General features: G+C 42.8%; 43 protein-coding genes (1 of these 43 running past the window's edge). 18 read left to right on the forward strand and 25 right to left on the reverse strand.

Annotated elements, in window-relative coordinates; all coding sequences use genetic code 11:
- Positions 1 to 104 precede the first annotated feature (104 nt).
- The 7 genes from J5X92_RS10285 to J5X92_RS10315 form a co-directional block, all read right to left on the reverse strand.
- Positions 105 to 983 carry a thioredoxin fold domain-containing protein gene (locus tag J5X92_RS10285; RefSeq protein WP_013783272.1) on the reverse strand — a complete coding sequence of 293 codons (879 nt, stop codon included), beginning with the start codon at positions 981 to 983 and terminating at the stop codon, positions 105 to 107.
- A gap of 4 nt (positions 984 to 987) precedes the next feature.
- Positions 988 to 1,419: a hypothetical protein gene (locus J5X92_RS10290; RefSeq protein WP_126874112.1), complete on the reverse strand. Its 432-nt coding sequence runs from the start codon at positions 1,417 to 1,419 to the stop codon at positions 988 to 990.
- A gap of 18 nt (positions 1,420 to 1,437) precedes the next feature.
- Complete coding sequence (locus J5X92_RS10295) at positions 1,438 to 8,907, reverse strand: Ig-like domain-containing protein (protein ID WP_208805675.1); 7,470 nt, start codon at positions 8,905 to 8,907, stop codon at positions 1,438 to 1,440.
- A 106-nt stretch (positions 8,908 to 9,013) separates the two neighbouring features.
- Positions 9,014 to 9,580, reverse strand: a complete 567-nt coding sequence (locus tag J5X92_RS10300; RefSeq protein ID WP_013783269.1) for a hypothetical protein — start codon at positions 9,578 to 9,580, stop codon at positions 9,014 to 9,016.
- A gap of 2 nt (positions 9,581 to 9,582) precedes the next feature.
- Positions 9,583 to 10,746, reverse strand: a complete 1,164-nt coding sequence (locus J5X92_RS10305; protein WP_013783268.1) for a hypothetical protein — start codon at positions 10,744 to 10,746, stop codon at positions 9,583 to 9,585.
- Entirely contained in the window at positions 10,739 to 14,206 is a 3,468-nt protein-coding gene (locus J5X92_RS10310) for a carboxypeptidase-like regulatory domain-containing protein (protein ID WP_013783267.1), read from the reverse strand. Before J5X92_RS10310 ends, J5X92_RS10305 begins: the two co-directional genes overlap by 8 nt.
- A gap of 93 nt (positions 14,207 to 14,299) precedes the next feature.
- The gene (locus J5X92_RS10315; RefSeq protein WP_013783266.1) at positions 14,300 to 14,956 is read right to left on the reverse strand and encodes a PEP-CTERM sorting domain-containing protein; all 657 of its coding nucleotides are present in this window, start codon (positions 14,954 to 14,956) and stop codon (positions 14,300 to 14,302) included.
- A gap of 283 nt (positions 14,957 to 15,239) precedes the next feature.
- On the opposite strand from J5X92_RS10315, the gene J5X92_RS10320 reads away from it, so the two are divergent.
- Positions 15,240 to 18,587 (forward strand): CRTAC1 family protein, encoded by a 3,348-nt coding sequence (locus J5X92_RS10320; protein ID WP_208805676.1) that lies wholly within the window; start codon positions 15,240 to 15,242, stop codon positions 18,585 to 18,587.
- Here J5X92_RS10320 and J5X92_RS21030 read toward each other — a convergent pair.
- From J5X92_RS21030 to trmJ, 3 genes are all read right to left on the reverse strand, one after another.
- Positions 18,565 to 20,583 (reverse strand): multiheme c-type cytochrome, encoded by a 2,019-nt coding sequence (locus J5X92_RS21030; protein WP_208805677.1) that lies wholly within the window; start codon positions 20,581 to 20,583, stop codon positions 18,565 to 18,567. The genes J5X92_RS10320 and J5X92_RS21030 overlap by 23 nt on opposite strands.
- Before the next feature lie 453 nt (positions 20,584 to 21,036).
- A complete protein-coding gene (cysE, locus tag J5X92_RS10330) occupies positions 21,037 to 21,861 on the reverse strand; it encodes a serine O-acetyltransferase (protein WP_208805678.1) in 825 nt (274 codons plus the stop codon).
- A 30-nt stretch (positions 21,862 to 21,891) separates the two neighbouring features.
- Complete coding sequence (gene trmJ / locus J5X92_RS10335) at positions 21,892 to 22,659, reverse strand: tRNA (cytosine(32)/uridine(32)-2'-O)-methyltransferase TrmJ (RefSeq protein ID WP_208805679.1); 768 nt, start codon at positions 22,657 to 22,659, stop codon at positions 21,892 to 21,894.
- Positions 22,660 to 22,934: 275 nt separating this feature from the next.
- On the opposite strand from trmJ, the gene suhB reads away from it, so the two are divergent.
- A complete protein-coding gene (suhB, locus tag J5X92_RS10340) occupies positions 22,935 to 23,711 on the forward strand; it encodes an inositol-1-monophosphatase (RefSeq protein WP_013783261.1) in 777 nt (258 codons plus the stop codon).
- Between the two features lie 90 nt (positions 23,712 to 23,801).
- Here the strand turns inward: suhB and J5X92_RS10345 are convergent, their stop codons facing one another.
- Positions 23,802 to 25,088, reverse strand: coding sequence for an acyltransferase family protein (locus tag J5X92_RS10345; RefSeq protein WP_208805680.1), 1,287 nt, complete (start codon positions 25,086 to 25,088; stop codon positions 23,802 to 23,804).
- Between the two features lie 107 nt (positions 25,089 to 25,195).
- Between J5X92_RS10345 and J5X92_RS21430 the strand changes: the two genes are divergently transcribed.
- Positions 25,196 to 26,107: a LytTR family DNA-binding domain-containing protein gene (locus tag J5X92_RS21430; protein ID WP_208805681.1), complete on the forward strand. Its 912-nt coding sequence runs from the start codon at positions 25,196 to 25,198 to the stop codon at positions 26,105 to 26,107.
- A 69-nt stretch (positions 26,108 to 26,176) separates the two neighbouring features.
- Here the strand turns inward: J5X92_RS21430 and secF are convergent, their stop codons facing one another.
- From secF to J5X92_RS10380, 6 genes are all read right to left on the reverse strand, one after another.
- Positions 26,177 to 27,118 (reverse strand): protein translocase subunit SecF, encoded by a 942-nt coding sequence (secF, locus tag J5X92_RS10355; protein ID WP_208805682.1) that lies wholly within the window; start codon positions 27,116 to 27,118, stop codon positions 26,177 to 26,179.
- Between the two features lie 9 nt (positions 27,119 to 27,127).
- Positions 27,128 to 28,975, reverse strand: a complete 1,848-nt coding sequence (gene secD, locus J5X92_RS10360; protein WP_013783254.1) for a protein translocase subunit SecD — start codon at positions 28,973 to 28,975, stop codon at positions 27,128 to 27,130.
- Positions 28,976 to 29,030: 55 nt separating this feature from the next.
- Positions 29,031 to 29,369, reverse strand: coding sequence for a preprotein translocase subunit YajC (gene yajC, locus J5X92_RS10365; protein WP_013783253.1), 339 nt, complete (start codon positions 29,367 to 29,369; stop codon positions 29,031 to 29,033).
- A 24-nt stretch (positions 29,370 to 29,393) separates the two neighbouring features.
- Positions 29,394 to 30,506 (reverse strand): tRNA guanosine(34) transglycosylase Tgt, encoded by a 1,113-nt coding sequence (tgt, locus tag J5X92_RS10370; protein ID WP_208805683.1) that lies wholly within the window; start codon positions 30,504 to 30,506, stop codon positions 29,394 to 29,396.
- Positions 30,507 to 30,683: 177 nt separating this feature from the next.
- Entirely contained in the window at positions 30,684 to 31,748 is a 1,065-nt protein-coding gene (gene queA, locus J5X92_RS10375) for a tRNA preQ1(34) S-adenosylmethionine ribosyltransferase-isomerase QueA (protein WP_208805684.1), read from the reverse strand.
- A 379-nt stretch (positions 31,749 to 32,127) separates the two neighbouring features.
- Positions 32,128 to 32,340: a DUF6471 domain-containing protein gene (locus J5X92_RS10380; protein WP_232043593.1), complete on the reverse strand. Its 213-nt coding sequence runs from the start codon at positions 32,338 to 32,340 to the stop codon at positions 32,128 to 32,130.
- 237 nt (positions 32,341 to 32,577) lie between these two features.
- On the opposite strand from J5X92_RS10380, the gene J5X92_RS10385 reads away from it, so the two are divergent.
- From J5X92_RS10385 to J5X92_RS10425, 9 genes are all read left to right on the forward strand, one after another.
- Positions 32,578 to 32,967, forward strand: coding sequence for a DUF2170 family protein (locus tag J5X92_RS10385; protein WP_013783249.1), 390 nt, complete (start codon positions 32,578 to 32,580; stop codon positions 32,965 to 32,967).
- Between the two features lie 23 nt (positions 32,968 to 32,990).
- Positions 32,991 to 33,671 carry a PspA/IM30 family protein gene (locus J5X92_RS10390; RefSeq protein ID WP_013783248.1) on the forward strand — a complete coding sequence of 227 codons (681 nt, stop codon included), beginning with the start codon at positions 32,991 to 32,993 and terminating at the stop codon, positions 33,669 to 33,671.
- A gap of 103 nt (positions 33,672 to 33,774) precedes the next feature.
- The gene (locus tag J5X92_RS10395) at positions 33,775 to 34,830 is read left to right on the forward strand and encodes a potassium channel family protein (protein ID WP_208805685.1); all 1,056 of its coding nucleotides are present in this window, start codon (positions 33,775 to 33,777) and stop codon (positions 34,828 to 34,830) included.
- A gap of 14 nt (positions 34,831 to 34,844) precedes the next feature.
- Positions 34,845 to 35,489: a YjfK family protein gene (locus J5X92_RS10400; protein ID WP_129739568.1), complete on the forward strand. Its 645-nt coding sequence runs from the start codon at positions 34,845 to 34,847 to the stop codon at positions 35,487 to 35,489.
- Positions 35,490 to 35,515: 26 nt separating this feature from the next.
- The gene (locus J5X92_RS10405; protein ID WP_057790539.1) at positions 35,516 to 35,932 is read left to right on the forward strand and encodes a DUF350 domain-containing protein; all 417 of its coding nucleotides are present in this window, start codon (positions 35,516 to 35,518) and stop codon (positions 35,930 to 35,932) included.
- A gap of 48 nt (positions 35,933 to 35,980) precedes the next feature.
- Positions 35,981 to 36,622 carry a DUF1190 family protein gene (locus tag J5X92_RS10410; protein WP_041452750.1) on the forward strand — a complete coding sequence of 214 codons (642 nt, stop codon included), beginning with the start codon at positions 35,981 to 35,983 and terminating at the stop codon, positions 36,620 to 36,622.
- A gap of 3 nt (positions 36,623 to 36,625) precedes the next feature.
- The gene (locus J5X92_RS10415; protein ID WP_208805686.1) at positions 36,626 to 37,807 is read left to right on the forward strand and encodes a glutathionylspermidine synthase family protein; all 1,182 of its coding nucleotides are present in this window, start codon (positions 36,626 to 36,628) and stop codon (positions 37,805 to 37,807) included.
- A 104-nt stretch (positions 37,808 to 37,911) separates the two neighbouring features.
- A complete protein-coding gene (locus tag J5X92_RS10420; RefSeq protein ID WP_208805687.1) occupies positions 37,912 to 38,451 on the forward strand; it encodes a rhomboid family intramembrane serine protease in 540 nt (179 codons plus the stop codon).
- A 63-nt stretch (positions 38,452 to 38,514) separates the two neighbouring features.
- Positions 38,515 to 39,213: a VC0807 family protein gene (locus J5X92_RS10425; RefSeq protein WP_013783241.1), complete on the forward strand. Its 699-nt coding sequence runs from the start codon at positions 38,515 to 38,517 to the stop codon at positions 39,211 to 39,213.
- Here J5X92_RS10425 and glsB read toward each other — a convergent pair.
- From glsB to J5X92_RS10440, 3 genes are all read right to left on the reverse strand, one after another.
- Positions 39,207 to 40,115, reverse strand: coding sequence for a glutaminase B (gene glsB, locus J5X92_RS10430; RefSeq protein WP_013783240.1), 909 nt, complete (start codon positions 40,113 to 40,115; stop codon positions 39,207 to 39,209). The genes J5X92_RS10425 and glsB overlap by 7 nt on opposite strands.
- Positions 40,116 to 40,136: 21 nt before the next feature.
- Positions 40,137 to 41,597 (reverse strand): alkaline phosphatase, encoded by a 1,461-nt coding sequence (locus J5X92_RS10435; protein WP_208805688.1) that lies wholly within the window; start codon positions 41,595 to 41,597, stop codon positions 40,137 to 40,139.
- A 245-nt stretch (positions 41,598 to 41,842) separates the two neighbouring features.
- On the reverse strand, positions 41,843 to 42,796 hold the full coding sequence (locus tag J5X92_RS10440; RefSeq protein ID WP_208805689.1) for a chemotaxis protein CheV: 954 nt from the start codon (positions 42,794 to 42,796) through the stop codon (positions 41,843 to 41,845).
- Positions 42,797 to 43,166: 370 nt separating this feature from the next.
- Between J5X92_RS10440 and J5X92_RS10445 the strand changes: the two genes are divergently transcribed.
- From J5X92_RS10445 to J5X92_RS10460, 4 genes are all read left to right on the forward strand, one after another.
- A complete protein-coding gene (locus tag J5X92_RS10445) occupies positions 43,167 to 44,762 on the forward strand; it encodes an isocitrate lyase (RefSeq protein ID WP_208805690.1) in 1,596 nt (531 codons plus the stop codon).
- A gap of 257 nt (positions 44,763 to 45,019) precedes the next feature.
- Entirely contained in the window at positions 45,020 to 45,964 is a 945-nt protein-coding gene (locus tag J5X92_RS10450; protein WP_208805691.1) for a LysR family transcriptional regulator, read from the forward strand.
- 154 nt (positions 45,965 to 46,118) lie between these two features.
- Positions 46,119 to 48,305, forward strand: coding sequence for a malate synthase G (locus tag J5X92_RS10455; protein ID WP_208805692.1), 2,187 nt, complete (start codon positions 46,119 to 46,121; stop codon positions 48,303 to 48,305).
- A gap of 253 nt (positions 48,306 to 48,558) precedes the next feature.
- Positions 48,559 to 49,440, forward strand: a complete 882-nt coding sequence (locus J5X92_RS10460) for a patatin-like phospholipase family protein (protein WP_208805693.1) — start codon at positions 48,559 to 48,561, stop codon at positions 49,438 to 49,440.
- A 21-nt stretch (positions 49,441 to 49,461) separates the two neighbouring features.
- On the opposite strand, the gene J5X92_RS10465 is transcribed toward J5X92_RS10460, so the two are convergent.
- The 5 genes from J5X92_RS10465 to J5X92_RS10485 all read right to left on the reverse strand — a co-directional run bounded on the left by J5X92_RS10465 (position 49,462) and on the right by J5X92_RS10485 (position 54,269).
- Positions 49,462 to 50,478 (reverse strand): NAD-dependent epimerase, encoded by a 1,017-nt coding sequence (locus J5X92_RS10465; RefSeq protein ID WP_208805694.1) that lies wholly within the window; start codon positions 50,476 to 50,478, stop codon positions 49,462 to 49,464.
- Positions 50,479 to 50,487: 9 nt separating this feature from the next.
- Positions 50,488 to 51,606, reverse strand: coding sequence for a nucleotidyltransferase family protein (locus J5X92_RS10470; protein WP_208805695.1), 1,119 nt, complete (start codon positions 51,604 to 51,606; stop codon positions 50,488 to 50,490).
- On the reverse strand, positions 51,603 to 52,514 hold the full coding sequence (locus J5X92_RS10475) for an HprK-related kinase A (RefSeq protein WP_208805696.1): 912 nt from the start codon (positions 52,512 to 52,514) through the stop codon (positions 51,603 to 51,605). The genes J5X92_RS10470 and J5X92_RS10475 overlap by 4 nt, the downstream gene beginning before the upstream one ends.
- A gap of 304 nt (positions 52,515 to 52,818) precedes the next feature.
- Positions 52,819 to 53,367 carry a hypothetical protein gene (locus J5X92_RS10480; protein WP_208805697.1) on the reverse strand — a complete coding sequence of 183 codons (549 nt, stop codon included), beginning with the start codon at positions 53,365 to 53,367 and terminating at the stop codon, positions 52,819 to 52,821.
- Between the two features lie 143 nt (positions 53,368 to 53,510).
- Positions 53,511 to 54,269: a serine protease gene (locus tag J5X92_RS10485; RefSeq protein WP_244360609.1), complete on the reverse strand. Its 759-nt coding sequence runs from the start codon at positions 54,267 to 54,269 to the stop codon at positions 53,511 to 53,513.
- 63 nt (positions 54,270 to 54,332) lie between these two features.
- On the opposite strand from J5X92_RS10485, the gene J5X92_RS10490 reads away from it, so the two are divergent.
- Both J5X92_RS10490 and J5X92_RS10495 read left to right on the forward strand, forming a co-directional pair.
- Positions 54,333 to 55,091, forward strand: coding sequence for an ElyC/SanA/YdcF family protein (locus J5X92_RS10490; RefSeq protein WP_208805699.1), 759 nt, complete (start codon positions 54,333 to 54,335; stop codon positions 55,089 to 55,091).
- 65 nt (positions 55,092 to 55,156) lie between these two features.
- Positions 55,157 to 57,671, forward strand: partial view of a CDC27 family protein gene (locus J5X92_RS10495; RefSeq protein ID WP_208805700.1) — the 5' portion only. 17 nt of this gene lie beyond the right edge of the window; 2,515 of the gene's 2,532 nt are visible here — the first part of the coding sequence; it begins with the start codon at positions 55,157 to 55,159; its stop codon lies off the right edge, out of view.

Here is a 57,671-nt window from a genome sequence, read left to right on the forward strand (position 1 = left end):
TTTAGCAACTGGCTGATATGCTATTTACGACAAAATCGCTCGGTAATTAGACCGACACAATCCCTTGGTAATCACACTAGGACAGATTAACTAGGACAGATTAACTAAAGAACATTGATCGCATTAATAGAGTCATTGCTTAGATATTGGTTGATGCGTTCTGATTGAATAACCATACCATCGATCGCTAAAGCAATTTGAGCACCTTCTGGTACATCCATTAATAGTCTCAGCTCTGCCGAGCGATTTGATTCTTCGTCTTTTGTACAATTTTTGTTTTCACAAGTACTCTGCGCAAGATGCCAGTTGTAACGAAAGTCATTTTCCAGTGAAGAAATGAGACTCTTATTGGTAGACAACTCATTAGATACAAATAGGATTGCGTTAGCTAACCCTTGATTTCCACTCTGTTTTAAACGCAATGTTTCATATCGTGCCCAATCCAGTTGTACTGGTGTAATACCATTGGTGAGTTGTTGCTTGAACTTTTTCAACGAGCTCAGATATACTTTTTGCCCGCCGAAATAATAAGAAGGCACTGACTGAGGGTTGTAATTTTGAACAATTTCTTTATTCAGTTGTTGCAACCTAAAATGTTCGTGGTTGAGGGCATCCGAACTTTTGCATTCAATTGGCTTGCGAGTAATAACGTCATCAAAAACGCCCTGACTAATCGGATCATCACACTCCATAATAGCTGCAACACGTTTGTCACTGTAATCACCCAAGATCGGAGACCAAAACATAAACACATTGTAGTCTTTGTATTTATCTAGCGCCTTCAGTGCACGAATGCAATAACCACAATTGGGATCTTTAAACACAATTACGCTGGGTGCACTCGGTTTCCAAGGCTCTATTAAAAAGTCACTATAAACCTCTGGGGTAGGGATTATTTTTGCGTTTAGTTCGTTTGTGTCATTTGCTTTAGCGAAACCACTATACCCCAACAAAATACTTAAAAAGAGTATTAGGTACTTCATACTGCTACAAGTCTCCATTCTTTAGCTTCTGCAGGATAGCCTTTTTCTTTGCTTCACGTGCTTCCTGGTTTTGTTCTATTATTTCTCTTTGCGCTGTTGGATCATCTAGTACATCGTTGAAAGAAGTAATAGCTGCAACAAGCTTCTCTTCAGATTCCTGTAGCATAGCATCGACATTAGCGTTGTTCTTCTCGGTGCTAGCACTCGCATTTTGTTCTGCAACTTTCGGACGATAATCAGGATACTCCACAGGAACATTTACGATATTACTATCCCTGTTCTTATCTATGGACTGTTCATCAAATTTTTCATTACCAGCAAGTGATTGCAGATTTTCGCTATGTTCACTATTTTCGCTGAAAAACAGGTAACCCAGTGCCGCTATAGCTAAGACACCGACACTTACTACTATGACTCCGTTTTTTTTTGTTTCCATTGTCTTTCCTTAAACGACTTACAAGGTTTGCGTTGTGAACGAATAACTTCTGCAACAATATGAATTTCCAACGCGGTCTTTAATATATCGTAAATAAATCGTAATTTGCGTATTTTGCGGCAACGGATTGGTCGGCCAAAAGGTAACGACATCACCATTGAATGAGAAAAAACCGTCGTAATAATTTGACCCCGAATAAATTCGAATCTCACCACCTGAATGATTAGACGTAATATTTCTAATATCAAGTGGCTCACTGAAAGTCATCTCGATAGGCGCATTAACCGCATTGCCTGTTGAGCTATGTGCTGGCGTCATAGCTGTAAGGGTTGGGTAAGAATTATCCACTACACCCGTGTTTTCAGTGGTAAACGCCAAGCGATACTCAGCAACTTCATTACCCGCTACATCACACACGCCCGCAACAAGTAGCTCATAATCTTCACCCGCCACCAGATATTCATCCGGCGTAAACGTAATCGTTCTGCGATCACTGCTCAGTGCCACACTGCCCGATACTGTACCTGTACTATTTTGGAGCGATACCGTCTCCTCATTCACACAGTGTGCCGCTAACGTCTCATCCAGAAACAGTCTCACCGGGGCATTCACTGGCACATCCGTTAACCCTTGCGACAGGTTGTTTGCTATCACACTCGGCGCCTGCGCGTCTTCACTGACACCTGCCGTAAACGTATACTGATGATAACTGCCCACGTTATTACCTGCGATATCCTTCAGGTAGCTACCCCAACTGATATACACGTAATAATGATGCCCTTCTTCTAACAATACATCCGGGGTTAACGTCACACGCTTACCGTCTGCACTTAGGCTCAATGTCGCAGCCTCATTGCGTTTTTCCGTATTGTTATACAACCTGAATGACTCACTGGTCAGTGATGTCGGGTCAATACGCTCACTGAAGTCTGCCGTAATCGTCGCATTCAATGCCACGTCCGTTGCACCACTTTTCGGGCTGTAACTCATCAATGACCCTGTTTGTGTATCGATACCCAGCTCTGTTGTGAAGTTGATATTGATGTCTTCTACCTGCACGTTATCTGCCAGGTCTTTCACACCGCTTACATTCAAGCTTAGCGTCTCACCCGCCGGAAGCAGGGTCACCGGGGTGAGCGTGACCAGCGCATGTGAGCTATCCAGTGCACGATTTACCGCAATCTGCTCACCGTTATGAGTCAGGGTAATGCCACCCAGTGATAAATGACTTATCGTTTCACTAAACTTCACTCTCACTCGGGCATTTACCGCCACGTCGGTTAAGCCTTCGTGCACTGATGTGCCTGTTACAACTGGTGCTGCTGTATCTTCTTCCAAACTGGTATAGAAGTAGAAGCTATCTGATGAGTTTGTATTACCACTGATGTCCGCCACACCGCCGAGCCGTGCATTAAACCGTCGACCTGCTGTCAGTACATTGTCTGGTACCCAAGTTATTGTCTTGCCATCCTGACCAATACTGGCACTACCCGCGACATGAACCGAACCATTGTTTACATCTCGTACATATACGGTGCTGCTGTTCACCGTGAGTGGATCAACAACCTCGTTCATTACCCAGATCACACTACTATTTACTGCAACTGTACTGTTCGAGTAGGGTAAATAAGTACTGTAATTCGGACTGGTCAGGTCTGGTCCTGTTCCGGTTGTAAAGGTTTCACTGTGTGAAACAACTTTATTGCCCGACAAGTCTTCTACCTGTGTAATTGTTTCTGTGTGTTCCGTACTCTCTGATAATGGTGAGTAACGGTGGTACAACACTTCGGTATTACTTGCACTGTACGAGATACTCATATCTGCTATGCGTTCGAAGCTGTATGGGTTAATCGCTTCATCAAAGCGCACGTGATAACGCGGATTCAATGCCACGTTTTCCATTCCCGTTGCCGGACTCATCGCAGTTACTCGTGGGGCCTGCAAGTCTTCTACCGCTACTTCACCTGTGGTGAAGCCATAACTGCGACTCCAGTACTGACGGTCACCATCTGTATCCAGAATGTTACTTGACAGACTCACATAATAGTAACTGTCAGCCGATAAGAGTGATTGCGGCGTGATTTCCACTGTACGTAAATCATCTGCCAGACTTATCGTAGCCGGAAAGGCACTGCCATCATTGTTGCGCATCACAATGAATTCATCAGTAATGGTAGTCTCATCCATATCTTGGTTATAAACGATACGCATGCTCGGATTTAGCGACACATTGGTTAAACCGTTACTTGGCAGATAAGCATTAGGCGTTGGTCGCACCCCTGCTGTTGCCGTAGTTGTCGCCATGCGGAACTGACCTTGATAATGGTTCATCGCATTACCTGAATCATCACGCGCTGTGCTATCCAGATAAACATGAACGAGTGCACCTTCTACAAAGGCTTCATCCGGTGTGAATTCGATTGCCTGACCTGATGCTGACAGCGTAATCTGTCCCTCTACCAGTACACCGTTTTCCGCTACATGGAAAGCATCATGTAAGGAACTTTCATCCATTGGCTCTGAGGTGTACATCACTATACTGCCAACACTCGGTACATTATTGGCACCACTGTTCGGGTATAGGCGTGAGACACTTGGCCTACCGTTGTCATTATCTACCACTGCTGTGCTAAATAGGCTGACATAATCCGCCATTGCATTACCGCTTAAGTCCTGCACATCGTCCGTGACGATTACTGACAGTGACTTTCCGGCTGGCCAGGTGCCACGCAAGGTGATTGTTTTACTGTCTGCAGAGCGGTAAACGCTCGGCGTAATAATGCTGCCCTCTGAATATAACTTGAAGTGATTACTGTTGACCGTAGCTGCATTTAACGATTCATTGAAGCTTAGTACGATTGGCGTACCTACTCCTATATCCATGGCTCCGTCTGCCGGACTGATACTGCTTACGGTTGGTGCCGTAGTATCAAGCTCGTCTTCTGTTGTGAAGTAATAATTCCAACAACATGCACTATTTCCAACTCTATCTTTGACGTAGTAAATACTTGTTCTGATTTGTGTACTACCCGGTAATGGCTCACTTGGCGTAAACGTCACCACGCTGCCTTCTACCTGATAGTCACCCGCTACATAACCACTTTGGCCATTCACCTGAACTCGCACTGCATCATTAATGTTTAGTGCATCGACTGCTTCGTTAAAGGTCACCACAATCGCTGTGTTAACTGATACATCTGATGTATTGTTTGTCGGTGTAACACTGCTTATTCTTGGGTAGGCAGTATCAACACTGCCGCTACTATCGGCTGTGAAGTCCATGCGATACTCAGCAACTTCATTACCCGCTACATCACACACACCCGCAACAAGTAGCTCATAATCTTCACCCGCCACCAGATATTCATCCGGCGTAAACGTAATCGTTCTGCGATCACTGCTCAGTGCCACACTGCCCGATACTGTACCTGTACTATTTTGGAGCGATACCGTCTCTTCATTCACACAGTGTGCCGCTAACGTCTCATCCAGAAACAGTCTCACCGGGGCATTCACTGGCACATCCGTTAACCCTTGCGACAGGTTGTTTGCTATCACACTCGGCGCCTGCGCGTCTTCACTGACACCTGCCGTAAACGTATACTGATGATAACTGCCCACGTTATTACCTGCGATATCCTTCAGGTAGCTACCCCAACTGATATACACGTAATAATGATGCCCTTCTTCTAACAATACATCCGGGGTTAACGTCACACGCTTACCGTCTGCACTTAGGCTCAATGTCGCAGCCTCATTGCGTTTTTCCGTATTGTTATACAACCTGAATGACTCACTGGTCAGTGATGTCGGGTCAATACGCTCACTGAAGTCTGCCGTAATCGTCGCATTCAATGCCACGTCCGTTGCACCACTTTTCGGGCTGTAACTCATCAATGACCCTGTTTGTGTATCAGTTTGAGTACCTGTGGTGAAAGAAGTTGATTGTGCAGATTCAAGCAGATTACCACTAAGATCAGAAATACCATCAACAACTAGGGTATAGCCTGTCTCAGGCTCCAAGTTTAACTTAGGCTTTAAGGTTGCTGTGCGCAGATCACTGCTATTGGTAAGGTCTACTGCAACAATTTCATCACCCTTAAAGAGTTGTATGTTCTTAGTTGAATAGCTGTTTATCGCTTCATCAAACCTCACATTCAACCTGGCATTAACAGGTACAGATGTTTCTCCTTCATTAACACTAATACTACTGATCAGTGGAGCAACACCATCAGCATCAAACGCTGTAGTAAAATAGTAATTACGGTTAGACATGGAATTACCAAAGAGGTCTTTAATTCCACTTCTCAAATATATTCTGTGTTGCCTTCCTACAAGAAACGCCGCATTAGGGGTAAAAGTGATAGTCGTGCTATCGTCCTTAACATCTATTAACCCTTCAATACGTTCCCTTGTCGAGTTATCTTCGATATAGAAGCTATCACTGGTTACACTTTCCGGGTCGATCCGTTCACTCATCACCACAGTTAATGCAATATTAACGGGAACGTCTTTTGCGTTGTGAACTGGGTTAATATTGCTAACAGTTGGTCTAACTGTATCAACAGTATTTCCGGTTTCGAAAGTAAACCGTTGTTCTTGTGCCAACGGATTACCTGCAGTGTCTTTTACAATACCGATAACAACTTCATGCACTGTGTAATCTGCCATTAGTGCATTAGGCGTAAACAATACCTGCGTATCACCGCCAATTAACTTAACATTACCCGGAACTGGTACTCCACCGTCTCCATACACACGGATAGAATTAGCGTTGACAGACTTACGCGATAGAGCCTCTGAAAAAGTAACAATAATAGCACTGTTTTCCGCCACCTCAGTTTCATCAGTAGTCGGCTCAGTTGCAACTGTGGTAGGCGCAATAATATCGGGGTTCGCTGGGTCGGTACCTGCTGCAACCTCATCGCCGTCTTTTCTGCCATCGCCATCGGAATCCTGATTGTTAGGGTTAATCCCACGCGCTACTTCTTCCCCGTCTATCAGACCATCCCCATCGGTGTCAGGGTTATTGGCGTCCGTCATCCAGGTGTTAGCTTCTTCTTCATCACCGAGACCGTCACCGTCTTCATCATTTTGCACTTCAAGCGTAACGGTAACCGTTGTTGTACTGTTAGAGCCCAGATCTGTTGCTACTGCTTTAACCGCAATATTTCCAACATTCTGAGGAACAGTGAAAGGAACGGAATACGGATAGGTAGTGTCCTGTGCAACGAGCAAATTATTGACATAAAAATCGACTTTGCCAACGGCAATGTCATCCTGTGCATCTGCAGTTAACGTTAGTCTTGCCCCTTCAACTGTAACGCCGTCTGTTGCAGGCTCAACTAGCGAGACAGTTGGAGGTATTCCATTCGCATCGTTTAGCTCTCTATATTGCGCGATAAACAGTTTCGTATCGCCCGTCGCTTTGTAGTCTGAGCCCACAACATATCTTTCTTCTGTAATAAAAGCATGGGTTGCGTTAAGCGCAATACCGGTACCTGCGTAATCACCTAAAGGAGAAAGATTGATCGTATCCTGGAAGAATGGTTCGTCAGGATTTTTAGTATTCACATAAGCAACAACATTTGGGAATAATTGCTCAGCAAAAAAGGTAAAGCCATTTGTCACCGCAACATCGCGTGGAACGAAGGTCCTGTCTCCGCCTTTGAGTTCCAACATTCCAGCATCCGTGATCTTATAAATACGATAGCCAGTGCTGTAAGCTGCAACATAAACATATTCATTACTGATTTCGACGTCTTTAACTGTGCCGATATTAACCGAAGAAAGGTGTAATGGCGCTGATGGGTCTTCAATATCAAATAAGGATAACGTTGTTCCACCCACGGCGACCATAAAGTTGTTTTCTACAGCAATACCTTTTACATCGGTAAGGTGTTCGGTAGAACCAATTGCAAAAGGTTTGTTAGGATTCGCAACATTGAATATTTCGATACCGGCAGAGCCATCCGCAACAAAAACGAAGTCTCCTTTTACCGATAAGTCTTGCGCAGTGCCAGCAGTGTCAAGTTTTGATACAATTTTCGCGTTTTCAGGTTCAGATATATCTACTATTTGCACACCCTCAGAACCGTCAGCCAAATAAGCGTAGGATCCAACTGCTTTAACATCGATGCTAATACCCTGTGTATCTACACTTCCAATGATTTCAGGATTCAAGGTATCTACGACGCTAATCACTTGCAGCCCAGAATCGCCAGCGGCTATATAAGCTAAGTTACCTTGAATATCGACATTATTTGCGTAGCCCGGAATAGACACCGTAGATTGCACAACTGGATCGAACTGAGTCACCGTCACATTAACAACGAAACTCTCGTCACGGTTGGTCACCGTTATTGTCGTTTCGCCTGATTGACCCGCAAAAATTTCGCCGTCTGATAAGCCGAAGTTAGCAATGGTTATATCGTCGGTAGTATAGCGAGTACCACTAGATTGCTGAGTTAAATCTACAGAAGTGCCGTCAAGCATGTAGCCTGTGACAGAAAGCTTGCCGCTAGCTTCACCATCAATGGCATTATAAGTTAGGAGTAAGTTCTCTGGGGATACCGTTATGAAATCAAGATAGTCTGTCAAATTGCCGCTTTCTGAATCATTCGGATCTGAACCACCGGCTATTTCCAGTCCATCAGAAATACCATCTCCATCGGAGTCAGCTAAAAGCGGATTAGTAACAAAACCATTCGTTCCACCAGTAAGTTCTTCTAAATCAGTAAGACCATCACCATCTGTGTCGGCTTCAAAAATGTTGGTACCCGCCTGATACTCTTCGAGCGCCGATAACCCATCGTTGTCGTGATCTTCTAACGCATCAATTGGGTCATTTGGATTAAGTCCAAGCGCACGTTCTGCATCATCCGGAATTCCGTCTGAATCCATATCGCCACCGATTCTGACTTCTACTCGACGGCTTGCTAGCACGCCATCCTTCCTAGCACTTATGAGTGCAACACCATTAGCTCTAGCTGTAACCACACCGTCTGTACTAACAGAAGCAATCGTCTCGTTTGTACTTGAGTAGTTTGTTCCTTTGTCCCCTGCAGTTAAGTCATCTACACTGCCATCGGCAAAAAAACCAGTGACGGTTAAAGGGAAGGTTTGTTTTGGATTGTCTAGAAGGAGCGTATCCGTTGTCGAAAAACGCAATGATACGGGGATAGGATCCAATTTTTCAAACTTGATATCACCAACTTTTGTAATGCCGTTACGTACCACATTAAAATAATCACTTTGACCAGAGACGGTGCGGCCATCTTCCAGTTTACAGGTCGCTCTGGCTCTGATTTGCCCCATATTGGAAGGAACGTTTGGTAAAGCCCAGCCACCATCTTCACTTACTTGAATGGTACGATTTAAAATATTTATGACACAGTTTTTATCAAGCTCTGTTGCATTAGTCTTGAGAAAAAATGCTGAAAAACATAAACCAGTGAGTAAAAGTAAGTTTAATTGTCCCTTTCTCATCTCTATCCCTGCGACACTCATTGTGGTGTATATTGGTTAACTTAAACAAGCAACTTTACTGCAATTGCAATCATTTTAATGTGAGCAAAACTAATTATTGGTGGTGTCAAGCCTCTAGACTTTCCACTTCTAATCCCAGTATTTCAGCGAGTACATCTGAATCATTTTGGATTTGGTGATAATCACTGTGATACATTAAAACAACTCTTTTTTGGTTATTGGTTAGAACGCTTAGTTCAAAACAAGTGAGTGGCGACTCAGTACTATATATTCGAGTTGTAACAAGCAGAAGCTTTTCAAACGAATCAAAAGCAACTTTAGTTTTCGGGCTATTCGAACTGCCGACATTCAGCACTCTTTCGTTTAGGTCAAAATAGAATTTTCTTCTGCTTCTTCTGCATATAAAGGCCGTACCTAAACTAAAGAGTCCCCCCAGTGTAAACACGACAATAACGAATTCGGTTTTCGAATCAAGGTTTGGCTCCAACTGCCAAACTTTAACCGACATAAATATGCACACTGTCCAACAAAATATGTGTAATCCCCATTCAAACAAATAACTTCTGAGGTTAGGAGTGATAGCGACTACATCTTTATTTATGTTCAATTTGGCGTTGCAATAACTAGAAGCAACTAGGTTGCCTGTAGCATCAATTTCGTCGCCCGCTTTCAAATTTAAGCTCTCTTATTAACGATAGAAGCCATTTTTCTATAAAACTCTGGAGAATTAACAATCTCTTGAAGTTTAAAGTTGTTTGGTGTTTGTTTTAGTTTTTTAGTTTTTCGATCCAAAGTAATAATAACTAACTGCTGTTGATTTAGTAGTGAAGCAGTAATGATGACGTACATTTCATTTCTAGCATGAAGTACACCCTCAACTTTCACTTCATCAATTTTGGACAACCTGTCCAAATAAGCAACAGGCGTGTAGTTGCTTAGGCTATAACCCAAGCGAGGATCTATCACAGGAATAAGATTTCTCGTAGAAAAATCGAGCCAATGGGCATCTAAAGACGTTTTATATGTCTTTTCTTTAACTATTCTTTTTACTGTATCTCCGCGCACAGCCCAAAGTTCTCTCAGGAATGACTCTAAATGTGTGAACTGAACATTCTTATCTTGTAGTTTACTTTTTTTATCTGCATTAAAGTTCAATGGCTCGTTCAACCACTCAACTTCAAAATTAAAAACGAGCGCATTTTGATTAGAATCACTAATTGGCTTGGGTCTATAGCTAACAGAGTATGGCAGGTTTGGCACTTTTTTTAGTGGCTTAGCGTAAACATCTGTAAGCACACTGGAGAAGATAGAACTCGAAGTTTTCCCATTAAGCAATAAATTGCTGATGTGGCATTGGCTATTTTCTGCACATATAACCGCCTCGTACCAGCTCATAACTTTCTGAGGAGCTTCGGTGAACCAATCAACAATAAAAAGTTCGTAATCTCCCCAAAACAATTTGTGAGTGGCATCAGCTTTTCGCAACTTAGCAAACCCCTCGAATTTATCAGGGATATTATTCAGTTCTCTACTCATCCAAGAATAAGAACCATCTTTAACATACGACAACTTTCGCAACTTTGCCTTGTCGTTTTCCTTCGCAAGTGTGTAATACCTAGATAAGGTTTGAATACTGTTTTTAGTATCGCTCTCATTCAACGACAGTTGAGTTTTATGAAACAAATTATCTACAACAATGCTACCAGCAACTGAAACCTCACCTCTGGGCGATTCGGCCAAAATAAATGAGGTTCTCTTTTGCTCTGCTAATGCACCAATTGAATATGAGCTTAAGAAAATACAAAAAAATAAAGCTTTAAAAATTCTCGTGCTATCCACACGTACCTCCTGAACCAGCCTCACCAAAAGTTACTGAAACTTCGTTTTGATATTGATATTTATATAACCCACCTACTTCAACTTTATACTGAGCATTTGCTTTAAACTCCGCTTTGCCATAGCTATAGCTATAACAATCAGAGCTGGTGCATTTTTCACCTTTATAGTCTTTGTAATCTGCAGAAGCACCAACATTAATAGTTGATGAAGCTTCAGCTTCACCTGCAATTAATTTGTCACAGTCTTGTTCATTAAAAATATTACAGTATTCGACCGCGCCTGCGACCTTTGCAAAAACACCTAAAGCTAGCGACCCTGAGGTTCCGAGCTTCAATAAACCGCACGTTTCTGGGTCACACTCTGATTCTTCTGTTGAACCAGATGCAGAAACACCTAAATTACCTTTCGCACCAGGCCCAAACTCAACCTCACCACCTAGTTTAACTGGGCCATAGGTTTTGATTGGCAACTTATACAATAGGCCTAGTCCAGGAACAATAAAGGTCGCTTCCAGTGAACCTGAGCCCTTTAATTCGGTTTTAGTGTATGGTTTCGGGTTTTTGCCAATAGAGCAATCTTTGCAGCACTTTTCACCACTTTCTTCGTTTAATGCAAATGAACCTTTCATTTCAAGCTTTGCGTACGGCATACCATTGTTTAAAACATCAAGTCCTTTTAACAAAGGGTGATCGCCTTTTACCTCAATGGACTTTGTTATTTTTTCATTACTTGCTTCACAATGGTTTCCACAACTTCCATCTTTACAGGTGTAACACGCTTTAGCATCGGAACCGTCACCACATTCCTGTTTATTCTTACTTTCATCTGGCACTTTTTCACCGCCAGAGCACATTCCGCACTTTTTGTCGTCTTCAGATATATCTCCATCATCTGGAACATCAAAAATTGGATTTTCCCCATCGCACCCTGGCTTTTTGCAATCGTATTTCACATCTGCACTTACCGGAATGTCGCCCGGATTTGGTTTAGAGCCCTTGCACAACTGTGTTTTACAATCTTCTGGCGTCTGCTGAGAACGAGGTTTATTATCCTGTGCAGGATCTCTTACACATGAACTGCCTTGACACTTCTGACACTCTGGACAGTTGTGGGCTGTACCTGAACCGCCCGGCTGTGAACCACAGTGCCAGCCTGCTTTCACAACACCCACACCAGGGTTGGATGAAACAACTGAGCCATCTTCCGAAACTGTACCCAAACCTATAGCTACGAATTCTTCTAAGTCGTGATCAAAAGAATACATTTCAACCTGTGCACCTGGCGCATGGCCATCTACATTAGGTAGCGTTAATTTCGCAGCAGGAGAGAAGGTCGCGCCAACTGGCTGGATTGTTACGATGAATTGAGGTTGCATGCCATTGGGCGGCGCCATTGGTACTTTTGAAGCATTTACAGGTGTGACTGAAATAATCCCTTCACGCGAACCGTCTGGGAATGTCACTGAATCTTTTGCGATTTCCAGTTTAAATCCTGGGAAGTTATCAAGAGTAAGTACTACGTCTTCTTTACCCGCATACACACCATTATCTGTGTCTAGTTTGACCATGTAGATCGGGCCAGAAAGTGGGTTGTCCACACCTGACACGGTTACAATATGATAGCTTAACGTCGGATACTCACCAAAAGCAGTCGTGGTTGAGCCATCCACGATTAAATGAACCGGTCCAACTGGCGCTTGATTAACAGTGAACTGACCTTGTTGATCTGTAAATGCGGTCCTGTCTGTGCCTTCTATACGCACCGTCACACCGGGCAAAGGTTTGTCTTGATTGTCCAGTACAACACCACTTACGCTAGTGATTCCGGCGTCTGCTGGTACAAATGCTGTCGCAGAGAAACCTGCCAATAAATCCATACCCTCAAGCGAGTCAATCAATACAGCTTCAACGCGCTGGGCATCTATGCCCGTAAGTGAACCTAAAGTAAGTTGCGCCGACGCACGACCATCGCTGTCGGTCGAGGTTTCATAGCTGCTTTCTTCATTTTGGAAAGCACCCTCGCCTTTAATCACATCAAATCGTACACGTGCTCCTTGCACTACATTGGCACCACTGTCTGTTACTGCAACAACAAACGGAGCTGGTAAGGTTTGTCCTACAACACCACGCTGATTATTACCTGAGTTAACGCTGATTTTGTCGCCCGTTACGCTGGTTGCTGAAGCAGGGAAAACAACCTCGTTTTCAACCCCAACAACTTTAGCGCGAACCTTATGGTTAGCGACACCTGTGCGATAGCCCACCTGAAATTCAGTGCGCGCCATACCTTCAGCGTCAGTCGTCGCAATGATAGCTCGGCCGGATGTTTCTGGCGTGCTGCCAACAATTCCCGCACCTTGCGTTACCCTGAAAACAACAGTTGCATCTGCGATTGGCGCATCAGAGCCATCAACCAATTTTACAATTAGTCGTTCAGGTAGTTTATTGCCGATTTGTGCAGTCTGGTTTTGGCCACTTACCAATACTAAGCGTTTATCTGTTGCAATTTTGTAGATAACTTTTTGCGATATAGATGCGCTGTTGCCTGATTCATCGATAGCGGTAACCGTAAGAACATTTTCGCCCTCGTTTAAGGGCACATCCGTTGCGGCATAGCTACGGTTAGACACGGTCGCTTTAATGCCATTAACTTCAACCGTTGCCTGTTCTTCAGAGACGGTTCCGCGCACAATATCATTAACTAGGCCTGTTACAGTTATTTTGTCACTGTAAACTTCTTGTGCTTCTGTATGAGATTCGATTGTTATGTAAGGAGGGGTTAAGTCCAGTGATACAGAAATAGAATCGGTTGTTTGCTCACCACTTGCATTGGTCGCTCGTGCTACGACGGTATTAAATCCTTCGATTAGTTCAACATTGGCACTAAATTGTTTGCCATCATGCGCAATGACTGCACCATTTAATGTTAATTCCGCATTTTCCTGATTAATAGTACCCGTAACATTTACTGGCGAACTTCCAAAGGTGGACAACGTGGTGGGTGAAAGGATATCCACTTCCAGTGCTACAGGCTCTAATGATACCTGAACATAGGCAGAGCCACTGATATCGAAACTGCTGCGCCCACCAACAATAGTGATGGGACCAACCGTCAAGCTTTGACCGGGTTCCAGTATCTGGTTTTGCGGAAGTGCTACAACATAGTCCAGTTCGCCTAACTCGCCGTCAGCATTGCCAACCGATATAGTAGCTGGCGTAAGCGATTCGATAACAAAGCGGACCGGGCCGTGTATCGGTTCATCACTATTGTTTGTGATTTGTGCCGTAACGGTAGCATCGGGTGAGCGCCTACTACGTGTTGGGTTATTCCAGCTTACTTCTATATTTGTATCTTTTACCCAACCATCTGAATTCGCTTGCGCATTCGCCTTACCTACGTTCACGAGTAAAGCAGCAACCGAACAAACGAATATGAAAAGTAGTGACTTAACCGTGTTCAAACTTTTATCTCCCTGATAACTCGATCTTTTAAAAGAACGAGCGTCTTCCTTAAAAAGGACCTAATTAGCCCCTATAATAAATTTGTTTTTTGTTTACGCAGACTTGCGACAACGAGCTAACAGCGTGAGGCCAACGAGTAACATAATGAAGGACTCTGGTTCCGGCACAGGCACCGGCGTGTTATTGTAAGTAAAGAGGACATTGTCTACTGAGTAGGAAAGATTAAAACCATCATCTTCATCGGCAAGTTCAAATGAGATGGCAATTCCTCGGCCTAACCAATCACTCATATCAAATAAGAAGGTTTCAGCTACATTTCCAAGTGCAGGAATTTCAAACACAGCATCAAAGGTGTAGTCAACCGCATCATAAATTGCCAAAAAAAGCGTGTCACTGAAAGCAGAGCCGCCTTGCTCTGTTGGATCAAAAAGCATACTTAGTAGCGCCGCATCGACACTTAACATTGATACATTAGGGTCAACCATGATTGGAGAATCAAAAAGGAAGCTTCCATCATCACCTTGTATTAGGACGGCTGCAAACGGGTCAGTATTATCACCTGATGATAAAATAGCCTGACCGTCATTCTCTGTCACTGAGCCAGTGAAACTCGCGTCGCTCCAGTCATTCAGTCCTGATGAAAAATCACCATTATTAATTAGGGTCGCAAGTGCTGCCGTACTAAAAAAGAGAGATTGCACAAGACATAAAAGCACAATACAGGCTTTAGTTATTTTACTGCTTTCCATAAACCGCATCCATTCTGTTATTATTTTTTCCGTACAAATTACGCCCAGCCTGCACCCACGGGGTCGTATTTCATGAACCTTAAGACCTAGTGCAAATCATCGACGTATGAGTAAAGCACTAGAAATTGTATATTTTTCACACCAACAGGTAAATATTACACTTGTCACTTTTTCAAGTAAAGAATATTCTTTTTTCTTGTTGCTATTCTGTGAACGGAATAGACTTTCGTTAAAGGCATCTTCCCCGTAAAGTGTTACAGTTTATTGAAAAACAAGGATTGTTGTGAAAAAAGCTCTTCTTAATATCAAAGTACTACCTACCTTTGGATTGATAAGTGTTATCTGTTTATCACTAAATCTCATTTTTGATTTTACTTTTTCGACAACCTCCAAGTCAGTAAATCCTATCAGTTTTCAAACTGAGCAAACGCCTGTTCAATTTGTAGAATCAGCCGTTGTAAAGGGCATCATGTTCAAACATATTCAGCGCACTGAAAAGCTATCCGGTATCAAAGATGCAATGGGTTCAGGTGTATGTGTCATAGATTTCAATCAAGATGGGTATGAAGATGTATTTGTTGTGGGTGGCGAAGGCGTTACTCGTCGATATGGAAAACAACATTGGTGGAACAACCCGACAGGTTCCAAGCTTTATCAGAATATCGCCGGACAGTATTTTACAGATGTCACCACCTTAGCAGGAGAAGCGCAGTTACCTGGTGGATATGGCTGTGCTGTTGGCGATTTGAATGACGATGGATATCCAGAGCTAGTTTATGGTAAAACTAACGAATTAATCTTGCTCACTAACATAAATGGCAAAACTTTTAGTCGGTCCACAATAGGTGAGATCCCAAAACCTTACTGGCCGCTATCGATCACTATTTGGGATCACAATTTAGATGGCAAGCAGGATATTCTCGTCGCCAACTTTCTAGATTATGAGAATGACATAAAGATAGGGAACCAGGAATACGGTTATGAAACCGATTCGCAATTTAATGCTGAAAACTACAATGGATTAAGAAACGCAATTCTGCTGAATAGCGGTACCCAAGCCAACACACCTACTCCTCTATTCGAAACTCTGCAACTATCAAGTTATGACCGAACTTTAAGTATTATACCCAAACAAATTATTGCCGGAAATAAGTCCGCTTCAAGCGGCTACTATATTGCAAACGGCTCAGGTTCAAATTCAGACTTTATTGGTTTTGGCGATAACCAGTCAAGTGACCTCTTTACCAAACTATTGAGTTTTAAGAAGTCCCCCAACGTTCAACTCAGTTCTATAAAGGTTGCAGATAAAACTGCATTGTTGTTCATCCCCTTTGGAGGGGGAAGCACTCAATTGCATTTGGCAGGTGAACAAGTAAACAAGGACAGAGCTTGGCAATTATTCGCAACGTCCGATAAGGACGCTTCAGTGCAATCTTGGGGAGCAATTGTTGAGGATTTAAATAATGATGGCCGTGAAGACTTCATCATAGCAAAGGGCAACGCAGAACCCCATATTGACACCCCTTATGTGCCAGTAGGAAATGTCAATTCCGGAAGACTTCAGATAGCCAATGGGCGATTTGAGTCAACTTTATTTTCCCAGTTTCCCACACTAAAACGTTCCTCCCGAGGGATCGCGTCTGCTGATTTTGACAACGATGGGAAACTTGATTACGCCGTAAACAACAATAATGGTGCGCTGTCACTGTATATGAATCGCACTGACACCAATAATAATTGGATATCTTTCACCTGTCAGCCAATAAACCTCTGTAATCTAGTAGAATTTACTTTAAACACTGAGTCAAACACGCAGTTAGCAACCAAGACATTAGTGAAGCCTCAGCCCTTTCTGTCTTCAAGCCAACGCAGGGTGCATTTCGGCCTAGGTCAATTTGAATCTAACGTATCTCTTAAAGTGACAGGACCTGATAACAAAAATATTTTTGAAAACTTAGCACTAAACAACATTTATCAGTTGAGTTTGGCACAAGGCAAGATCGACATTATCTCGAAAAAAACAAGAAGCCATACTGACTCAATTGAGGCCGGCCATTACAATTTTTTTGCGTATATAGATTTACCGGTAAATGAACTTATTCCCGCGCTATCGCAAACAATTGATCCCTCGCTTAGCTCACTGCTGACATTTGCCAGACAATTAAACCATGATAAATTTGTAACAGTGAAAACTTCGCAGGCGAGAAGTCAGGAAGTCATCACATTAATCAGTTGGTTATTTAACCAGATGCAGCGATTTCCGCCATCGCAGCAGCGTGGTGAACTTTATGCCATGCTTATTGAGTTAATCAGTAAAACCGAAAGTGATCTGTTTGTAGAACACTTGGATTATTTGATTCGTTCACTGCCAGAACCACAATTTTGCCAACTAACAGATAACCTTAATTACTGGTTCTGGGAAGAAGAGGTGGCTCCATTAAATAAGCCAGTACTGAAGTCTCAGTTATTGCACCGCGCGCTGAGAACGCCCTTCGAGTCTGAGACAATTTGTGCGCTTCATGCTTTGAGCGCGAGCGAAGACCCAACAATAGGCGCTTCGCTCATGGCATTTCTTCGCCAGGACCAACAGAATCAACACGCATCAAACGCCCTAATTGCATCCGTCATTAGAACAATTGGCTTTTTGAAGTACCGAAAAGCACTAGCCCCATTAACGCAGATCTGTTCCAACGTTAACGAACCGGTTCTTAAAGCCGAATGCGTAGTGACGTTAACTAAACTTGACGTAAAACCTGGCAGGATAAAATCTATTGTTGAGCGGACTGAAAATGATGAATTGGTATTCAGGCTTCATACTGACAGACTTGTTTTACAAAACGTTTTTGGGCCCACAATAACGACGGAATCGGACCCAACTAAAACTTCGTGGGTCAGCACCTACCTTAATTCGACTCTGTTTAGTCATTTTTCCATCGCCCATACTATCGATATTGTCTCAGCAGCAACAGAGCAGGATAAATTGCGAGCGATAAGTCAACTCAATCGGTTGCGCTCAGAAAAGGATATTGAACGCATTATCTTAAAAATGAACCAACTCGGTCTGCCCCTATCTGAAGATTACTCACAGTTTCTACTAGAGCATTATCCTGAGCAATCTTGGTTTATTCCTTACTTAACTTTGCAAAGCTTACAGTCCTTTTTCGAAAACCAAGATTTAAACCAGTACTCCCCAGCATTTCGGTCAGCTATATCAAAAGAGTGTCGTATTCGCGCTTCTTTAACAGAGTATTGTAAGCAACGCTTTGAGCCAGACATGAAGTACCTTAGAAGTGGTTTTAGTGCTATCTTGGAAGACAACCCCATGGCACTTAGTTACTTGATGCAATCCGACTCAAAGGTGAAAAAACGGGTAGTGATAAATCAACTGGCCCGTGCTGCGCGAAATGTACACAAAGAAGGGTTAACAGAACAAAGCCCACAGCTGACCAGAATTTTTGAGTTTTTGTATCTTCAGCACAGTTACACCGGTGTCTCTACTAATCAGGTAAATAATGTTTGGATTGCTAGCTTTATCCGTTACGCGCAAGCTAAAGGTTATGTACTTGATTCGCAGTGGCGCCAGCATTATGTGCTCGCATCAAAAAAAACTACTGACTCGCTGGTGCTTTGAGCACTTTTACGCTGACACTGTCTCGTGCAATATCTATAATTGGATTCGTATCAACTGATTGTTTTAGATTAACCCAATCTAAATACTTCTGGTTGAGTTTGCGAAACTTAAGTGTGGCTGAAATAGTAAGTGGTGATGTGGCCCAGTCTGGCACTATGAGATCAAATTCTACGACGTCAGTAGACCCCGCAGGGATCACATTAACATAACTTCGCCCAACCATATTGAACAAGTCGTGACGCCATACTTCTTTACCGTGTCTGTCGATTGCGATTTCTTTGTAAACAACCGTGTCTGCCCCCAAGGACCCGTCTGTTTGCAACTGACCACTGGAGGTGACAAGACGTTGCTGTCCGTCATATACCTTAAAGTCAATCCAAGCTTCATTTAAGTCTATGGTGCCACCGGGAAAACTATGCCCAACGCCTTGATTCGTCAATAACACTTTGATTTTTTTGTGCTCTCCCCGATACATCGCAACCGGATATTTGTGCTGGTTTCTCAGCTCAGCTTTAAGGTACAGTGCGCTTTGTTTGGCCTGCTCATCTTCGGGAGGCTCAATCGACAACTGAATTTTGTCTTGCTGCAGAAATTCTTTGGTCATTTCAAATAATGTTTCGTTACCGAAATGTTTCGCCAACATTACGTTGGCACCGACAAAGTAGTGAGAACGTACTTGCCCTGCGCCATCGGCTGCGATGTCGTCAGCCTTTATCATCGGCATGTGGCAGTCTTGGCATTGTTTGTTTTGTGGATGAGAAAACCTCAGCTCTTTAGGCGAATTAAACTTACTGTTTGACCAGGCTAGAAATTCATCCTGCATTTTTACCCAGCCCCAGTTATTCATGGATTTATCCATAAACTGGATATGACATGAACTGCAAAATTGCGACTCTTGCAGCAGCGGTGATAAGAGATCCTTCGCATGACGCTGTGGAACCAACTTTAGCGCCTGTTGATGTAAAAAATTAAGAGGCCATACATCCACATTGGCAAACAGATATGATTCTCTGGGGGAAAAATGATAACTTGCCACCCCTTCTGAGCTAGTTAAGTGACTCACGCCATGACATGACATGCAGCTGATCCCTTCTTTGTTTGCAACAGTACCTAGTTTACCTCCATGGCTCCCCCCCGGTGTTAACTGTCCAGTTAACAAAGCCACTGGTGCGTGACACCCCTCACAATATCGGGTTGATGCAATGCCCTTAGATTCCGTCAGCAAATTTACGTTTCGTACGTATGTAGGGTCATCCGCCGCATGTCTATGCGTAGAAGCCATCCATTGCTCACCTATCCCTTTATGGCATTCAATACATTGTGCAGATTCTGCAATATGCCTTCGTTGTACAAAAGTACCACTCTCGGTCATAGTTAAGCTGGGCAAAAAAGGACCGTCGCCATAAGCATAAAGATAATCGTCCACCGTATTATTTGGGTAGTTATTTTGGATTAAGTAGTTTCCAGTCAACAGGGTAATGGTGACAGCACATGCAACCCCTATTACAACTAAAATAGGTTTGATTATTTTATTAGAAAGCGTAACAAACCCGGACGGAACACTTGAACGTCTGTTGCTTGGGAATGTTATGTAATGCCAAATTAAATGAACGACTAACAGGAAAAGCGTTAGGATTGCACACACTATGTGGCTGTCGAGCAACCAAGCTTGTTTTTTTAATACTCCGGTAAAACTGATCAGAACACCTGTTAGCGCGAGATAGCAGATTGCAAGAAATAAAATCACGCCAATAATGATCGAGCCAGTCCGTCGAAAACCCACCGTTCGTTTAAAATGCTTATAGGAGTAAAAAAAGAAAATGGCACCAATTACATAACCTGCAAACAGGTGCACAAGGGCTAGCGCCTGACGAAGCCATCCCCAACTTAGGTTCAGCGCATAAGAAGTAAAACCACTAACAACGAGAATTAAGAAAAGGGCAATAAAGCCGTGTAATAGAGAAATTTCCTGTTTATGTTTGTCTGATATTCCCACTACGGCACGTCCATGTTACTTCTGGCCTTGTTTATTGAGCATGGAAATATATCAAGGGGAGGTTGGAACAGCCAGTTTTAATTTTATCGGTATGGCAACATGAAGTCATGTGATCGAACAATAATAGCGTTGGCCTTTCGGTCAATACAGACTGTTGGCTTTTTTCAGAATGTAGTTCATAGGCCGTTAGCGTACTCGTCATGTTTGTGAAGCACTTCAAGTGAATCGGTTGTAGCCGCCAGCCAGAGCGGCAATTTTTCTTACTCTGTTCGGTAGAAAGCCAATGGAATAGGCAATTTCTGTCAGACACGCGCGACAATGATTTTGTCATACATGTCGCGCTCTACTTCCATTTTTCGAGCAGCGGCTAGCGTAAGAAGGGTTTTACCGCTGAACTATTTAAGCTTTAAAATTAGTAACTTAAATACCGTTAGTTTAACAAACCTCTAATGATTAGATTGTTGGGTCGAACGCCTCTTGGCCAGCTTTAGCTTTACTCTCATCTGCAAAATCAATACCCGTATCGGCGAAATCTTGCGCTGATATGTTATGCAAGTTATCAGTACACACATCACCGCCGAGTGATTGAATTACCTTACACATTTCTTCCACCTTGGTATCCATTTGATGCATATGCTCAAGCATAATTCCCATGGCATTAGCGACAGGATCTGGATTGTCAGGCGCAACTGCATAAGCATCGAACCCATATTTTTCGGCAATTTTATTGCGGTTGGGGTTAACCTGCGCTGCATCATTTTGTCGCTTAGAGATAATAATTCGCCCAGGAATACCCACTGCAGTAGCCCCCGCAGGTATATCTTTTACCACCACGGAGTTTGAGCCTACTTTGGCATTTTCACCTATGGTGATAGGGCCGAGTACTTTAGCACCCGCGCCAACTACCGCCCCTTTTTCTAACGTAGGATGACGTTTTCCCGGCGTCCAACTTGTACCGCCTAATGTCACCCCGTGATACAAGGTAACGTCGTCGCCCACCTCTGCTGTTTCACCAATCACTACGCCCATGCCATGGTCGATAAATACACGGCGGCCCAAGGTAGCACCGGGGTGAATTTCAATCCCCGTTAGCCAACGGTTAAATGTAGAGAGACTACGTGCCAACCATTTCCAGTTGGCTTTCCACAATTTGTGGCTAATACGATGCAGCCATACCGCATGTAAACCTGGATAGTTGGTTAAAACCTCAAAGGTATTTCGTGCCGCTGGGTCGCGATGAAATACCCCTTGAATGTCATCTTTAATTCTAGAGAACACGAGTGCCTCGCCTAGTTACGTTATTAGCTATTAGTTATTTTCTTTATCTACTTTTGACTCAGGGTCAGACGCTGGAGCGTTATCTCCTTTCACCGATTTATCGATAGACGCCAAGATGCCACGTAATATGTTCAGTTCTTGAGACTCAGGACGCGCGCGATTGAACAAACGACGAAGTTTAGTCATCACTACACCAGGATGGCTTTTACGAATGAAAGAGGTGCTTTCCAAAGTCGTTTCCAGATGGGTATAGAAACGCTCTAAATCTTCGTTTAGTGGGTACTCTTCTTCAACGCTGGGGTAGGTTTCGCGATTAAGATAGGCCATACGAATTTCATAACATAAGGTTTGTACCGCGGCAGCTAAGTTAAGCGAGCTATATTCAGGATTTGCTGGAATACACATATGGAAGTGACACTGCTGCAACTCTTCGTTGCTCAAGCCGCTATTTTCACGACCAAATACCAGTGCTACGGGGAAATTACTGACTTCCTGTACTAGTTTTTCGCCGCATTCACGTGGCCCAAGCATAGGCCATGAATGGGTTCTAGAACGAGCCGAGGTACCTACCACCAAACCACAATCAGACACTGCTTCTTCTAACGTACTCACTATTTTAGCATTGGCGAGGACGTCTCCAGCACCTGCTGCCAAGGCACTTGCTTGGCCATCAGGCTCATGAACAGGATTAACTAAATAAAGGCTACTCAAGCCCATGGTTTTCATGGCTCTCGCTGTAGAGCCAATGTTACCAGTGTGTGATGTACTCACCAAAATAATACGGATGTTCTCGAGCATGCTTTTTATTACCTGTAGCCTCGTCAATATTGAGCGAATAGTAGCACAATGGCGGTATAGATGGCTATCTGAAGGCCTACATTGATGCCTCAAACCAGTCGGCATCATCCGTAGTTGTGCGACCTACCCACATTTCATTTGCATCACACGACCATTCTGGTTAAGATGCGCGCGTTTTGAACACCTTACCTTGTGGGTCACTTGCGTAAAACGCATGTTGGGCTAACCTATGGTCAAGGTCAGTTCTTTGGTCTTTTACAATTGGTGGTTTATCTATGCATCCTATGCTGAATATTGCGGTGCGCGCAGCGCGTGCGGCTGGCACAATTATTGTTCGTGGTTTCGAAAAACACAACGAAGTAGCAACTGAATCAAAAGGCGCTAACGATTTCGTTACGCAAATCGATAAGGATGCTGAACAAGCTATTATTGCTAAAATTCAGCAATCATTCCCAAATCACTGCTTTATGGGCGAAGAGTCTGGCGAAACTGCCGGCGCAGATACTGATTTTCAGTGGATTATTGACCCATTAGATGGCACCACCAATTTCATTAAAGGCATTCCTCATTTTGCCGTATCAATTGCATTACTTCACAAAGGTCGTCTAGACCAAGCTGTTGTATTCGATCCTATTCGTAGCGAGTTATTCACAGCTAGCCGTGGACAAGGCGCTCAGCTAAATGGTTACCGTATTCGTGCGTCTAAGCCTCGTGATTTAAATGAGACTATTCTCGCTACTGGCATGCCGTTTAAAAACAAAGCTAAGTTTGGCGAGTATGCGCTAAGCCTAAACAAAATTTTCCATGAATGTGGCGACATTCGCCGTGCAGGTAGTGCAGCGTTAGATTTAGCCTACGTTGCTGCTGGCCGTCATGATGGCTACTGGGAACGTGGTATTAAAACGTGGGATATCGCAGCAGGCGAACTTATTGTTCGTGAAGCTGGTGGCCTAGTCACCGACTTTAAAGGCGGTAACGATCCACTTTATAGCGGTGAAATTGTTGCTGGTAGCGCCAAGGTAGTTCAAGGCTTAGTTAAGCATTTAAAATAGCCTTTGCATTTTAGAAGGCAGCTCATTGATTTAGCGTCTTATATAAAATGAAAAAAAGCGGTGTTCATACACCGCTTTTTTTGTGCCTGTTTATAAGCTGGCTTTTGTAGGCGGCTTAGACCCTGTCTTTGAATAAGCCGATGCAGAAGAGAGCGTAATGGTTGTATCAATGTCTTGGTTAGGTCGTTGCGTCCTAGCCTTCAGCCCAAATAGTACTCGTGTAGCCATGTTTGTTTTGGCAAGTTCATAAGTTAGCGCACAACCAACTAACGTAAATAGTAAAATGAGCACAAACTGAATGCCTACTGGAAAGCCTATTGAATGCAGGCTATACGCGGCCACCACAATCAGTGTTTGGTGCATCATGTAGTAAGAAAGCACACCGCTATTAAGGTATTTTACCCAACCCACGGGTTTATTTAAGTAACGCTTACCAAAGCCTAGTATCGCCGCTAACCAAGCCCAATGATTCAGTACTACAATATAACCGACCATCACTCTGAACCACCAGAACTCTGTCATCCAATCGCCAACAGGCCCAAACATGTCATGCCTATCTGCGATAATAAGTGAATACATGCACAACGCCACCACCGCGCTTACATAACGAGTACGCTCTAGTGCTTCCCATAGTTTGGGCTGCAGAACAATAACGGCACCTACCATCATAACAAGGCAGTATTTAGCATGGCTGTACCAGTCATTAAGCAAATCGTGTGTAGTGGGGTATGTATTTCGCAGCATTAGCCATATTGCGACCATTGCTGTAGAGGATGCAAAAGAAAAGCTTATTATTCCAATCTGGAGTTTTGCCAACTGAGCCATTATCGGAAACAGCAAAATTAACAATAACGAATACACCCACAAGTAAGGGAGAAACCAAAGGTGATTCCACGTGAGTAAGCCAATGTCAGAATGACGCTCGGTAAGCCATTGTGTATTAGGGTTAATGTATTCTAAATAGAACTGCGTAAAAGTGGTGTCTATCACCCCATTTACCGTCCACTCAATATAAACTTGTGGGGCAACTATCACAAACATGCCAAATAATAACGGAACCATTAAACGTTGGGTTCGCTGAATTATCAACTCCCCTGCCCGTTTTAAGAATAAAAGCGGTTTAGGCTCTACGCGCGTCAACAATACCGTCAGAACCATCGAAGAAATTAGAAATAACAGCGACATTCGCCACTGATTAGTTAAAATCATCACGTCTTGCAGCCACGCTTGAGGCTGTTCACTTTTGATATGCCATCCCCATTCCAAAACGTAGTACATACCAATGTGATAGAGAATTAACACACCAAACGCGATAACTCTTAGTGCATCGAGTTCATGAAACCGGGTTGATTCGCTGCGACTTATTGCTTGTGTCATTACTGTCTGTCCTATTCAATAATGTAGTAATAGGGTTTGATATAACGTAGATTTTCTTACTTACACTAGCGTAGAGTGACGAGAGAATGAGTAATTGGGGGTGAGCGGTGGGTAGCAGTGACGAAAAACTCAGTCAGTTTTGTCGCGATACAGAGCGATATCACAAATGGGCAGCCTTTGTACTGCTGGTGATTTATCTATTTTTGAATAACTCGATTAATGCTGCATCAGATTGGACAGAGCTCTCGAGAGATTCAAATAACAGCACTTCGTTGTGGGAGCCTTATCTGTGGGAATATAGCAGCGCATTAGCCACTGCATTATTAGTCGTCCCCCTTATTTATTTCATCCGCAAACTTGATACTTACGCATTTGGGGTTAGAACATGGCTACTGTGGCATTTTGCGTTTGCGAGCCTTTTTTCAATTGCACATGTCACTTTCATGGTGGCCTTTAGAGAACTATGCTATTTACTATCGGACAAAGAATACGATTTTGGACCTATAGTCAGCGAATTTTTCTATGAGTACCGTAAGGATTTATGGGGTTATATCACTCTTATCACCTTTTATTACATCATGATGTTCAGTTATAGAAGACTTATAGGAGAGGCTTCTGTTATTCGGGAGCATGATGCGCCTGTGGAAGTGAATGGCGCTAGAGGGGATACCCCCACCTCGGGCATGCCTGACAATTTGTTGGTAAAGAAGCTAAACAGAGAATTTTTAGTAAAACTTAGTGACGTCTATTGGGTAGAAGCATCGGGCAATTATATTAATCTGCACACGGTGAAGTCGACCTTTCCATTACGGTATACCATGAAACATTTCTGTGAACACGCTAGTGAAAAAGGCTTTATTCGTGTACATCGTTCCTATGTGGTGCAAAGCACACTTATAGACAATATACGATTTGAAGACAGCGGAGATGGCACTTTAACATTGTTAAATGGCACTGAAGTTCCCGTCTCTAGGCGTTACAAAGACGCCTTAAAAGCCCGCCTAACTCCTGCAGCGTAAATTGAAAGCAAAAAAAAGCTAGTCAATTGCTGACTAGCTTTTTGTATCTTATGAACCTAGCGTCAAAAATTAGGGCATTGGGTCTAAATCAGCGCCTTCTTTTTCTACCTGAGGTGGCATCAAATCTTCTTTACTAATACCCAGTGCTAGTGCAACTGAGCTTGCAATATAAACGGAAGAATACGTACCAACAACAACACCAAACAACAATGCAGTAGCAAAACCATGAATGAGTGCGCCGCCTTTATAGAACAAGGCAATCAACACTAATACCGTGGTGAGTGATGTAATGATTGTACGATTCAAGGTTTGCGTAAGCGAAATATTGATAATATCAATGGGCTCGCCCTTACGAATTTTGCGGAAGTTTTCACGAATACGATCAGAGACAACAATGGTATCGTTAAGCGAGTAACCAATTACCGCTAATACCGCTGCGAGTACCGTTAAATCAAATTCAATTTGAAGTATCGAAAATAACCCCAAGGTTAGAATAACATCATGAGCAAGGGCCGATACCGAACCTAGCGCGAAACGCCATTCAAAACGCATGGCAACGTAAACCAATATACAGATGAGCGCCACTAGCATGGCCAAACCGCCCTGCTCAGTTAGTTCTTCACCCACATTTGGCCCTACGAATTCAATACGGCGCATATCAACCGCAGTGCCGTCGGCACGCAACGCTGCTAATACTTGTTCACCAATCGTGGCCGCTTTAACACCGTCACGAGGGGCAATACGAATTAGCACCTCTTGGCTGCTGCCAAAGTTTTGTACAATAGCGTCTTCGAATTCAGCATTGTTCAGTAACGTACGAATAGACTCTAAGTTCGCTGCATCTTCGTAACCCACTTCAATTAGCGTTCCGCCAGTGAAATCTAATCCCCAATTAAGACTGTTAACGCCCAAAGAGACGAATGAGCCTAAAATAAGAAGCGTTGATAACACCATGGCAGGCATGCGTAGACGCATGAAATTAATGGTTTCAGATAACTTTAATAATTGCATGTCCTGCTCCTATATCGCTAATTTCTGTACATTACGTCGACCGCCCCACACAGCGTTAACGATAACGCGTGTTAGTAAAATGGCAGTAAACATAGAGGTAGCAATGCCAATCATTAGCGTAATAGAGAAGCCTTTAATTGGACCGGTTCCTACAGCGAACAGAATAAGACCCGCAATGAACGTTGTGATGTTAGCATCTAAAATGGTAGAGAACGCGCTGTCATAGCCATGATGAATGGCCTGTTGAGGGCTTCTTCCATCACGTATCTCTTCGCGAATACGCTCGAATATAAGTACGTTAGCATCTACCGCCATACCAACGGTAAGAACAATACCCGCCATACCCGGTAAGGTTAGCGTCGCACCAGGGATCATAGACATAATACCCACAATCATCACCAAGTTGGTGATAAGTGCAATGTTTGCCACAATACCAAAGGCTTTGTAGTAAATGAGCATAAACACAAGTACCGCCAACAAACCATACACAATAGCTTGTGTACCAAGCTCAATGTTCTCTTTACCTAAACTTGGCCCTACTGTGCGCTCTTCAACAATTTGAATAGGCGCAATCAATGCTCCGGCACGGAGTAACAAGGCTAAGTCGCGGGCTTCTTTCGGTGAATCTAGACCCGTAATTTGAAACTTACTGCCTAACTGTGCACGAATAGTGGCTACGGAAATAACCTGTTCGTGCTTTTCGAAAATTAGCTTGTCGTCTTTATTACGCTCGCCGTTCGACTTGTATTCAATAAATACCGTAGCCATCGGCTTACCAATATTGCCTCGAGTCGAGCGAGACATTTTATTGCCGCCCTCTGAATCAAGAGAAATATTAACGTTAGGCAAACCGTATTCATCTACACCACTATTGGCATCAATGATATGACTTCCAGTAAGCATAATGCGTTTTTCAAGCAACTGAGGAATACCTTGCTGGTCTTCAATAACTTGAGAACCCGCGGGTACACGACCGCTAATAGCGTCACGCACGTCGTTTTTCTGATCAACCATTCTAAATTCTAAGGTTGCGGTAGCATTTAGAATTTCTTTAGCACGGGCCGTATCTTGAATACCAGGAAGTTGCACAACAATACGGTCAGCACCTTGTTTTTGAACCAAAGGCTCAGCAACACCTAATTGGTTAACACGGTTACGAATAATGGTAATGTTTTGCTTAACCGCGTTTTCGCGAATTTCTTGAAGTTTAGCTTCAGAGAAAACCGCTCGAAGTACTAGGTCGTCAGTTTGATTTAGCGTAAGGTCGCGATTTTGGTTACGTAAGAAAAACTCTGCTTTATCAAGCGTTTCTTCATCACGGAACGTAATTTCTACGTAGTCTTCTTTCTGTGTAACACCACGATAGCGAATGCCTTCTTCACGCAAAGAGGTACGAAATCCACTTTCAGCATCTTCTAATGACTTAGTGATGACTTCGGTCATATCCACTTCCATTAAGAAATGAACGCCGCCGCGTAAGTCCAAACCAAGTTTCATTGGCGTGCCACCTAACCCTTCAAGCCATTCTGGCGTATCAGGTGCAAGGTTCATTGCCACAAAGTAATCGTCACCTAATGCATCTTCTAATGCTTCACGGGCAACTAATTGAGTGTCTGAATCTGAGATACGAACGAGAATTTGCTCATCTTCGAATTCGATGCGCTTGGGAGTAATACCTTTTGCCGCCAACGTAGACTCAACTTGGCCTATCATTGACTCGGTTACGACAGCGTCACGGCCTGCAGAAATCTGCACTGCGTGATCTTCACCGTAGATATTGGGAAGTGCATAAAGTGCGCATAGTCCAATGACGATAAGCGTACTTAGCACTTTCCAGATTGAATTTTTATTTAGCACTGGATAGTTCCTTTCGTGCCAGTACCGGGAAGGTCCCGGCCCCGGCGTTTGTCAATTACAGCGACTTCATCGTGCCTTTTGGCAACACAGCTGTTACAGACGACTTCTGCACAACGATGTTGTTCGTGTCGTTAAGAGAAATTTCGATAAAATCTTTGTCGTCAGACACTTTAGTAATACGACCAACAATGCCACCTTGCGTTAGCACTTCATCGCCTTTACCCAGTGAGGTAACTAAGTTTTTATGCTCTTTTACACGCTTCGCTTGAGGGCGATAAAGTAGGAAGTAAAAGATTAAACCGAATACGGCCAACATGATGATCATTTCCATGCCACCGCCTTGTGCAGCGCCGCCAGAAGCTTGCGCATGTGCGCTTGAGATAAATAGGCTCATAAAATTCCCCAATTATTTTCGTTGTTATAGTGCCGGAACCGGCATATTTTTTTGTTCATAGAAAGTGTGTACGAAATCGTCCAACGAATCTGCTTCAATAGCATCGCGAAGGCCTTGCATAACACGTTGGTAGTAACGAAGGTTATGGATGGTGTTTAAACGCGCACCCAAAATCTCATTACACTTATCTAAATGATGTAGATAAGAGCGAGAATAGTTTTTACAAGTGTAACAGTCACAATTTTCATCAAGGGGCGAGGTATCGTTGCGGTGGACCGCATTACGAATTTTCACTACGCCATCGGTAACAAACAAATGACCGTTTCTTGCATTACGGGTTGGCATAACACAATCGAACATATCGATACCACGGCGCACCGCTTCTACAATATCTTCTGGTTTACCGACACCCATTAAGTAGCGTGGTTTGTCTTCTGGAATTTGCGGCGCAGTATGGTCGATAATGCGGATCATATCTTCTTTAGGCTCACCAACCGATAAGCCACCAATAGCATAACCATCGAAGCCAATAGCTTCTAGCCCAGCCAGCGATACATCACGCAGACCTTCATACATGCCACCTTGGATGATACCAAACAAAGCAGCAGGACTGTCGCCATGAGATTCCTTGCTTCGCTTCGCCCAGCGTAATGACATTTCCATAGAAACGCGCGCTTCTTGCTCAGTGGCAGGAAAAGGCGTGCACTCATCGAAAATCATCACGATGTCGGAACCCAGATCGCGTTGCACTTCCATTGATTTTTCTGGCGTAAGTAAAATCTTTTCGCCGTTAATTGGCGAGCGGAAGGTTACCCCTTCTTCAGTGATTTTACGCAAATCACCTAGACTGAATACTTGGAAGCCGCCTGAATCGGTAAGGATAGGCTTATCCCAATGCATAAAATCATGCAGGTCGCCATGCTGACGTATAACGCCTGTGCCCGGGCGTAGCATCAAGTGGAATGTATTGCCAAGGCAAATATGTGCACCACTGTCTTCTAATTCTTCAGGGGTCATCCCTTTTACTGTGCCGTAAGTTCCCACAGGCATAAATGCTGGGGTTTCTACCACACCACGATCAAAAACCAGACGTCCGCGTCTGGCTTTACCATCGGTTTTCAACAACTCAAATTGCATGTAAAGCGTTCCCAATCAGGTGCGCGCTCTGGCGCTGGGTCAAACGAAATTGTGGGCGATTATACCAGTTATTCTTCTGAGATCATGCCCAATACGCATGTTTATCGTTGAGATAAAGAAATAGGGCGGTCATCCTCTGCCCTATTCCCTAAAATATCGTGAAGCTTTATCTTTCAATTAGGCTTTTTCGATAAACATACTGTCGCCATAACTAAAGAACCTGTACTCGTTCTCGATGGCTTCTTGATAAGCATTCATCACATTTTCTCTACCAGCAAAAGCACTTATCAGCATCATTAGTGTCGATTCGGGCAAATGAAAATTGGTAAACATGGCATCGACTACTTTGAAGGTAAAACCCGGATAAATAAAAATTTCAGTATCTGAGTAAAACGGCGCAATCACAGGGTTTTCACCTGTGTTATCTTCGATTGATTGCTCTGCACTGGCTTTTGCCGCAGATTCTAACGAACGTACCGATGTAGTTCCTACCGCAATCACCCGCTTACCTTTTGCTTTGGTTGCCAATACGGCATCTACCACTTCTTGAGATACCTCGGCATACTCAGCATGCATTTTATGCTCTTCAATATTTTCCACCCTTACAGGTTGGAACGTACCTGCACCAACGTGCAAGGTAACAAAGGCCAAGTTCACGCCTTTTGCTTTTAACGCCGCTAGCATATTGTCATCAAAGTGTAAGCCTGCCGTTGGCGCTGCAACGGCGCCTGGCGTTTCATTGTAAACCGTTTGATAGCGTTCTTTGTCGGTAGACTCATCAGGGCGGTCAATATAGGGTGGCAATGGCATATGGCCATACTGCTCTAGCAGCGAAAGTGCCGTTTCTTCATGATCGAAGCGCAGCAAGAACAAAGCATCATCACGCCCTTCAACCGTGATATTTACATGCTCTTCTAGCAACAAACGGGTACCAGGCTTTGGTGCTTTACTGGCTCGAACATGCGCAAGTGCGGTGTGCTCGGTTAAAATACGTTCAATAAGCACTTCAACGTGGCCACCGGTTTCTTTCTTGCCTAACAGCCGCGCAGGTATAACACGGGTGTTATTAAAAACCAGAAGGTCACCCTCGTCTACTAACGACAGCATGTCGTTAAACATAGCGTGAGTAACTGCGCCCGACTTACCATTCAACTGAAGTAAACGGCTTGCCGTTCTATTTTCTGTTGGGTACTTAGCAATCAGGTTTTCTGGTAGTGTGAAGCGATAATCTGATAATTTCATATTTACTATTTAAAACGCTAAAATTGAACTAAAGAATTAAGACAAAAGTTGAATATTAAGTAAATTTAAGTTTTATGCACATTGGTTAATTCAACCGAAATACAACTTCACTCACTCATCCAACCTGTTATTTTTATTAGCCTAAAGTAGCCATGTATAATTTACTATACCTACTTATGGAACCCAATACGGTCGAATATCAAACAAAGATAGAAGAAAAAACCTTAAACGGTTAAGATTCGTCCCAGATAGTGATGATGTTCTCCCTTAACATTCCTTATCTTAGACCCGACATTTGTCGGGTTTTTTTTCGCTTGTCGATTGGTATCGACTTCTTAAGCGAATGTTTCACTTCATATCCTTTTTGTAATGAAGCATTTTACCTGTTTGTATCGTCAAGATCAGTTAAGATTTCTTCTATTAACGCCGCATCTACTGCTCGCGCTTTAAGGACGTATAATATTTGTACTAACAAATCTGCGCCCATAATGCCTTTATTCACTTTGTTTCTTAAATTATCAGCACTTTGTTCTACACCAATGTCGGCTAAACGCTGACTGAGCGCTTGATATTTCACTCCACGCACAGACATTTCAGACTTAACGAGTCGCGCTACGGTTTGTCGCCATGCATTTTTAGCACTCAATTAAACACCCCATTTGTGACGTATATTTTACAAAAACACACTTTTTTACACATTAAAAGCATATTCGTTATTGACGATTATGGCATAATACGTCTACACTGCAAGTCAAGAATATTGGCGAGTGCGTAAATTGTGGTTACAGTGGCACTCGACATTATCGCTTCAATCGAAAAGGAGAACTGTATGAGTTGGGATCTAGAGAGCATCGAATCTTTGTTTAAAGAGCACGATGACTTTGTGGTGACGCGTGAGGAAAACTGTTTACTCATTGCGAATCAAGACGGTATAGACGCGTGGCTGGCTATTAGCGGCGAGCAAATTTTAGTGGAAACCTTATTGTTTGCTTCATCGGAAGTGAAAGACAAAGCGGCTTTAGATCACGAAATTTTATCTACCCATATGTTGTTCCCGTTAACTACGGTTGGTATTTCCACTGTTGGCGATGAGGAATACTACGTTGCCTTTGGTGCGCTTAGTGCCCAATCGAAATCAGAAAGTATTGTGATTGAAGTAGAAACACTGTTTCAGAACGTTGCATCATTTTTAGATGCCTACGAAACACACCTTAGTTAATATTTACTTCGAAGGAGAAGCGAATGTCAGTTTGGAAAAAATTAGTTACTGCAGTAAAGGGTGGTGCCAACGAAGCGGCACAGTCGGTAGTAGATAGCCAGGCTATCCGTATTCTGGAGCAGGAAATTAGAGAAGCTAAAGAAGAGTTACGTAAATCTGATCATGCTAGAACGCAGATTTTAGCGAAATGTAAGTTGTCTCAGCAAAAAGTCGCTAGCTTTAATTCTTCCATTGAAGAATACGAAGCGCATGCACGCAAAGCTATTGATAACGATCGTCAGTTAGCCCTTGATTGTGCCCAAAAGGTATCTGAGTTGAAAGAAGAGCAAGCGCAAGAACAAGCATATCTTGATCAGTTCCAACAATCAGAAAAGCAATTAGCACAGAATATCCAGCAAGCAAAAGCGAACTTGCGCCGTTTAGAGCAGCAAGTGGATATGGTGAAAGCCACTGAAAGTGTACAAAAAGCCCAAGTTGCTGTTTCATCTCGCCACATGGGCGCGAACAGCAAAATGAAAACTGCAACGGAATCGCTTTCACGCATTCAAGATAAACAGAAGATGCGCAACGCTGAACTTCAAGCGGCGGAAGAACTTGCCACTGAAGAGTCGAGCAGCGATTTAGAAAAGCGCCTTTCTGAAGCCGGTATAAAAGGGGGTAAAACCTCCGCCGATGATGAACTTGCTCGTATTTTAGGCAAATAAAGTAATATTTAACGGGAGCTTAGGCTCCCGCTTTGTCTTTTATAGACATATTCCCCGCTTAAAGGCACAGTTAAAGAAAGACAAACAAAGGTTGTTTCTCGCTATGTCGCAATGGATAAAGCTGCGCAAAATTATGTTGCAGTATTTCGCCGAATCTCGTTGGTACACGATTCTAGGCGCCACCGCCTTCTATGGGGTGAGTAGTTATTGGCTACTTTACGCCGCCAACGAAAATGCATTAATTGCACAAGCCGATTTTATCTACTGGTTAGCTGTTACCGCATCGACGGTGGGTTATGGCGATTTATCACCCACGACCTCCGCCGGCAAACTCATCGTAGCATTTTACGTTATTCCCTTAGGACTAAGTATTTTTGCCATGGTGATTGGCCGAATTGCAGCCTGGGTATCTGAACAATGGAAAAAAGGGGTAATGGGCATGACTAGCCTAAATGTTAGTAAACATATTTTGGTGATTGGTTGGAACGAGCAACGCACTATGTTGTTGTTAAATTTGTTATTGCAAGAACGCGAAGCCATGACCGAACGGCCCGACATTGTTCTGTGTGTAAAAGCAGATATCACCAACCCCATGCCAGGTATTATCGAATTCGTTAAAGTAGACTCGTTTAACAAAGACGACGATATGGACCGGGCTTGTATTGACGCGGCTCAAACAATTCTCATCGACAATCCACAAGATGATGTCACTATGACCACTGCGCTGTATTGTTCGAAACGAAATCCGCAAGCTCATCAAGTTGCTTATTTCAATGATGATAGCCTAGTGGGCTTGCTACAAGAACACTGCCCAAAAGTGGAATGTACGCCTAGTGTCGCCGTTGAAATGCTGGCGAAAGCGGCATTCGATCCCGGTTCCAGTATGCTGCACCACGACTTATTAAGCATTGGCGAAGGGCAAGCGCAGTTCTCTGTGAAGATACCTAACGACAGCCCATCTATTTCCGTTGCCAAACTATTTATGAACTTAAAGCGTCGACACGATGCCATATTTATTGGTTATGCTCCACACGGACAAGTGAAAGACATGGTGGTGAATCCACCGTTAGACTCAACTCTGGCTCCAGGCGATACCTTATTTTACATTGCCGACAGGCGCATTAATGCCATCAATTGGCCATCGTTAGACGCCGAATAACACAGGAGTGTATTGTGTTTAGTAAATTATTTAAGAAAAAAGCGCCAGAAAAACCTAAAGCGCCTGAAGTGATGGGCTTGTATTTGGGTGGTTCATTCGAGCTAGATAATTTAAAGCTGTCGTTACTTGAGCCATCGCTTACGATAGAAGGCGCTGCACGTTCACAACTGATTCAAGCCGTTGGCGAAGCACCACTTGATACAGGCGGTACTTTGCTGCGCTTTTACACAGACGATGATGGCTTTTTACAAGTGGTGCTTGATGGTGGGCTTAGTGAAAATCACATTACTGACGTTAAGCTTTGGCATTTTTATAGCACTGAAACCATTGGTAGTGAGCAGCAATGGAAATCTTGCGTAAATACCCTGATTAGCCAACCTACTTATACTCTTGACGGCAAAGTTTTTAAGCGAGTCTGGGAGGCGGTAGGGGCAGAATCACCGCCCGTTGCAGTGACAGAAACCACCTATGAAGAAGATGAAGATATCAGCACTACCGATCAGTTTATGATGCTCTACGAACGAGAGATAGAAAATGATAGAGTGGAGTCATTACTGGTGGCGGGCGAAGAAAAGATAGTGGGTAGCAATTTCGACCGCTGCTTAGTTATTTCCACGGGGTTTGACGTAGAACCCGCAGACATTACGATAAACGGTTAATCGACATATAAAGGTAAGGACGTTCTATGGACACTATTATGGACTCATTGGCAGGATTAGATAACTTTGCGGTGTATTTCGGCCTCTCAATTGTTTTCTTATTCGTCTTCAAACTGGTATATGCCCTAGTGACCCCACATGATGAGTGGAAACTAGTTAAAGAAGAGAAAAACGTAGCAGCTGCAATTGGTTTTGGCGGCGCGATTGTTGGTTTTGCTATTGCACTTGCTAGCGCAGCGACGCACTCAGTCGCTATTGTCGATTTCATTATTTGGGCTGTTGTCGCTATTATCGCGCAATCGTTAGCCTTTGCGTTATTACGCTTTACCTTTATGCCTAAAATTGCACAGCGTATTAACGAAAATGAAGTTTCTGCAGGCGTGATGCTAGCCAGTATGTCTATTGCAGTGGGTTTATTAAATGCGGCATGCATGACCTATTAAGGGGGACCCATGACAAACTCTAATAAATCACACGCAGCACAAGGTGCTATGACAGATAATCAGTCAAGTGGTTCTGCCACCAGCCGTAAACGTAGCTCAGGTATTAACCTTTCTCGTATGCGCAAAAGCTACGCGTTAAAGCCTCTCGCTATTGGTATTGCCAGCGTTTTCCTAAGTGCTTGTGGTGAAGAGAAACAAGACGCACAAATTTACACTTCATTGGAAGACTGCAAGCGAGATTTCCCTGATGCAGTAGAGCGCTGTGATGCAGCTTATAAAACCGCTACAGAAGAAGCCATGCGTACCAGCCCTCGCTTTAATAGCGAATACGATTGTGAGTACGAATTTGGTGCCAACCAATGCCGCACGGTGAATACCAATTCAGGCAGTGTATTTATGCCCTTTATGGCAGGCTTCATGGTAAGTCAGTTGTTATCGCCAAATCGCTATTACTCACAGCCTCTCTATACCTCGTATTCACCCTACTCGTCTTATCGTTCTCGCTGGGTTACGGCTGATGGAAATGTGTTTAGCGGTGATATTCGCAAGCGCAATTACAAAGTGGGCTCAGATACACTGAAACCTAAACCTACGGTAAACCGCACAATGAAGCGCGGCGGTTTTGGTAGCAGTGTTAGGGCAAAATCATCGTGGGGAAGTAGCTCACGCAAAGGCAGTTGGGGCGGATAAGCCATGTTTAGAATGCCATGCCAGCCTCGCAAAGGTTGGCAGCAATTGGCCGGCGAATTTGGGTTTCATTTTCATACCATGTATGGCGAACCCTACTGGGATGAAAGTGCGTACTACCAATTCACCTTAGCGCAAATTGAAAAAGACATAGAAGATCCCACCGCCGAGCTTCACCAAATGTGCTTAGCTGTGGTTGATGATGTGGTTAATAGTGAGCAGTTACTCACCCGCTTTTCTATTCCTGAAGCTCACTGGGGGTTAGTTAAAGACAGTTGGCGCAACCGTGACCCTAGTTTGTATTCCCGCTTAGATTTAGTTTATTCCGGCAAAGGCCCCGCCAAATTGCTTGAAAACAATGCAGATACGCCTACCAGCTTGTACGAATCAGGTTTTTGGCAATGGCTATGGTTAGAACAACAAGTGAATGCGGGTGTGCTGGCGCGAAATGCTGATCAGTTTAATAGCTTGCAAGAAAAGCTAGTGTTTCGCTTCGGTGAAATAGACCAGCACTATCAATTAAATCAAATGCACTTCTCTTGTTGCAAAGATACCGAAGAAGACCGGGGGACGGTGCAATACCTTCAAGACTGTGCAAGAGAAGCTGGTATTCAAAGCGACTTCGTTTTTATTGAAGACATTGGTTTGGCAGATACAGGGGTATTTACCGACCTTGCTGATGCCCCCATTACCGATTGTTTCAAGTTATATCCTTGGGAGTTTATCCTGCGCGAAGAGTTTGGTGACTCACTCGCTGATGCAAAGGTAAATTGGTTAGAACCTGCGTGGAAGTCTATTATTTCAAACAAAGCACTACTGCCTTTGTTATGGCAGAAATTTAAAGGCCACCCTAATTTACTACCTGCCTATTTCGCCGACGATATTCCAAATAAAACCCCTCATGATGCCACGCACGGCGGCAAATGGGTCAAAAAGCCATTATTTTCAAGGGAAGGCGCGAATATTTCATTGATTGAAAATGGAAAGGAATCGGAATTAAGCCCAGGTCCGTATGGAGAAGAAGGGTTTATTGTACAAGCTTTTCATCCTCTTCCTGTGTTTGATGGAAACCATACACTCATTGGTAGCTGGTTGGTAGATGACATGCCAGCAGGTATTTCGGTGCGAGAAGACAGTAATGCGATTACGCAAGACTTGTCTCGATACTTACCCCACATCATCTTGTAGCTGATTGTAGTTGAACACCAAAACGCTGTTGTTTAATGAGCATAGCCGCCCAACAATACTTCCTTGCTAGGCAAGTGTTATAACGAAGGAATAAAAAACTGTTTATGAAGCCATTGTCTTTTCAACTTCGCGTGTTACTTACCTTGGGCGCATTTCTTATCGTCATTGAGATAGTGAACCTGATAACGGGAAATAGCTTGAATCAGTTTGGCGTATATCCACGCTCTTTGTCTCATTTGCCCTATATCTTCACAGCCCCATTTTTACACGGTACGCCGTCGCACTTGATGGCTAATTTTATCCCTTTATTGCTGTTTATGTGGCTTACTATGCAGTGGGGAAAGCGCACCTTTCTCATCGCCACCGCAAGTGCGTTGATTATTGGCGGACTGGGGGTGTGGATTTTTGGTCGTAGTGCTATGCATATTGGCGCAAGTGGTATGGTTTACGGCTACTTCGGCTTCCTAGTATTAGCTGGTTTTAAGAGTAAGAAAGTGAAATACCTGCTTATTTCTATCATTGTTGCCATTCTTTACGGCGGAATGCTGGTAGGTATATTGCCAACCTCTAGATTTATTTCATTTGAATATCATCTATTTGGCTTTTTAGGTGGGTTATTTGCCGCTTGGCACTGGGCACGATGAATGGATGCCGTATAATTGTGCTCAATTAAACAGTGCGGCAAATAAGAGAAAGATAAAGGCGTTATGGCAGAAGTACAATCGCAGCAAAAGAATCAGGGCTTTTTCGGCAACCTTGCTTTCAATATTATTATACCCGTGGTGCTAATGAGCTATGCAAGCTCTGAAGATTATTTAGGCCCCGAATGGAGTATTGTCGCCGCACTCGCTTTCCCCATAGGTTATGGATTATGGGATTTGAAAGCATCAGGCAAAGTGAACGGATTTTCTGTTTTAGGTATTATCAGCGTATTGCTAACGGGTGGTTTTAGTTTGTTAAAACTGCCTGCCGAGTATATCGCCATTAAAGAGGCAGCTATTCCTGCGGCTATTGGTTTGGCAGTATTGATAACCCAATATACTGAAAAGCCACTGGTAAAAATGCTGATATTAAACGACCAAATTATAAATTGGCCACACTTAAATAGCGTGCTCGATGCACAGAACAAGCAAGCTTTGTTTAAACGCAAAGTCGCAGTCAGTTCTTATATTGTGGCAAGCTCGTTCTTTTTATCTTCAGCCTTAAACTACATTTTAGCCAAGGTGATTTTGGTAAGCGAGCCTGGCACTACGGCTTATACCGAAGAACTAGGCCGAATGACAGCCTTAAGCTACCCCGTCATTGTCATACCCAGCATGATATTGCTTATTACCGCACTATGGTATTTATTCAGCCAGATTAAGAAGATAACTGGCGAAGAGTTAGATGATTTTATTAATCAGTAGACCGACCAATTAATGCGCTTGCTCAATGACGTAAGCGCAGCTACCCCTAAATGAGAGTTCCCCACTGCGTTTAGCGCGGGAGAAAAAACACATATAGAAAAGCGACCCGGTACCACGGCAATGACTCCCCCGCCAACACCGCTTTTTCCCGGTAAACCAACCTTAAAAGCAAAGCTACCCGCTTCGTCGTACATACCACTAGTGGCTAACAACGCATTCACTTGACGATTTTGGTCTGGGCTTAGTACCTGTTCGTCGGCACATTTAGAATAACCTCTATTTGCTAAGAAGTTCGTGGCTCGCGCTAAATCAACACAACTCATTTCCAAGGCACAGTTGTTAAAATAGCTATGCAATACATCCTCAACTTCATTTTCAAAGTTGTTATAGGCTTTCATTAAATACGCCATTGCAGCATTTCTAGCACGATGCTCAAATTCAGAGTCAGCAACCACTTTATTGGCGAAAATATTATCGTTGCAGGACAAGCGCCTAACAAAGTCTCGCATACCAATATGAGGCGAGGCGAAACGAGACTGTGTCATGTCACTCACCACTAATGCCCCCGCATTAATAAACGGGTTCCGTGGTATACCGTCTTCGTATTCCAACTGTACTAGCGAGTTAAATGGCAGACCCGACGGTTCGCAACCTACCCGTTCCCACATGCCCTCGCCATAGTGATTCATGGCAAGCACTAAGTTGAAGACTTTAGATATACTTTGAATAGAAAAAGGCACATCAGCGTCACCAATTGACGTAATGTGCCCTTCAATATCACAGATAGCGATACCAAATTGATGAGGATCGACACTGGCAAGCGCAGGAATATAGTCTGCGACTTTACCCTCCCCTAGCATAGGTTTTACTTCATCAAAAATGGCTTCTAACAATTCCAGCATTAGCGCAGTATTCCTATACGTTTAGTTACAACGCCAATTTTCTTTAAAGTCGCAGCTTGCGTTGGTACCGTCTTTTTTATCCGTTGCTTTTATCAACTCAACGTTTGTTGAAATACCTTGGGTAGTGGTATTGCGATTATCAATGAAGTTAAAAATCTTCTTAGCGATATCCGTATTATCAATTTGGCCCATAAAATCGTCATGGCCAGCGCCAAATGCGAATACTTCTACGTCTACACCGGTATGGCCCGATGTTGTCCATCCTGTGTTGGTTTTGTTGTCTAAAAATACCTTAAGGGCATTAAAGCGCGCTTTCACATCTTGCTGTGCAATACTATCGAACGTGGCGATTTCTTCATCGGTAACATCAAAACCAAAAGTCGTTGCAACATAGTCACCAGGATTATCGTGTTCAACCATATTCTTCGCTATGGTACCCAGTGACGCTTTCAGGTTATGTAAATACTCTGGGCTCCAGCTATAGTCACCTCGAGCACCTATGGTTAAACCGCCAGTGCTGTGATCGGCCGTTAGAATAACCAAGGTATCTGGGTGCGCTTGCACGTAGGTCTTTAAGAATTCTATGGTGTAGGCAAGGTCTTGCATTTCAGCCATCGCCGACGCGATATCATTGGCATGCCCCGCCCAGTCTACTTGGCTGGCTTCAACCAGTAAGAAATACCCGTTGTCGTTTTCTAAGTGCTTAATAGCATGTTCTGTTAGGTATTTAAGGCGATTATCACGGCTGTCGTCTAGCATGGCAGGTAAGGCTACAGGTGCAAATAAACCCAGTACGTTGCTGCCTTTAGGCACTGTCGCTAAACGGTTGTAAGTGTCGGTATATTCATAATCGGCATCAATAAATTCACCAATGATGTTACGATCTTCCCGCTCAAAAAAATCAGTACCACCGCCTAACATCACATCGGCGACAAGCTCACCATTTACGCGAACATCGAAAAAATCGTCGGCGATAGCATTGTAGTTCTGGCGACTTTCGTTGTGAGCTATATAAGCCGCTGGCGTAGCGTGAACAATTTGTGAGGTGACCGCTAGGCCTGTTCGCATACCTTTTAATTTGGCGTAATGCATGACAGATTTAACAGGTTGCTTATCTACATCAACCCCAATAGCACCGTTATAAGATTTCACACCAGACGCCAGTGCAGTAGCTGCGGCAGCTGAATCAGTTACGTAACCAGAAACTGGTGCTGGATAAGTAGATGCATTCCCCATCAAAATATCATCGAATACGACCGCATCAACTTCAGGGGTGTTTTTATCATCAACATAATTACGGTACGCCGTAGTGAAAGCAGGCCCCATTCCATCAGCTACTACCATGATAATATTGTTAGGTGCTGAGTTTTGCGCAACAGTCTTTTGCGCACTTTCATTTGAGGTAGAGCCACACCCAGACAGTGCTAAAAGCGAGCCGCATAGCGTAAAGGTGGTTAATAGTTTGCGTTTACTATAAATCATGAAACTTCCCTGAGAACTGAAAAAGCGCCATATCAAAAAAACGTGGGCGCGGACGACCCTCATCCTAAATGGGTCGCATTTAAGAATTGTGTCATTTCACACATTGCACAAAATATTCACCAGATGACGGCGAGAATGTTGAACATGCTTATTATTGAAGGCGTTAGTGTAAGGCAGACCTACCCATTTCTCAAAGCATTAAGGGTAAATAGCATCGTCAGAAGGGTTAGTGACAAGGAAAATTGCTAACTTTCTGAGAGGTACTGTCGAAGTCGCTGTTGAGCAACCTCTACAAGCATGTCGGGTTGGAATTTGGAAATAAAACGGTCGCATCCCACTTTTTCGACCATAGCATCATTGAAACTACCACTTAAAGACGTGTTTAATGTAATGAAGAGGTCGAGCATTCTAGGGTCATTTCGTACTTCTGAAGTCAGCATATAACCGTCCATTTCCGGCATTTCAGCATCGGTAAACATCATCAATATCTCATCGCTGGCTCGCTTTCCAGCATCCGCCCACTCCTTGAGTAACGCTAATGCCTCAGCCCCATTTTTTCTCTCAATGATGGTTATTCCTAATTGCTCTAGCGTGTCTCTGACTTGTTTTCTTGCAGTGCTTGAATCATCGACAATTAATACTTTTTTATCTTTGAAGTGATTAACGATATCTGCATCAAGTACTTCCTCAGATATAGAGATGTCGTAGTCTATGATTTCGGCAAGTACTTTTTCCACATCGATAATTTCAACAATTTCGCTTTTACCTTGCACATCAACTTGCGTAATGGCAGTAAGGTAATTTGTCTTCCCCATTCCACTAGGTGGCGGTTGAATGGTATCCCACGATGTGTTCACGATATTCATTACTTTACCAATAATGAACCCTTGGACGCTTCGGTTATATTCCGTAATGATAACGTTATGCGCATCGCTACCTATTGAGCCGCCTCGCATTTTAATCGCTTGGCGTATATCAATGATAGGAATAGCGCTGCCTCGATAATTCATTACGCCTTTAAGGTTCTGGTGAGAACCAGGCATGCTATTGAATTTAGGAATGTTGATAACTTCTTTAATTTTGAAGACATTCATGGCAAAGATATGACGAGAACCCAACTGAAACATCAGCAATTCAAGCCTGTTTTCACCCACTAGCTTAGTGCGCTGATCAACTGAGGAAAGGACGCCGTTACTCATCGTTACTCACTTTAATTCTCAAAATCAATTACTCGGAAAACCTACTGCCAATTACTGAATTGCAGCGAAGTGTCAAAAGAATTTACACGTCATGCAATCAGAAACCCATTAGCAATTATGCTAATAACCCGCCTAATTTTTACTCTCTTAGGTAAAAGCTAGCCTACAAATCACTTTCTTACGAATATTGATGGAAACTACTACCAGTTTAATCCCTCCTTATTTATTCACATCATGAATGATGGCAATCAAAAATATACGCTTTTATTATTACGACTGCCACACTAGGATGAAATGGAAGCTTAAGAGAACGCACCAATGCGAAATCTCAAAACAACATTGAAACTAATTATAGTAGGGAGAAACGCTCATGTCGCAGTATCAACAAGATATTGATAACTTCGCCACGTTAAAAGCAGCACAAAAAGGTGCTTGGGAAGGCATTAGCCCTGAGTACGCTGCTAGAATGAAAATCCAAAACCGGTTCAAGACTGGTTTAGACATTGCGCGCTACACTGCTGCAATCATGCGAAAAGACATGGCAGATTATGATGCTGACACAGCGCAATACACTCAGTCTTTAGGTTGCTGGCACGGATTTGTCGGTCAGCAAAAAATGTTGGCAGTGAAGAAACACCAAGGTACTACCGATAAAAGCTACTTATACCTTTCAGGCTGGATGGTAGCCGCGCTTCGCTCAGAATTCGGGCCACTTCCAGACCAATCAATGCATGAAAAGACAACCGTTTCTTCACTCATTGAAGAGCTATACACTTTCTTGCGCCAAGCGGACGCTCGTGAATTAGGCGATTTGTTCCATCAGCTAGACGACGCGAAAGCTAAAGGCGGCGACACTGCAGCTATTCAAAGCCGAATTGATAACTACGAAACCCACGTAGTACCTATCATTGCAGATATCGACGCTGGTTTTGGTAACGAAGAAGCGACCTACTTATTAGCTAAGCAAATGATTGAAGCCGGTGCATGTTGTATCCAGATTGAAAACCAAGTTTCTGATGCAAAGCAATGTGGTCACCAAGATGGAAAAGTAACGGTTCCGCATGAAGATTTCCTAGCTAAAATTAATGCGGTTCGTTATGCATTCTTAGAGCTTGGCGTAGATGACGGCGTTATTGTTGCTCGTACCGATTCACTAGGTGCCGGCCTAACACAGAAAATCCCTGTATCAACCTCTGAAAGCGACCTGGCTGCTCAGTACAATGCATACTTAAAAACAACACCTGTTAACGGTGCTGACGATTTATCTGAAGGCGACCTTGTATTGAAGCAAGGTGGACAACTAGTGAAGCCTGAGCGCTTACCAAATGGCTTATTCCGCTTTAAGGATAATTCTGGTTTCGACCGCGTAGTACTAGATTGTATAACATCACTTAAACACGGCGCAGACTTGTTGTGGATTGAAACTGAAAAACCTCACGTTGGTCAGATTGCTGAAATGGTTAACGCCATTCGTAAAGAAGTACCAAACGCGAAGTTAGTTTATAACAACTCTCCATCTTTCAACTGGACACTGAACTTCCGCCAGCAAGTATTTGATACTTGGACTGAAGAAGGCAAAGATGTTTCTGCATACGACCGCGCTAAATTGATGAGCGAAGAGTACGATGCGACTGAGTTAGCCACTACCGCTGATGAAAAAATTAAGAGCTTCCAAGCAGACGCTGCTCGCGAAGCGGGTATTTTCCATCACCTTATTACACTACCCACTTACCATACTACGGCATTGTCTACTGACAACTTGGCCAAAGGGTACTTTGGTGAAGAAGGTATGCTGGCTTATGTTCGCGGTGTTCAGCGCCAAGAAATTCGCCAAGGCCTAGCATGTGTTAAACACCAAGCTATGGCAGGTTCAGATTTAGGTGATACCCACAAAGAGTACTTCTCTGGTGAAGGTGCACTTAAAGCTTCTGGTGATGATAACACCATGAACCAGTTCGACGTTTAAACACAAAGTATCCCAACTTTGTTCAAAGGCACCTTAGGGTGCCTTTTTTTATTATTCAGGGAATTTATCTGAATTTGCTCCATATCCAAATTAACAAATCAATGTGATTATCAGCAATAGAAAACAAATATCCATATTTTTCAGATACTTGAAATTTTCATTCTTTTTAAGAGTAAGACCAAAAGCGTATCTGACAGCGGATAAAAAAGGCTTTATAATAGCCCTGTCTAATTGAGTTTATTAAGAGCATTACAATAATGAATATAGCGAAGGTCGACTTAAATTTACTGGTATATTTAGATGTTTTACTGCGAGAAGGCAGTGTAACAAAAGCGGCCAATCAGCTTAGCATCACGCAACCTGCGATGAGCAATGGGTTAAAACGCCTGCGTGACTTATTTAAAGATCCTTTATTGGTGCGCACCAGCGACGGAATGACGCCTACAAAACGGGCACTTGAACTTCAACCCACTATTCGTGATGTGCTCAGCCGACTTGAAAGTTCAATTCAACCAGAGACCGATTTTGATCCGCTAACCAGCGAACGCACTTTTCGCATCATGACAAGTGACTATGCAGAAAGCACGCTATTACTTGAACTAGTAGGCAGGCTAACTGATCTAGCACCAAACATTACGCTAGATTTAATTACCCCTAGTGACGTTACCTTCCACGATGTAGAGCAAGGCAAGGTCGACATGGCCGTTAACCGCTTTGAAGAACTGCCGCTGTCTTTTCATCAAAAAGTGATTTGGTACGATACCTTTAGTTGTGTAATGAGTTCAGATCACCCGCTTGTTGCTAAGTGTGACTTAGACAGCTACTTAAGCGCTCAACATATTTGGGTGAGTAAAACTGGCTTTGGTGTTGGCGTGGGTATCGACCCAACAGAAGTACAGAAACTTGGTTGGGTAGACGCAGAGCTAACTAAAATAGGCAAGCAACGGGCTATTCGCGTATTTACACGACATTACCACGCGGCATTACAGATAGCTAAAACGCAAAAGCTTATCGCCACCTTGCCAAGCAAAGCGGCAAAGTTATTTAAAGACGACCCAAGCGTTGTAGTGAAAGAACCACCGTTCGATATTCCCCCAATTGCGTTAAAAATGGCATGGAGTGCACTATTGCACCATGATGCGGGGCATATCTGGTTACGTCGCTTAATTAGCGATGTAGCGAACGAAATGAGTGATAGCTAAAGCATCCTGTTGCGTCTCGCCATTAAGATTTCACATATGAATACTGAATGCACACAAACATTCACTGAGAAAATGGCAAAGATAGGAACCATAAATTAAAAAACTGCCTCTATACTCTCTACACTAGAGCTACAGAAAACGTATAGAGGTAGTTATGCAAAATTATATTACACGAGGCCGTTTACAGGTTGCTGAGCAACTCGATGATTTCATCAACCAACAGGCAATGCCAGGCACTGGTGTTCAATCAGACGCTTTTTGGCAAGGTGCAGAAGCCCTCTTTTCAGAATTCGTTCCTCAAAATCGTGCCCTGCTAGAAAAAAGAGAACAACTCCAACTCGCTATCGATGACTATCATAAAGCGGGAAACCCCGCTTTCGGTGAGCAATATATAACTTTCCTAAAAGAAATTGGTTACTTAGTAGAGCAGCCTGAAAAGGTACAAGCCGATACCACAAACGTGGATGCAGAAATTGCTACCATGGCTGGCCCTCAATTAGTTGTACCAATTAACAACGCCCGTTATGCACTGAATGCTGTTAATGCACGCTGGGGGAGTTTGTATGATGCGTTATACGGCACTGATGTTATTAGCAATGAGAACGGAGCAGAACCCGGCAAAAGCTATAACCCTATCCGTGGCGAGAAAGTGGTAGCGAAAGCGAAAAGCTATTTAGATAGTATGCTTCCACTTGCAAAAGGAAGTCACGCAGATGTTGTCGGTTATAAAATAGAAACAGGCAAATTGGCGATTTCCTTAACTGATGGCGACATCACTACACTTGCGAACACCGAGCAATGGCAAGGTTACCAAGGTGATATAAAAGCTCCTACTGCGCTGTTATTCGTTCACAACGGCCTGCATTTTGAAATTCAGATAGATGCCACCAACCCTATCGGTAAAACTGACGCCGCTGGCGTTAAAGATGTGCTGATTGAGGCTGCATTGACTACCATCATGGATTGCGAAGACTCAGTCGCCGCTGTTGATGCCGAAGATAAAACCTTGGTTTATAGCAACTGGTTAGGGCTAATGAAAGGCTCGCTAAGCATTGAAATGAGTAAAGGTGGCAAAACTATCGTTCGGGCTATGCATGAAGATAGAGTGTATTCGCCTTCAAAACATGTAACGAATCAAGAGCAACTATCTTTATCTGCGCGCAGCCTTATGTTTGTACGTAACGTAGGTCATTTAATGACAAACGACGCCATGCTATTCGATGGTGAGCCAGTACCAGAAGGTATTATGGACGGTTTAGTGACTTCGCTTATCGCCAAGCATGACTTACTGAATAACAGTCCATTCCAAAACTCTCGTCATGGCAGCATTTATATTGTTAAACCCAAAATGCATGGCCCTGAAGAAGTGGCTTTTTCTGATGCGCTATTTGCCAAAATAGAAACCGTCATCAATGTGCCTAAAAACACGTTGAAAATGGGTATTATGGATGAAGAACGCCGCACCAGCGTGAATTTAGACGCCTGCATCAATGCTGCGAAGTCTCGCGTTGTATTTATTAATACAGGCTTTTTAGACAGAACAGGCGATGAAATTCATACGTCTATGCTTGCAGGCCCTTTCGCCGAAAAAGCGACCCTTAAGACGATGCCGTGGATTAAAGCCTATGAAACCGCAAATGTAGCCGTCGGCCTTCGATGTGGCCTGTCAGGTAAGGCGCAAATTGGCAAGGGCATGTGGCCAATTCCCGATGAAATGCAAAATATGATGGATGCCAAAATTGGACATCCAAAGTCTGGTGCAAATACCGCATGGGTACCCTCACCTACCGCTGCCACTTTGCATGCGCTGCATTATCATGATGTTAATGTCTTCGACATTCAGAAGGGGCTAGACGAGGGTTTCTCAGGCCTTAACGATATTTTGACTATTCCACTACTAGAAAGTAGACATTCACTATCAGCCGATACGATACAGCGCGAAATAGATAATAATGTACAAGGTATCTTAGGTTACGTGGTTCGTTGGGTACATCAGGGTGTAGGCTGTTCTAAAGTACCTGATATTAATAATGTTGGGCTGATGGAAGACAGAGCGACTTTGCGTATTTCATCGCAGCACATCGCTAACTGGCTTGAGCACGGCATTGTAAGTGCCGCGCAAGTTGATGAATCCCTTCGCAGAATGGCAAAGTTAGTTGATGAGCAAAATGCTGGCGACGCAGAATATATCCCTATGATGCCTGATTTAGATAGCTCAATTGGTTTCTTAGCCGCTAGCGATCTTATCTTTAAAGGGAAAGAACAGCCAAGTGGTTATACCGAGCCTTTATTACACGCCAGACGCCGCGAAATGAAAGGGAAGTTAGCCTCTGTAAAATAGCCCGCCGAGATTAACCTGGCTAAATCAACGGCGTATTCGTTGTTGCTATTTCTATGGCTACGCCAGTCAATAAACGCCATGCCGAGCTTATCTAACTTAGTATTACTAATTAGATAAGTTCGGCATTTTTGCTTCTTTAGCACTGCCAACACTCGTACTTAGTTAATTAATAAGTCACCTACCAGCACGCCAATAAAGTGGCAGGCTCGGCTAACTCTACTACGCTTTTACTATAATCACTGGAGTTAAAAATATGCAGGTAACTTCATCGGTACCCGTTGCTAAGGTACCCGCTACTATCGTGCCTATTTTGTCGGGCGGGGGCACTCGGCTTAGTGCGCATATTGGTATTTTAAAAGCACTTAAAGATTTAAATGTGGAAATTAAAACCCTTGTGGGGGTATCTGGAGGTTCAATCATTGCGGCGATGCACGCCAAAGGCCATAGTATTGAAGATATGCGAAAGTTAGTAATTGCCACCGACTTTAAACAATTTACCGCTTTTTCCGTGTGGCGATTATTGCGAGAAGGCGGGTTGTCGTCGGGAGATCATTTCGAACGCTGGATTGATGATAAGCTTGAAGGAATTACTTTTGCCGAGCTTCCCATCGCACTCACTATATTAGCCACAGATGTAAACGGTGGCGGCCCTGTATTGTTTGGTAAAGACAATACGCCAGGCATGAAGGTTTCAGAAGCTGTACGTTATTCTATGTCTATCCCTCTACTCTTTTCCTTTAAACCTTTCAAAGAGCACTTGTTGGTAGACGGCGCAATATTATCTGAAGATGCCTTGTTTGAAGATTGGCAACATGATGGCACGCCGACGGTATGCTTTCGACTTCAAAGTGCCATTCAAAAACGTAAGGTAATCAAGAAAGGTGGGCTTTTACTGCCGCAGTATCTATCGATGTTAATACGTACCTTTATGACAGCCATATCAAGAGAGTATATTAATGCGAAATACTGGCATAACACTGTAGTTATTGATACGGGGGAAATTTCAGCGGTAGACTTTGCGTTAACCGCTGAAATGAAGAACCATTTATTTGAACTTGGTTACGAAACCACGGAAGAATTTCTTCCTAAAAAATGCGCCGCTTTTCAATCTTTCAAAGTGGCGTCTACTGGCTAGGAGTTCTTTTAGTCTGGCTTTCTAGATGTTGTAAAAGTCTTTGTACCAATCTACAAAATTCTTAACACCAACATCGATAGACGTAGAAGGCTTGTAGCCTGTGTCATTAACCAATGATGATACATCTGCATAGGTATCTGGAACATCACCAGGCTGTAATGGTAAAAGCTCTTTTTTCGCTTCAACACCCAGTGACGCTTCTAAGGTTTCGATAAATTTAAGCAAATGCACTGGTGTTTGTGCACCAATGTTATAAACCTTGTAAGGCGCTTTACTAGAGCTAGGGTCTGGCGCGCTTGCATCCCAGCTTTCGTTTGGCTTCGCCACGTTATCTAATGAGCGAATTACGCCTTCAACGATATCATCAATGTACGTGAAGTCTCGTCTATGGTTACCGAAGTTGTATACCTGAATGGTTTTGCCTTCCAGTATGGCTTTAGTAAATTTAAATAGCGCCATATCAGGGCGACCCCAAGGGCCATAAACCGTAAAGAAACGTAATCCAGTAGTAGGTAAGCTGTATAGATGGCTGTACGTATGCGCCATCAACTCGTTCGCTTTCTTCGACGCTGCGTATAAGCTTACTTGGTGATCGACATTATGCTGTTCTGAGAACGGCATTGTTTCATTGGCACCATAAACAGAACTTGATGATGCATAAACCAAATGACCTACTTTATTATGGCGACATCCCTCAAGGATGTTCATGAAGCCAACTAAGTTAGCATCTACATAAGCATTTGGGTTTTCAATTGAATACCGTACCCCAGCCTGCGCGGCTAAATGCACCACCTTGTCGAACTTTTGGTCTTCGAATAAGGCTGCCATTTCAGGGCGTTCTTCAACACCCATCTTAATAAATGTAAAGCGTTCACCTGCCGCTGAATTTTGAACTTGCTCAAGCCTGGCATGTTTAAGCGCGATATCGTAATAATCGTTAATGTTGTCAATCCCAACAACATCGTCACCGCGATTAATTAAATATTGAGAAACGGCTGCACCAATAAAGCCTGCAGCGCCGGTAACCAGAATTTTCATAAAAGTCCTTTAAGATAAATCGTCTTTTGATCTACTTTTTTTGTCTATATTTCCAACAAGCAACTCTGTCATGTAGCGACTCATTTTTTTCGCACTATGCTTGAGCAAAATACGAAGTGGCATTTTGAGCAAGTGGCCTCTTAAGAAGGCTAAGTTAGTGGCAAAGTTGCGAAAATTAGACGGTATAAGTTTGTGATTTAATGCTAGCACTCGAGTAAAAACGAAATCACAATAAACCAATTGAAATTTAGATAGTTTAACTTGCGGCAGAAGTGCTTTTAAGTCAAGTTCAATGTTTACGTTTAGCAGCTTTTCTAGGTACCTAAATGCAAGAAAAACTTCAATAGAAAAGCCCATTTGCCTAGCCAGTCTACCTAAATGAGCCATTTCATTTTCATCATCTACAAATTCTTCGAGTAAATACGCTAAATCTGTCAGGTCTCTGTATCCATGGTGAAACTCCTCGCCAAAAAACAAGTGCACTGCAGAGTGCAGAAACATTGCAGATGGTTGCAGAACTTCAATACCACTGGGCAGAGTTAATGTAGAGCTAAAAAGAATATTCGCGTTGGGCGCTCTTCCACTTATTGGAGGGACAATATTATGATGAACATCCAATACAGCTCCTCTTTTAAAATGGCGAAGTGGCGGAATTTCATGCGCCCACTCGCGGTAATAGTGCTGATCATAGTCATCTTCGGATTGAGAAAGCCAACCAAACATCATCAGGCACTGTTCAACTTTTTCAACCTCGTTTTTAGGCAGTAAAATATCAATATCAGAAAACACTCTACCGTTCGCCGCTTTGTTTTCACTTAATACGTAGCCAGCTCCTTTTAAAATAACCAGCTTAGTATCAGTAATTTTAGCGACCAACTGTCTAACTGTTTCTGTCTCAAAACGAACTTGATTGTGGAATAAAGTTTCATGGCGGCGAGCAGCCTGCAAATGAGTTTTTACTTCCGATGGTATTTCAGCACTCGAATGGTTCAATGCAATATACGCCACGCGGGGTAGCACTGAATTCGCTCTGGAGATCAGGATAATATCTCGCCACTGGCGCAAGCTTAAAATAGGCACACGGTGGTGAACTATAATTTGATTGATTATCTCGTGGCTATCTTTCATCGACGAACAACTTCGTTCAACAGTCGCTCACCTAAATCATGAACATCGCTATAGTGAGCTTCAAAAAGAGCCACTCTAGTAATGACATCAGATAATATTTCAAAACCTTGGTGCTCAAAAAGGTCAAAGTTAAATGCATTCTCGATTAATTGGTGTAACGCAAAAGTCTGCGCCATAGGCGTTAAAGTAGTTTGCAAGCTTTGTTCGAATTTAGGAAACACAATGCCGCAAATAGGCGCGCTAACATGTCGGTTTTCGACAGCAGCCGTTGGCGGACGAACATGGGCGACATTTCCTTTTTGAGTATCCTTAGCTATGGGGGAGATATAAGTATCCGGAAACCACTCTTTCACCAGTGATATCGAGTTATTCTTTAAGCAAATAGGTCTTACAAAAGGTTCGACATGGTGAGTATTCAAGTTTATGACCGCCATTTCATCAGACAGCAATCGCCAACCACTCAACGCTAAATAAGCACATAAGGTACTTTTACCAGATCCTGGAGGCGCTGGAAAAATTATAGCTTTTCCGTCTTTCTCTAGGACTGCTGCATGCAGCAGTAAATAGTCATGAAAAAAGTTCGCAACACACCAATTCATGCCCCACTCAAGTAGTGGATAGGCATGAGCGAAAGGTAGTGGCTTAAAAGGAATGTGCTCATCTAATTGAAATACAGCTTGAGGCTTATAGAAGCGTCTAAGGTTAGATGGCGTTTCGACAGAAACATTGAAGTCGAACCAATTGTCTGAACTTGTAAAATCATAATCTCGATATAGTTCATAAAGTGTATCACTGACTAAATCGAGCTTTGAAGAAAAGTTTATTGAAAGCAGCTTGAAATCAATAGAAATTTCGCCACATTGAATTCGTTGTTTAAAACAATGTTTAGATAATTGTGCTAATTTCAAGAAAACCACACTCTAGTGTATGTTGAGTAAAAAGTGTAACGAAAATAGATTGATTAAGTCAGACTAGCAGATGGTTCTTTTTAAGAAAAGCTACGCACTCAGTATATTGGGTATCGTCTAAACCCAACTCAGGTAGACTCTGCACGCAGTTAGGAAGAGTAGCTTGGCTTTGAAGATATTTTAACAAAGGCAAAGCTGAAGCTTCATATGTATAAAGTCCACCGGATGGTAAATGGTGTATAGAAACACCTGAACCGTCCGATGACATGAATATTCTGATAGTGCCTAAAAGCTTCACTACTATTTAATCGGCGTTGTAAGTGTCTTTTACTGCATCTATTATGTCAGATTGGGTGAAAACTCCGCTTGCAATACTTTCATGCAAACCGATAACATAAGTGTTGGCATCAACCCCTGTTGCCAGAGGATAGTGACCATACTTAGCATTCAAATAAGCAGTAACTAACGCCTCATTTATCCCATTTCCAACATATAGACTTCCCTCAGGCAAAAAGTCCAACAAACTGGCCTCGGCATCACCAGAGCCATCAGGATATATACCTATTCCGAAAACATTTTTCCAAACTTCATTTTTATGTGGCTTTCGATCAAGGACTCTTTTCCATTGACCCGGAGATTTTCCCTGTACCAAATCACTTGAACAATCTCGAGCTTGAGAAAGGTTTCCGGATAAATTCCCTGATACTGAACACCCTGTGCCATTAGAACCACCTGCCCATGCAGTTTTAGAAGCTAAAGTAGCAACTACAGTTCCAGCTGCGGCCTGAAAAACAAACTGCCTACGTTTGTTGTATATGGGTTCAACATCCATTGTTTTATTAGTTTTTTTCATTATTGGCTCCGCCACATCTACTGCGATATTACGTTTAACATGCAAAAAACAAGCCGGGAATTATAGCCTTAAAAATCAGTGATATATAAAACGAAGCGCTAGAAGTGTAAGAAAAGCTGACGCTCCAATTAAATCGAGAGTTTTTAATTTAACCGAACACCCTGATTTTTGAGTAGCTTGATTACATGCTCGACAGGGATTGCATATGTGATACCTGATGGGTTAGTTAATACAGATTCTTTTCCGTCACTAACAAAGACTTTGTTTATCACGCCTACCACTTCCCCTGTTGAAGGATTATACATTGGGCTGCCCGAGTTACCAGGAAAAGCTGTGGCATCCAATTGATAAGCTATTCCAGGGCTAGCCAACCTACTTATGTTTATGCTCGAAAGTTGTTTCGCTCTTGCCACAGGTAATGTATCAGGAGTCAATGCTGAAATGATACCTCTATGTGTCGCAGGGTAGACACCCAATACCGAGCCGATAGGGAAACCAGTAAATGCAATTTCCTCTCCTGGTTTCAATAACGTGATAGACGCGAGTTTTAAAGGGGGCAATTTTTTGTTTAATTTTAAAAGGGCTAGGTCGTGATGTGGATCAATTGAAACTAACTCAGCTTTTATATTAGCAGTCTTAGTACCGAACCCTATTACAGCCGCAAAATACGAAATAATTGAAGGGTCAAGTTGCCTATCTACGACATGGTAGTTAGTTATTAACCACTCACCATTACCAACCACAAAACCAGTACCCATAATTTGTGCAGCTTTAGATTCTATAGGGGCAACATATGCTACAGCCACAGTACTCTTAGTGACTATTTCGACAATATTCGTAAACGTTTTTTCAGCTTTTACGACGCTGCTAAATAACAGCCCGATTATCACAAGGTATCGCATACTAGTTTCCATCTATTTCATTTGCTATCTTAATAACTATTAAATTACGAGGGCGTTATTAACTTGAGCACACTTAAAACAATAGCTTTGTTCCTCACATCCCCAGTAAATTTATCAATGCTGCTGTTCTTAATATCTACACTTTTTCTGCTCTTAAAATATAGAACATGGAGCAAAGTTGCTCGTAATGCAGGCATTGTTATCCTTTTAATTTTTTCTCAACCTTACTCAGCTGATCTTCTACTCTACCCCCTCGAACACAGCTTCACAAATAATCAACATATAAAAATTTCGAATTCCGACGATTATATTATCTATACTCCTGCTTGCTATTACTCATCGGTAGGAAACATTCCAGAAATAGCAAGATGGTCCGAGTGTTCAATGCAGCGCTTGACACAAAGCGCTATAATTTCAAAGAAAAACAACGTTGCTATCATTCTTTCAGGTGGAAACTTTCTTTCTGATAATAGTGTCTACTATGCTGAAAAAGCAAAAATGTATTTAGAGTCATTAGGGGTGGATAACAACCTCATTTTGACTTCAAATAAAGGGTTTGATACCAAAACTGAGATACAAAGTATTAATCATCTGATTTTAGGCAAGAAAATACTTTTGATAAGTTCTGCAACTCACATCCAGCGAACCAGAAAGCTATTACTAGTTAACGCAGCCGATGTAGATATCTTAGCGGTTGACTTTCAAAGCTCGGGGTTACTTAAGCCTTATATCTCGCTTCCTACAGCAAATGCTTTAGAAAAGTCGAGAAAAGCTTTGTATGAATATGGTGCCATCGCTAAAAATACTATCTTTGAAAATTAAAACTTTGCGAAATACCTATCTTATACTGTAATGTTAGTTGCATTAATGTTAATTGCAAGGAAGTTATGATGAACAGGCTTTTATTCAGTATCATCTGTTTGGGTTTCATTTCGGCATGCAGCCAGCCCTCTTCAGAAGAGCGACTCAACGAAGTCCAAAAAATTTACGCAAAGGAAGACTACTCAACTTCAATCATCGACTTAAAAGACATCGTTCAGAGCAACCCCAATTACATACCTGCAAGACTTTTATTAGCAGATGCATATTTAAAGATTCAGCAACCTCTCAACGCAAAAAGAGAACTCACTAGAATTTTAAAGATGGGCGATTCGCTTTCTGAAAAGCAAATTTTAACAGCATCAGAAAATTACTTGCTTTTGAGTTTCATGAACCAAGAAGTTGATGATATCGCAAGTTTCATCGAAGACTTCCCTGATTTATCATCGCCCGAAATTCTCAGCCTACATCAGCAGTTTTCCAGCTTCCTAAACGCCGATTCATTTTCTTTGGATTCACTTTTGAACGTTGATGCCAGACTTGCAAGTGCTTTAGCAAAACTTCATAGATCGATAGCAAATGCAGGTAATGAACTCGAAAAGGAAACGGCTTCATATTTGAGCACTTATGAAAACGGAAGATTCCTACCAATGTTAGGGCAGTATTATTTAGCTACCGAGAATTTTGAAGCATGTAAGTCATCTTTCTCAACATTCTCTCTCCGAAGATTTCAACACCCATTTATTAATTTAAGGTTGTCCCAATGCTTCTATAAGCTTGGAGATTTAGATAACGCAATGATACTAGCCAAAAATATCATTTCCAAATTTGAAGACCAACCTTTAGCTAACAAATTAGCTGGTACGATTAGCTTTTTGAATAATGAACCCAAACTCGCTGAACCATATTTGATTAACGCCCTCAAGCAAAATCCTAATGACATTCAGTCAAAAGTATATTTAGGCGCTATCTACATGCAAAGGGGAGACTATGAAAGGGCATTCCAACGATTAAAAGGTGTAGGTGAAATCTACCCAGAGGGTCATTTGGCTAGAAGGATTCTCGCAATAACACAAATTCAACTGGGCGATTACGAAAAAGGAATTGGAGAATTCACAGACAGTCAGCACCCCTTTAGTTCTAGTGAATTATCGATGTTGTCAATGGCTGCAATCGCCGCAGGTATAGAGAATGATAATCATGGTAAAGAAGCTATATTAGATAATATTACTTCGTTGAATATGGATACCATGCCAGGTGAGGCGAGCAAGATTGTGCTTCTCTCCGCTGTAGATAAAAAAGACGGCTTAATTGATTTTGATGCTTTAATCTCATCTATTCCTGAAGATAATTCAGTAAAAAGAGTTATTATTGGAACATTATTCCGATACGATGAAGCGGATAGGTTAACGATTCTATCTGAGAGATGGAAAAATACTGATCCATTCAATGCTAAGTACGCATCCGGGCTTTCTGCGTTTTTGTCTGGGCAATACAAGCTTACAGTCGACTTACTGAAAGACCTTATTACTCAGTCGCCAAATGACCATTTTCTATTGCTAACCTTAGTGAGTTCCTACCAATACCTTGGCAATTACAATGAAGCAGTGTCTTTACTACAGGCCGCAATTCCTAAAAGCAAAAATGCTAGCTTGTTATTAAACAGTCTTTTTACTCTTAATCTACAAAATGACCTAAATCAAGATTTCCTTTATAACGCTATAATTCAAAAAGCGAAGACTTCTAAAGATTACTTACTTTTAAAAGCCAAATTTGAGTTTATAGAAGGTAAATTAGAAACATCCATTGCTACGCTTAAGCACTACTCCAACTCAGTAGAAGCCACTTCTGATGCATATTGGAAACTTTTTTTGAAAATTAAATTAGTCTCTGGAAATGAAGAAGAGATATTAGATGCTTATGATGAATGGTCCACACATAAGCCAGAACTAAAACTTCCTATGCTAAGCAAAATCTTGTATTTGGAGAGTACAGGTGATTTGCCAAGTGCAATTCAGCTTGCTCGCGAGGGCACAAAGCGTTTTCCAAATGAAGAAAAGTTCAAATTACTCGAAGCAAATTTTCTGCTTATGGATAATCAATTTCAAATGACTAGTGAAATTGTTAAAAACCTCTCTAATCAAGCAATGGAAAGTCCTCTTGGCAGAGGAATTTCAGCGGCATTGGCACTCAAAAATAAAGAATATTCCCAAGCAGAAAAAATGTTGAAGCTAGCGTACGGTAAAGTCCCCTCGCCAAGAGTAGCTTCAATGCTCTTCTCTACTTTTATGCATCAGAAAAGAACCAACGAAGCTATCGAATTTCTGGAAAGTCATATTGTTTTAATGCCTTCTGACAAGCAAAACCTGAGATTATTAGCAGACACACTAATCAGTGTCGACCTAGAAAAGTCGAAAAAGTACTATGAATTGATAATCCAAACGCAACCGAATAACCATCAAGTTCTTAATAACCTATCCTGGGTGGAGTTTAAACTTGGCAACAATGAAACTGCTAAACGTTATGTAGAAAACGCAATCAAGATAGCCCCAGAAATTGATGAGTACAAAGATACTCTCGACC

Source organism: Alteromonas sp. K632G, from assembly GCF_017653625.1.
Taxonomy (GTDB): domain Bacteria; phylum Pseudomonadota; class Gammaproteobacteria; order Enterobacterales; family Alteromonadaceae; genus Alteromonas; species Alteromonas naphthalenivorans.

What these genes read in the sequence shown, in the direction of transcription:
- J5X92_RS10455 (WP_208805692.1), top strand. Translation starts at nt 46,119, where the DNA reads ATGCAAAATTATATTACACGAGGCCGTTTACAGGTTGCTGAGCAACTC.
- J5X92_RS10465 (WP_208805694.1), bottom strand. Translation starts at nt 50,478, where the DNA reads ATGAAAATTCTGGTTACCGGCGCTGCAGGCTTTATTGGTGCAGCCGTT.
- J5X92_RS10395 (WP_208805685.1), top strand. Translation starts at nt 33,775, where the DNA reads ATGTCGCAATGGATAAAGCTGCGCAAAATTATGTTGCAGTATTTCGCC.
- secF (WP_208805682.1), bottom strand. Translation starts at nt 27,118, where the DNA reads ATGCAATTATTAAAGTTATCTGAAACCATTAATTTCATGCGTCTACGC.
- J5X92_RS10380 (WP_232043593.1), bottom strand. Translation starts at nt 32,340, where the DNA reads ATGTCTGTGCGTGGAGTGAAATATCAAGCGCTCAGTCAGCGTTTAGCC.
- J5X92_RS10420 (WP_208805687.1), top strand. Translation starts at nt 37,912, where the DNA reads ATGAAGCCATTGTCTTTTCAACTTCGCGTGTTACTTACCTTGGGCGCA.
- J5X92_RS10285 (WP_013783272.1), bottom strand. Translation starts at nt 983, where the DNA reads ATGAAGTACCTAATACTCTTTTTAAGTATTTTGTTGGGGTATAGTGGT.
- J5X92_RS10485 (WP_244360609.1), bottom strand. Translation starts at nt 54,269, where the DNA reads ATGCGATACCTTGTGATAATCGGGCTGTTATTTAGCAGCGTCGTAAAA.
- J5X92_RS10440 (WP_208805689.1), bottom strand. Translation starts at nt 42,796, where the DNA reads ATGAGTAACGGCGTCCTTTCCTCAGTTGATCAGCGCACTAAGCTAGTG.
- J5X92_RS10405 (WP_057790539.1), top strand. Translation starts at nt 35,516, where the DNA reads ATGGACACTATTATGGACTCATTGGCAGGATTAGATAACTTTGCGGTG.
- J5X92_RS10385 (WP_013783249.1), top strand. Translation starts at nt 32,578, where the DNA reads ATGAGTTGGGATCTAGAGAGCATCGAATCTTTGTTTAAAGAGCACGAT.
- J5X92_RS10415 (WP_208805686.1), top strand. Translation starts at nt 36,626, where the DNA reads ATGTTTAGAATGCCATGCCAGCCTCGCAAAGGTTGGCAGCAATTGGCC.
- J5X92_RS10290 (WP_126874112.1), bottom strand. Translation starts at nt 1,419, where the DNA reads ATGGAAACAAAAAAAAACGGAGTCATAGTAGTAAGTGTCGGTGTCTTA.
- J5X92_RS10295 (WP_208805675.1), bottom strand. Translation starts at nt 8,907, where the DNA reads ATGAGAAAGGGACAATTAAACTTACTTTTACTCACTGGTTTATGTTTT.
- J5X92_RS10345 (WP_208805680.1), bottom strand. Translation starts at nt 25,088, where the DNA reads ATGACACAAGCAATAAGTCGCAGCGAATCAACCCGGTTTCATGAACTC.
- yajC (WP_013783253.1), bottom strand. Translation starts at nt 29,369, where the DNA reads ATGAGCCTATTTATCTCAAGCGCACATGCGCAAGCTTCTGGCGGCGCT.
- J5X92_RS10390 (WP_013783248.1), top strand. Translation starts at nt 32,991, where the DNA reads ATGTCAGTTTGGAAAAAATTAGTTACTGCAGTAAAGGGTGGTGCCAAC.
- J5X92_RS10445 (WP_208805690.1), top strand. Translation starts at nt 43,167, where the DNA reads ATGTCGCAGTATCAACAAGATATTGATAACTTCGCCACGTTAAAAGCA.
- tgt (WP_208805683.1), bottom strand. Translation starts at nt 30,506, where the DNA reads ATGCAATTTGAGTTGTTGAAAACCGATGGTAAAGCCAGACGCGGACGT.
- J5X92_RS10315 (WP_013783266.1), bottom strand. Translation starts at nt 14,956, where the DNA reads ATGGAAAGCAGTAAAATAACTAAAGCCTGTATTGTGCTTTTATGTCTT.
- glsB (WP_013783240.1), bottom strand. Translation starts at nt 40,115, where the DNA reads ATGCTGGAATTGTTAGAAGCCATTTTTGATGAAGTAAAACCTATGCTA.
- J5X92_RS10410 (WP_041452750.1), top strand. Translation starts at nt 35,981, where the DNA reads ATGACAGATAATCAGTCAAGTGGTTCTGCCACCAGCCGTAAACGTAGC.
- J5X92_RS10450 (WP_208805691.1), top strand. Translation starts at nt 45,020, where the DNA reads ATGAATATAGCGAAGGTCGACTTAAATTTACTGGTATATTTAGATGTT.
- J5X92_RS10425 (WP_013783241.1), top strand. Translation starts at nt 38,515, where the DNA reads ATGGCAGAAGTACAATCGCAGCAAAAGAATCAGGGCTTTTTCGGCAAC.
- suhB (WP_013783261.1), top strand. Translation starts at nt 22,935, where the DNA reads ATGCATCCTATGCTGAATATTGCGGTGCGCGCAGCGCGTGCGGCTGGC.
- J5X92_RS10480 (WP_208805697.1), bottom strand. Translation starts at nt 53,367, where the DNA reads ATGAAAAAAACTAATAAAACAATGGATGTTGAACCCATATACAACAAA.
- J5X92_RS10435 (WP_208805688.1), bottom strand. Translation starts at nt 41,597, where the DNA reads ATGATTTATAGTAAACGCAAACTATTAACCACCTTTACGCTATGCGGC.
- queA (WP_208805684.1), bottom strand. Translation starts at nt 31,748, where the DNA reads ATGAAATTATCAGATTATCGCTTCACACTACCAGAAAACCTGATTGCT.
- trmJ (WP_208805679.1), bottom strand. Translation starts at nt 22,659, where the DNA reads ATGCTCGAGAACATCCGTATTATTTTGGTGAGTACATCACACACTGGT.
- J5X92_RS10460 (WP_208805693.1), top strand. Translation starts at nt 48,559, where the DNA reads ATGCAGGTAACTTCATCGGTACCCGTTGCTAAGGTACCCGCTACTATC.
- J5X92_RS10470 (WP_208805695.1), bottom strand. Translation starts at nt 51,606, where the DNA reads ATGAAAGATAGCCACGAGATAATCAATCAAATTATAGTTCACCACCGT.